This is a genomic window from Mycolicibacterium bacteremicum (assembly GCF_002086115.1).
GTDB lineage: Bacteria > Actinomycetota > Actinomycetes > Mycobacteriales > Mycobacteriaceae > Mycobacterium > Mycobacterium bacteremicum.
The window spans coordinates 1-57,671 of the sequence record NZ_MVHJ01000029.1 but is presented as its reverse complement, the minus strand read 5'-3'; the positions used below and the strand labels follow the sequence as shown (position 1 = coordinate 57,671).

Annotated in this window: 50 protein-coding genes, 2 tRNA genes and 1 pseudogene; 20 read left to right on the top strand and 33 right to left on the bottom strand. The window is 68.3% G+C overall.

Features of this window, described 5'->3' with window-relative positions:
- Positions 1–21 precede the first annotated feature (21 nt).
- Positions 22–576 (bottom strand): peptidylprolyl isomerase, encoded by a 555-nt coding sequence (locus BST17_RS23785; RefSeq protein ID WP_083061376.1) that lies wholly within the window; start codon positions 574–576, stop codon positions 22–24.
- A gap of 69 nt (positions 577–645) precedes the next feature.
- Between BST17_RS23785 and cwsA the strand changes: the two genes are divergently transcribed.
- The 5 genes from cwsA (at position 646) to BST17_RS23760 (ending at position 5,191) form a co-directional block, all read left to right on the top strand.
- Entirely contained in the window at positions 646–966 is a 321-nt protein-coding gene (gene cwsA / locus BST17_RS23780) for a cell wall synthesis protein CwsA (RefSeq protein ID WP_083061364.1), read from the top strand.
- Positions 967–1,027: 61 nt separating this feature from the next.
- Positions 1,028–3,355, top strand: coding sequence for an arylsulfatase (locus BST17_RS23775; RefSeq protein WP_083061363.1), 2,328 nt, complete (start codon positions 1,028–1,030; stop codon positions 3,353–3,355).
- Between the two features lie 156 nt (positions 3,356–3,511).
- Positions 3,512–4,129, top strand: coding sequence for a helix-turn-helix domain-containing protein (locus tag BST17_RS23770; protein ID WP_207573708.1), 618 nt, complete (start codon positions 3,512–3,514; stop codon positions 4,127–4,129).
- Positions 4,130–4,211: 82 nt separating this feature from the next.
- Positions 4,212–4,730 carry a VOC family protein gene (locus BST17_RS23765; RefSeq protein WP_083061361.1) on the top strand — a complete coding sequence of 173 codons (519 nt, stop codon included), beginning with the start codon at positions 4,212–4,214 and terminating at the stop codon, positions 4,728–4,730.
- Positions 4,727–5,191, top strand: coding sequence for a nitroreductase/quinone reductase family protein (locus BST17_RS23760; protein ID WP_234807792.1), 465 nt, complete (start codon positions 4,727–4,729; stop codon positions 5,189–5,191). The genes BST17_RS23765 and BST17_RS23760 overlap by 4 nt, the downstream gene beginning before the upstream one ends.
- A gap of 90 nt (positions 5,192–5,281) precedes the next feature.
- Here BST17_RS23760 and BST17_RS23755 read toward each other — a convergent pair whose 3' ends face one another.
- From BST17_RS23755 to dnaA, 12 genes are all read right to left on the bottom strand, one after another.
- The gene (locus tag BST17_RS23755; protein WP_083061360.1) at positions 5,282–5,713 is read right to left on the bottom strand and encodes a hypothetical protein; all 432 of its coding nucleotides are present in this window, start codon (positions 5,711–5,713) and stop codon (positions 5,282–5,284) included.
- Positions 5,714–5,722: 9 nt separating this feature from the next.
- The gene (locus BST17_RS23750; protein ID WP_083061359.1) at positions 5,723–6,568 is read right to left on the bottom strand and encodes an alpha/beta fold hydrolase; all 846 of its coding nucleotides are present in this window, start codon (positions 6,566–6,568) and stop codon (positions 5,723–5,725) included.
- Positions 6,569–6,581: 13 nt separating this feature from the next.
- Positions 6,582–6,654, bottom strand: a tRNA-Ala gene (locus BST17_RS23745).
- Positions 6,655–6,783: 129 nt separating this feature from the next.
- Positions 6,784–6,857: transfer RNA gene (locus tag BST17_RS23740), tRNA-Ile, on the bottom strand.
- A 68-nt stretch (positions 6,858–6,925) separates the two neighbouring features.
- The gene (locus BST17_RS23735; protein WP_083061358.1) at positions 6,926–7,849 is read right to left on the bottom strand and encodes a DUF3566 domain-containing protein; all 924 of its coding nucleotides are present in this window, start codon (positions 7,847–7,849) and stop codon (positions 6,926–6,928) included.
- 40 nt (positions 7,850–7,889) lie between these two features.
- Positions 7,890–11,684, bottom strand: a complete 3,795-nt coding sequence (gene gyrA, locus BST17_RS23730; RefSeq protein WP_083061357.1) for an intein-containing DNA gyrase subunit A — start codon at positions 11,682–11,684, stop codon at positions 7,890–7,892.
- 20 nt (positions 11,685–11,704) lie between these two features.
- Positions 11,705–13,732 (bottom strand): DNA topoisomerase (ATP-hydrolyzing) subunit B, encoded by a 2,028-nt coding sequence (gene gyrB, locus BST17_RS23725; protein WP_083061356.1) that lies wholly within the window; start codon positions 13,730–13,732, stop codon positions 11,705–11,707.
- Positions 13,733–14,029: 297 nt separating this feature from the next.
- Positions 14,030–14,587 (bottom strand): DUF721 family protein, encoded by a 558-nt coding sequence (locus BST17_RS23720; RefSeq protein WP_083061355.1) that lies wholly within the window; start codon positions 14,585–14,587, stop codon positions 14,030–14,032.
- Positions 14,584–15,744, bottom strand: a complete 1,161-nt coding sequence (recF, locus tag BST17_RS23715; protein WP_083061354.1) for a DNA replication/repair protein RecF — start codon at positions 15,742–15,744, stop codon at positions 14,584–14,586. Before recF ends, BST17_RS23720 begins: the two co-directional genes overlap by 4 nt.
- A gap of 2 nt (positions 15,745–15,746) precedes the next feature.
- Positions 15,747–16,640, bottom strand: a complete 894-nt coding sequence (gene gnd, locus BST17_RS23710) for a phosphogluconate dehydrogenase (NAD(+)-dependent, decarboxylating) (protein WP_083061353.1) — start codon at positions 16,638–16,640, stop codon at positions 15,747–15,749.
- 22 nt (positions 16,641–16,662) lie between these two features.
- The gene (dnaN, locus tag BST17_RS23705) at positions 16,663–17,856 is read right to left on the bottom strand and encodes a DNA polymerase III subunit beta (protein ID WP_207573707.1); all 1,194 of its coding nucleotides are present in this window, start codon (positions 17,854–17,856) and stop codon (positions 16,663–16,665) included.
- A 582-nt stretch (positions 17,857–18,438) separates the two neighbouring features.
- A complete protein-coding gene (dnaA, locus tag BST17_RS23700; RefSeq protein ID WP_083061351.1) occupies positions 18,439–19,926 on the bottom strand; it encodes a chromosomal replication initiator protein DnaA in 1,488 nt (495 codons plus the stop codon).
- A gap of 588 nt (positions 19,927–20,514) precedes the next feature.
- Between dnaA and rpmH the strand changes: the two genes are divergently transcribed.
- From rpmH to BST17_RS23655, 9 genes are all read left to right on the top strand, one after another.
- Positions 20,515–20,658 carry a 50S ribosomal protein L34 gene (gene rpmH / locus BST17_RS23695; protein WP_073695092.1) on the top strand — a complete coding sequence of 48 codons (144 nt, stop codon included), beginning with the start codon at positions 20,515–20,517 and terminating at the stop codon, positions 20,656–20,658.
- A gap of 21 nt (positions 20,659–20,679) precedes the next feature.
- Positions 20,680–21,057: a ribonuclease P protein component gene (gene rnpA, locus BST17_RS23690; RefSeq protein WP_083061350.1), complete on the top strand. Its 378-nt coding sequence runs from the start codon at positions 20,680–20,682 to the stop codon at positions 21,055–21,057.
- Positions 21,054–21,338: a membrane protein insertion efficiency factor YidD gene (gene yidD / locus BST17_RS23685; RefSeq protein WP_083061349.1), complete on the top strand. Its 285-nt coding sequence runs from the start codon at positions 21,054–21,056 to the stop codon at positions 21,336–21,338. Before rnpA ends, yidD begins: the two co-directional genes overlap by 4 nt.
- Positions 21,331–22,452 carry a membrane protein insertase YidC gene (gene yidC, locus BST17_RS23680; RefSeq protein ID WP_083061348.1) on the top strand — a complete coding sequence of 374 codons (1,122 nt, stop codon included), beginning with the start codon at positions 21,331–21,333 and terminating at the stop codon, positions 22,450–22,452. The genes yidD and yidC overlap by 8 nt, the downstream gene beginning before the upstream one ends.
- 74 nt (positions 22,453–22,526) lie before the next feature.
- The gene (locus BST17_RS23675; RefSeq protein WP_083061347.1) at positions 22,527–23,078 is read left to right on the top strand and encodes a Jag family protein; all 552 of its coding nucleotides are present in this window, start codon (positions 22,527–22,529) and stop codon (positions 23,076–23,078) included.
- A 76-nt stretch (positions 23,079–23,154) separates the two neighbouring features.
- Positions 23,155–23,838 (top strand): 16S rRNA (guanine(527)-N(7))-methyltransferase RsmG, encoded by a 684-nt coding sequence (gene rsmG, locus BST17_RS23670; protein ID WP_083061374.1) that lies wholly within the window; start codon positions 23,155–23,157, stop codon positions 23,836–23,838.
- Entirely contained in the window at positions 23,835–24,758 is a 924-nt protein-coding gene (locus tag BST17_RS23665; protein WP_083061346.1) for a ParA family protein, read from the top strand. The genes rsmG and BST17_RS23665 overlap by 4 nt, the downstream gene beginning before the upstream one ends.
- Positions 24,759–24,795: 37 nt before the next feature.
- Entirely contained in the window at positions 24,796–25,800 is a 1,005-nt protein-coding gene (locus tag BST17_RS23660) for a ParB/RepB/Spo0J family partition protein (protein WP_083061345.1), read from the top strand.
- Between the two features lie 210 nt (positions 25,801–26,010).
- Entirely contained in the window at positions 26,011–26,757 is a 747-nt protein-coding gene (locus BST17_RS23655) for an acetyltransferase (protein WP_083061344.1), read from the top strand.
- A gap of 21 nt (positions 26,758–26,778) precedes the next feature.
- Here the strand turns inward: BST17_RS23655 and BST17_RS23650 are convergent, their stop codons facing one another.
- From BST17_RS23650 to BST17_RS23615, 8 genes are all read right to left on the bottom strand, one after another.
- Complete coding sequence (locus tag BST17_RS23650; RefSeq protein ID WP_083061343.1) at positions 26,779–27,972, bottom strand: N-acetylmuramoyl-L-alanine amidase; 1,194 nt, start codon at positions 27,970–27,972, stop codon at positions 26,779–26,781.
- A gap of 127 nt (positions 27,973–28,099) precedes the next feature.
- Positions 28,100–28,435, bottom strand: a complete 336-nt coding sequence (gene trxA, locus BST17_RS23645; protein WP_083061342.1) for a thioredoxin — start codon at positions 28,433–28,435, stop codon at positions 28,100–28,102.
- An 11-nt stretch (positions 28,436–28,446) separates the two neighbouring features.
- Positions 28,447–29,409: a thioredoxin-disulfide reductase gene (trxB, locus tag BST17_RS23640; RefSeq protein ID WP_083061341.1), complete on the bottom strand. Its 963-nt coding sequence runs from the start codon at positions 29,407–29,409 to the stop codon at positions 28,447–28,449.
- An 81-nt stretch (positions 29,410–29,490) separates the two neighbouring features.
- Positions 29,491–30,096 (bottom strand): RsmA family anti-sigma factor, encoded by a 606-nt coding sequence (locus BST17_RS23635; protein WP_083061340.1) that lies wholly within the window; start codon positions 30,094–30,096, stop codon positions 29,491–29,493.
- 7 nt (positions 30,097–30,103) lie between these two features.
- Positions 30,104–30,664, bottom strand: a complete 561-nt coding sequence (sigM, locus tag BST17_RS23630) for an RNA polymerase sigma factor SigM (RefSeq protein WP_083061339.1) — start codon at positions 30,662–30,664, stop codon at positions 30,104–30,106.
- 101 nt (positions 30,665–30,765) lie between these two features.
- Positions 30,766–34,335, bottom strand: coding sequence for a murein biosynthesis integral membrane protein MurJ (gene murJ, locus BST17_RS23625; RefSeq protein WP_083061338.1), 3,570 nt, complete (start codon positions 34,333–34,335; stop codon positions 30,766–30,768).
- Positions 34,332–36,698: a hypothetical protein gene (locus tag BST17_RS23620; RefSeq protein WP_083061337.1), complete on the bottom strand. Its 2,367-nt coding sequence runs from the start codon at positions 36,696–36,698 to the stop codon at positions 34,332–34,334. Before BST17_RS23620 ends, murJ begins: the two co-directional genes overlap by 4 nt.
- Positions 36,695–37,477: an NUDIX hydrolase gene (locus tag BST17_RS23615; protein ID WP_083061336.1), complete on the bottom strand. Its 783-nt coding sequence runs from the start codon at positions 37,475–37,477 to the stop codon at positions 36,695–36,697. Before BST17_RS23615 ends, BST17_RS23620 begins: the two co-directional genes overlap by 4 nt.
- A 109-nt stretch (positions 37,478–37,586) precedes the next feature.
- On the opposite strand from BST17_RS23615, the gene BST17_RS23610 reads away from it, so the two are divergent.
- On the top strand, positions 37,587–39,044 hold the full coding sequence (locus BST17_RS23610; RefSeq protein ID WP_234807791.1) for a CCA tRNA nucleotidyltransferase: 1,458 nt from the start codon (positions 37,587–37,589) through the stop codon (positions 39,042–39,044).
- Positions 39,045–39,059: 15 nt separating this feature from the next.
- A complete protein-coding gene (locus BST17_RS23605; RefSeq protein ID WP_083061334.1) occupies positions 39,060–39,560 on the top strand; it encodes a pullulanase in 501 nt (166 codons plus the stop codon).
- Here the strand turns inward: BST17_RS23605 and BST17_RS23600 are convergent.
- The 3 genes from BST17_RS23600 to BST17_RS23590 all read right to left on the bottom strand — a co-directional run bounded on the left by BST17_RS23600 (position 39,544) and on the right by BST17_RS23590 (position 42,934).
- Positions 39,544–40,746: an ankyrin repeat domain-containing protein gene (locus tag BST17_RS23600; RefSeq protein ID WP_083061333.1), complete on the bottom strand. Its 1,203-nt coding sequence runs from the start codon at positions 40,744–40,746 to the stop codon at positions 39,544–39,546. The two genes, BST17_RS23605 and BST17_RS23600, sit on opposite strands and share 17 nt — an antisense overlap.
- Before the next feature lie 130 nt (positions 40,747–40,876).
- The gene (locus BST17_RS23595) at positions 40,877–41,653 is read right to left on the bottom strand and encodes a TIGR03084 family metal-binding protein (protein WP_083061332.1); all 777 of its coding nucleotides are present in this window, start codon (positions 41,651–41,653) and stop codon (positions 40,877–40,879) included.
- A 9-nt stretch (positions 41,654–41,662) separates the two neighbouring features.
- Complete coding sequence (locus tag BST17_RS23590) at positions 41,663–42,934, bottom strand: MFS transporter (protein ID WP_083061331.1); 1,272 nt, start codon at positions 42,932–42,934, stop codon at positions 41,663–41,665.
- A 104-nt stretch (positions 42,935–43,038) separates the two neighbouring features.
- Between BST17_RS23590 and BST17_RS23585 the strand changes: the two genes are divergently transcribed.
- Positions 43,039–43,644, top strand: a complete 606-nt coding sequence (locus BST17_RS23585; RefSeq protein WP_083061330.1) for a YqgE/AlgH family protein — start codon at positions 43,039–43,041, stop codon at positions 43,642–43,644.
- 15 nt (positions 43,645–43,659) lie between these two features.
- On the opposite strand, the gene BST17_RS23580 is transcribed toward BST17_RS23585, so the two are convergent.
- Entirely contained in the window at positions 43,660–44,022 is a 363-nt protein-coding gene (locus tag BST17_RS23580) for a hypothetical protein (protein ID WP_083061329.1), read from the bottom strand.
- Positions 44,023–44,083: 61 nt separating this feature from the next.
- Entirely contained in the window at positions 44,084–45,025 is a 942-nt protein-coding gene (locus BST17_RS23575; RefSeq protein ID WP_083061328.1) for an LpqN/LpqT family lipoprotein, read from the bottom strand.
- Positions 45,026–45,225: 200 nt separating this feature from the next.
- Here BST17_RS23575 and leuS point away from each other — a divergent pair, with 200 nt between their 5' ends.
- On the top strand, positions 45,226–48,060 hold the full coding sequence (leuS, locus tag BST17_RS23570) for a leucine--tRNA ligase (protein ID WP_083061327.1): 2,835 nt from the start codon (positions 45,226–45,228) through the stop codon (positions 48,058–48,060).
- Positions 48,061–48,111: 51 nt separating this feature from the next.
- On the opposite strand, the gene BST17_RS23565 is transcribed toward leuS, so the two are convergent.
- Positions 48,112–48,780, bottom strand: a complete 669-nt coding sequence (locus BST17_RS23565; RefSeq protein ID WP_083061326.1) for an SDR family oxidoreductase — start codon at positions 48,778–48,780, stop codon at positions 48,112–48,114.
- A 55-nt stretch (positions 48,781–48,835) separates the two neighbouring features.
- Between BST17_RS23565 and ggh the strand changes: the two genes are divergently transcribed.
- On the top strand, positions 48,836–50,176 hold the full coding sequence (ggh, locus tag BST17_RS23560) for a glucosylglycerate hydrolase (protein WP_083061325.1): 1,341 nt from the start codon (positions 48,836–48,838) through the stop codon (positions 50,174–50,176).
- Position 50,177: 1 nt separating this feature from the next.
- Here ggh and BST17_RS23555 read toward each other — a convergent pair whose 3' ends face one another.
- The 6 genes from BST17_RS23555 to BST17_RS23530 all read right to left on the bottom strand — a co-directional run bounded on the left by BST17_RS23555 (position 50,178) and on the right by BST17_RS23530 (position 56,896).
- Positions 50,178–50,642, bottom strand: coding sequence for a MarR family winged helix-turn-helix transcriptional regulator (locus BST17_RS23555; RefSeq protein ID WP_083061324.1), 465 nt, complete (start codon positions 50,640–50,642; stop codon positions 50,178–50,180).
- A 62-nt stretch (positions 50,643–50,704) separates the two neighbouring features.
- The gene (locus tag BST17_RS23550; protein WP_083061323.1) at positions 50,705–51,448 is read right to left on the bottom strand and encodes an amino acid ABC transporter ATP-binding protein; all 744 of its coding nucleotides are present in this window, start codon (positions 51,446–51,448) and stop codon (positions 50,705–50,707) included.
- Positions 51,448–53,136 (bottom strand): ABC transporter substrate-binding protein/permease, encoded by a 1,689-nt coding sequence (locus tag BST17_RS23545; RefSeq protein ID WP_407937766.1) that lies wholly within the window; start codon positions 53,134–53,136, stop codon positions 51,448–51,450. Before BST17_RS23545 ends, BST17_RS23550 begins: the two co-directional genes overlap by 1 nt.
- A 116-nt stretch (positions 53,137–53,252) precedes the next feature.
- The gene (locus BST17_RS23540) at positions 53,253–53,942 is read right to left on the bottom strand and encodes a GntR family transcriptional regulator (protein WP_083061321.1); all 690 of its coding nucleotides are present in this window, start codon (positions 53,940–53,942) and stop codon (positions 53,253–53,255) included.
- Between the two features lie 54 nt (positions 53,943–53,996).
- Positions 53,997–54,800, bottom strand: coding sequence for an LLM class F420-dependent oxidoreductase (locus tag BST17_RS23535; protein ID WP_083061373.1), 804 nt, complete (start codon positions 54,798–54,800; stop codon positions 53,997–53,999).
- 29 nt (positions 54,801–54,829) lie between these two features.
- The gene (locus BST17_RS23530; protein WP_083061320.1) at positions 54,830–56,896 is read right to left on the bottom strand and encodes a PhoX family protein; all 2,067 of its coding nucleotides are present in this window, start codon (positions 56,894–56,896) and stop codon (positions 54,830–54,832) included.
- Positions 56,897–57,126: 230 nt separating this feature from the next.
- Here BST17_RS23530 and BST17_RS28860 point away from each other — a divergent pair.
- Positions 57,127–57,671: pseudogene (locus tag BST17_RS28860) on the top strand (hypothetical protein); the annotation flags it as partial.

Here is a 57,671-nt window from a genome sequence, read left to right as displayed (position 1 = left end):
GTGCGCTTCGGGAACTGCGGGTCAGGAGATGGTGACGCTCTCGATCACGACGGGCTCGGTGGGCCGGTCGCCACGGTCGGTGGCGGTGGTGGCGATGGCGTCGACGACCTTCTGCGATTCCGGATCGACGACCTCACCGAAGATGGTGTGGCGACGGTTCAGGTGCGGGGTCTTGCCGACGGTGATGAAGAACTGCGAGCCATTGGTGCCCGGCCCGGCGTTGGCCATCGCCAGCAGGTAGGGCTTGTCGAACTGCAGTTCCGGGTGGAACTCGTCGGCGAACTGGTAGCCGGGTCCGCCGCGGCCGGTGCCGGTGGGGTCGCCGCCCTGGATCATGAATCCATCGATGACGCGGTGGAAGATGGCGCCGTCGTAGAACGGACCCGACGATCCGCCGGTGGCGTTCTCGGTGCTGTAGTCCTTGGTGCCCTGCGCCAGGCCGGTGAAGTTGGCGACGGTCTTGGGGGCGTGGTTGCCGAACAGGGCGATCTTGATGTCACCACGGTTGGTGTGCAGCGTCGCGGTCGCTGTCTGAATGGGGCTCGTCACGGATTTCAGTCTGCCACTCGGTCCCATACCGCTGTCCACGGCCCCGCAGTTAGTGGCACGCTGTGGAGGACTTCCGACAGCCCAGAGAGGTGGCCCATGAGCACCAGCACCGACGCCGCACTGACCCCGGCGCAACGATTCGGCCGCGGCGTGCGGTACACGATCGTCGGTCCGGTGGATATCACTCGCGGCACCGTGGGGCTGGGCATGTCCTCGGCGGCCTCGGGCGCCTCGTGGGTGAGCCGGCGGCTGCGCGCCGAAGAGCCTGCCCCGGCGAAACGCCGGCCGCTGCTGTACGTGCTGATCGGCGCCGGGGTGCTCGCGGTCGGCGCGGTGACGTTCTCGATCGTGCGGCGCTCGATGCGGCCCGAGCCCTCGACGTTGCCGCCGAGCGTGGAGATCACACCCAAACCCTGACGCGGGCCGCGACCGCACGGTGTATCACTTATGGGACATTTCGTGCGCCGAGAGGACCGTGATGACCGCCGACATCGTTGCCCCAAAGATCTCCGACGGCGGCGTGCTGCCGTTCCCGCCGATCCCGTCGGCCAGCGTGGCCGGCCGCACACTCGGCGAGTCGACCTACGCCCAGCGCGAGGTGCCGCGGCGCCTGCACCCGGACACCCCCAACATCGTCATCGTGCTCATCGACGACGCCGGACCGGGCCTGCCCACCGCCTTCGGCGGCGAGGTGACCACCGCGACGCTGGATCGCTTCTGCGCCGAAGGCGTGTCCTACAACCGGTTTCACACCACTGCCATGTGCTCGCCGACCCGCGCCTCACTGCTGACCGGCCGTAACCACCACGAGATCGGTAACGGGCAGATCGCCGAACTGGCCAACGACTGGGACGGCTACTCCGGCAAGATCCCGCGATCCGCGGCGACGGTCGCCGAGGTGCTCAAGCAGTACGGCTATGCCACCTCGGCGTTCGGCAAGTGGCACAACACGCCCGCCGAGGAGACCACCGCGGCCGGTCCGTTCGAAAACTGGCCCACCGGACTGGGTTTCGAGTACTTCTACGGCTTCCTGGCCGGCGAGGCATCCCAGTACGAACCCCATCTGGTCCGCAACACCACCGTCGTCGCACCGACGAAGACGCCCGAGGAGGGTTATCACCTCTCCGAGGACCTCGCCGACGATGCCATCGGGTGGCTGCGTAGGCACCGGGCGTTCAACGCCGACAAACCGTTCTTCATGTACTGGGCCAGCGGATGCCTGCACGGCCCGCATCACATCATGAAGGAGTGGGCGGACAAGTACGCCGGCAAGTTCGACGACGGCTGGGATGCCTACCGCGAACGCGTCTTTGCCCGCGCCAAGGAGAAGGGTTGGATCCCGCAGGACTGCGCGCTCACCGGGCGCGACGAGACCCTGGCGGCCTGGGATGACATCCCCGACGACGAGAAGCCGTTCCAGCGCCGTCTCATGGAGGTGGCCGCCGGCTATGCCGAGCACGTCGACGTACAGGTCGGCCGGATCTCCGATGAGCTCGATGCGCTCGGCTACGGCGAGAACACGCTGTTCTTCTACATCTGGGGTGACAACGGATCCTCCGGCGAGGGGCAGAACGGCACGATCGCGGAATTGTTGGCGCAGAACGGTATTCCAACGACGGTGCGCCAGCACATCGATGCGCTGGACGCGCTGGGTGGGCTGGACGTGCTCGGGTCACCGCTGGTGGACAACCAGTACCACGCCGGGTGGGCGTGGGCGGGCAGCACACCCTACAAGGGGATGAAGTTGCTGGCATCGCACCTGGGCGGTACCCGCAACCCGCTGGCAGTGCGCTGGCCGGCCCGGGTGGCGCCCGACGCCACGCCGCGAGATGTGTTCCTGCACTGCACCGATATCGTGCCGACGATCTACGAGGTGGTCGGGATCGAGCCGCCGCACACGGTGGCCGGTGAACAGCAGATCCCGGTCGCCGGAGCGAGTTTCGCGCGCACGCTGGTCGACCGCGCGGCGCCGGGCGGCAAGAAGACCCAGTATTTCGAGATCATGGGCAGCCGGGCGATCTACGACGACGGGTGGCTGGCCTGCGCCCGCGGACCGCGATTGCCCTGGGTCCCCGGCCGGCCTGAGGGCATCGCCACCTGGACCCCCGATCAGGACCGCTGGGAGCTCTACCACCTGGACCGGGACTGGTCGCAGGCACACGATCTGGCCGCCGCCGAGCCGGAGAAGCTGGCCCAGCTGCGCGAGCTGTTCGCCATCGAGGCGGCCCGCAATGCGGTGTTGCCGATCGGCGGCGGGCTGTGGGTGCCGGTGTATCACCCGGAGTTGCGCATCGCCCCGCCGTACCGGGAGTGGACGTTCGCCGGGGACATGGTGCGCATGCCCGAGTTCTGCGCGCCCGCGTTGGGCAACAAGAACAACGTCGTCACCATCGACGTGGACGTGCCCGAGGCCGGCAGCGGTGTGCTGTACGCATTGGGCGCCGGGGCGGGCGGCCTGACCTGTTATCTCGATGACGGCCACCTCTGCTACGAGTACAACCTGTTCATCCTGATGCGCACCAAGATCCGCTCGGCCGAGCCGATACCCGCCGGACGGCACACCATCGTGGTGGAAACTCGGTATGCCGAGCCGCGCCCGGGCGGGCCATTGGACATCACGGTGTCGGTGGACGGTTCCGAGGTGGCGTCGGGTCAGGTGCCGGTCAGCGCGCCGCTGCTGTTCACCGCCAATGACTGCCTGGACATCGGGACCTGCCTGGGTTCGCCGGTGTCGCTGGATTACCGCGAACGGGCACCGTTCCCGTTCGAGGGGCATATCCGACAGGTGCACGTGGCGTACAGCTGAGCGGTGCCGGTCGGCGGAAAGCTACAGCGCGGCACGGTATCCCGCCGATTTCCGGACGGCTCTGTTCCCGCTGGGGTCGTCGATCGGTATGTTCTGCGGATGTGGGAGGAACGGCCGGGACGATCAGCACTGGTCCGCACCCTCTGGCGTGCGCGGGTGGAACGTCCCGGACGCTACCCAGTGACCGGGTCCGAGTACTGGGGGCTGTCCTTCATCCGACGCTCGGACGGTACGCAGGGCGCCGAACTGGACGGCCCGAGCCTACAAAGCCGGACGGTCGACGGGCACATCGGTGAACAGTACTGGGGTGTCGAACTCGCCGCGTACGTGGCCATTCCCGGCGTCCCCAAACGCGCCATCCTCGGCGAGACGATGCCGCTGCCGGTGTCGAAGGAGCACGTCACCCTGGGGGAGCGCCGTTGGCCGGTACCGGATTTCACCGAACTCGAGGACTGGGTCGATCATCTGACCGAGCAAGGCGGTCTGCTTGTCGACCAAGAGATCCGCAAGGCGCTGGACGGCGACCGGGTCGGCGCTTCGGCACGCACGTGGCAGCGCCGTTTCCGCCGCACAGTCGGGTTGACCGCCGGGCAGGTCGAGCAGATCCACCGCGCCCAGCATGGGTATCTGCTGTTGCAGCGTGGGCACTCACCCGCCGAGGCTGCCGCCGGGGCGGGATTCGCCGATCAACCCCACCTGACGCGCGCCCTGCGGTTGATCCGGGGTCAGACGCCGGCCGCCATCATTGCCGCCCAACGGAGACGCCAGGGCTGATCCGAGGTGGGAATGTGTCGTTCTCGTTCAAGAAGTGCAGCGGCGTGTCGAGATGAACTGGGCGTGACGAAAGGACACCCCCATGCCAGCAGCTCCCGCCACACCTCCCGGCTTCGCCACCATCAACCCGTTCATCGTCACCCGTGACGCCGACGGACTGATCCGATTCCTGAACACGGTGTTCGACGGCGTCGATCGCCCGGATGCCCGCACCATCGACGACGACGGCCTGCTGCTGCACGCCGAGCTTCAGATTGGCGGCACGACCGTGATGTTCGCGGAGCGAAAGCCGGGGTGGCCGTTCACCCCGGCACTGCTCCAGATCTATGTCGACGATGTCGCGATCGTTATGGACCGCGCGGCCGCTGCCGGTGCGGAGATCATCACCCGCCCCACGGACTTCTTCGGCGATGTGCTGTCCCGCTTTCTGGACCCCTGGCGCAACCTGTGGTGGGTCTACCGACACGGCGATGTCGACACCGGTAGCGACTGGGCTGAGAACGTCGCCGTCTCGGCGGAGTGGGAGCCAACCGAAGACCTGACCTACATCCACGACACACTGCTCACGGCAATGCCCAGAGTTCGCGACGCGCAGCAGTGAGCAACGGCGAGATGGGCTACCACGATCCGGGCGCCCCGTGGAATCTGCAATCCGACCGGGACCCGTCGAGCTGGAACGACGATGTCATCACCGAGTTCCGGGCGAAGGCGGGACACGTCGGCGGTGACTACGACGGCACTCCGCTGATCCTGTTGACCACGACAGGGGCCCGCAGCGGCGTGGCCCGGGTGGTACCGCTGGCACCGAACTATCGAGACGGAACTCTGTACCTGAGCTCATTCCGGGAGGATCGAGATCCGGACTGGTTTCACAACATCCGCGCGGACCCCGCCGTCATTGTCGAAATCGGTGATCAGGTATGCCCCGCTCTGGCCCGCCCACTGGCCGGTGCCGAGTACGACGAGTTCGCCGACTGGGTCCGGCAGCACAATCTGTTGCTCGCGGAGTTCGAGAAGACGATCGACCGGCCGGTTCCGCTGGTGACGATCCACTTCTCGTAGATGAGCCCGAACACCATAACCCGCTCGGTGCGACAGCTTGAGGCTGGTCGGGCGCACTGTTGTCGGGGTACCAGCTGAAATTTGGCCGGTCTACCCGTAGTGCGCGAAACTGCACGTCGGGCGTGCTTCGGTCTTGAACGAGACCAAATTGCCATCCATGATGATCGCGCAGATGAGTTCCGTGTCACCGCCGTCGGCACTCACCGAGGTCTCGATCTTGTCGTAGACCGGGTACTCCTTTTCCCACGGCAACGTCACGTTCGACTCGGTCACCTCCGGTTCCCCGTTGATCCGGTAGGTGAGGGTGACCGGGCCGGACCCGCCGCGCAGCTGCATGGTCGCGGTGCCGATCGGCGGGCCCGTCGGGATCGGCCGCTCCGAGGTCATCGCGGGGCCTGACGTCGACTCTGAGGTGGCGCTCGACCCGGTGGCCTCGGCGGCGGTCGGTTGGCCTTCAGTCGAACCGCAGGCTGCGCATATCGCGAGGCTCGACAATGCGGCGGCGACCCGAAGTTTCCCCATCCTCCGAGCCTAAGCCCGCCGAACAGGCCCGGGATGCACCAACTCGAGGACCCGATCCGGGTACTTCCACAGCAGTGACCCGCCGACGCCCTCCAGTATCTGTAGGTGCGCGCCGATCCGCGCCGCCAAGGTAACCGCGTGGTCAGGGGAGTGCGCGTCGTCGTCGCGCCCGTACAGGATCGTCGCCGGCGCCCGCTGGTCGAACAGTTCGGCCGGCCACGCACACGTCGCCAGCACCGTGTCCCGCGCGTAACCCGCAGCGCCGGAAGCGAAGCCGTCACGCAGGGCGGCCAGGAACACAGCCCGGAAGTCGGCTTGGTCAAACACCGGAGCGTCCGAGTCCGGGTAGCCGCTCAGGACCATCCGGTACAGATCATCGGCGGTGAATTCACCCAGCTGGAGCTCCGCGGCGGCCGGGTCGGCGGCGACATCTTCGACGAAGGCCCGGTGTGGTGTGCCCAGGAGTGCGGTCGTCTCGGGATGGCCGAGATCGTCGATGGGGGAGACCAGGACCAGCCCACGCACCTGCTGGTGGCGGGCGAGTGCCAGCCCGAACGGGGCGCCTTGCGAGTTGGCGACCACCGCAACGGGCTCCGTCGTGAGGACTCCGATCAGGTGCGCGAGATCAGCGGCCACCGAGCCCAGGGTCTTGTGCGGGTCGGCGGTCGAGGCACCCAGTCCGGGCCGGTCGACGGAGATGATCCGAACGCCACGTTCCTCAAGCAGTGCGTCGCTGCCGAACCGCATCAACCGACCGCACCCGGCGCCCGGGAGAAAGATCAGCGGTGTCCCGCCGCCCGGGCCGTACTCGCGGTAGGCGAGTCGGCGGCCGTCTGGTGCTGGAATTGTCGTCATAGAGGCGAAATTGTGGAGCCTAGGAGATTCGAACTCCTGACATCTGCCTTGCAAAGGCAGCGCTCTACCAACTGAGCTAAGGCCCCTTACGGGGTTATGCGGATTGTTCCTCGATGGTGTGCCAGATCTCGACACCATGGCGGGATCGGTAGACGATCACCGCGACGGCTGTGACTGCTGCCACCAACACCAACCTCATGGTGCATACCCTTCCGTGGGCCTAGGAGGACTCGAACCTCCGACCTCTTCGTTATCAGCGAAGCGCTCTAACCGCCTGAGCTATAGGCCCGTTTCGACCAGTACGGCCGAGCGACGAGATTACCGTAAGCACTGCCCATCGCCCAAACCGCGAGAAACCTAGTCCCGATCCGCCAGGGTGACCTCGACGCCACCGACCAGATCGGTGATCAGGTTGTAGATGAATGCACCCGCGGTCGCCATTGCCGTCAGCAGCACGATGTTGACCAGACCGATCAATGTGGCGCCGCCGAAAATCGTTCCGCTGGAGATCAGTTCACCACCGGCACCGCTGTCGCTTGTGAGCAGATCGCCGACGTTGCTGTTCAGCTTCGTCCACACACCCATGCCGCCGAGGACCAGGTAGAGGAACGCCACCGCGATCATCCAGACGAAGAACATCACACCGGAGAGCACCAGCGACACCTTCAGGGTGCTCCACGGATCGATGCGGCGGATCTGCATGCTCGCACGCACCGGACCCTGGTGCTTCTTGCCGCCGAGCTGGACCCGCCCGGCCGGGGCCGGCGGGCGGGGCTCGGACGGCGCCGGCGGCCTGCCCTGACGCGACTGGCCGGACAGATCGGGCAGCTCGCTGGCGTAGTTGTCCGGTCGCTGACCCTCGGGGCGTTCCGCGGTTCTGGTCGGCACGACCTCGGTCTCGCGGGTTTCGCGGTTCTCCCGCGGCGGGTTCACCGCGGTGCCGGACAGGAACTGTCCGACCCGGGCATCGGCGCCGGGGGAGCGGGCCGGCGGGCGCGGAGGCTCCCCGGGCCGCACCGGTTCCGTGGGCCGCACCGGTTCCGTGGGGCGCGCCGGTTCGGCGGGCCGCTGCTGTTCGGTGGGACGCACCGGCTCGGTGGGCCGCTGCTGCTCGGCCGTCCGCTGCGGGTTGGCGGCGCGCGCCGCCGGACCGCGTTGCCAGGGCGGGGTGTCGTTGGACTCGGCGGCCTGTGGCCGTCGGGCGGGGGTGCCGCCCTCGGGCTGCGACGCACCCTTGGGCCCGGCGGGTGCCGGGTGTCCGGGCTCGTTCGGTGAGGTCACCTAGTGGCTCCTTGTCTCACGCCCTGGGTGGGCTGCAGCGTCACGTTGCGTCGGCCTCGTCACCGTCGGAGGACACGGCATCGGATTCGACCTCCGCCTCGTCGCTCGCCTCGGCATTGCGCGCAATCGCAATCAGTGTGTCGCCCTCACCCAGGTTCATCAAGCGGACCCCCTTGGTCTGTCGACCCGCCTTGCGGACCTGTTGTGCCGCGGTCCGGATGACGCCCCCGCCGGAGGTGATGGCGTACAGCTCCGTCTCGTCGTCGACGATCAGCGCTCCCACCAGACTGCCACGCTTGGGGTCGTACTGGATGGTGAGGATGCCCTTGCCGCCGCGCCCCTGTGCGGTGTACTCGTCGATCGCGGTGCGCTTGGCGTAGCCGCCCGCGGTCGCGACCAGCAGGTACTTATCGGTCTCGACGACGTTGAGCGACAGCAGCCGGTCATCTTCCTTGAACCGCATGCCCTGCACACCGGAGGTGGCGCGACCCATCGGCCGCAGCGCCTCGTCGGTGGCCGAGAAGCGGATGGACTGCCCCTTCGCGCTGACCAGCAGCAGGTCGTCCTCGGCCGAGCACAGCACGGCGCCGACCAGTTCGTCACCGTCGCGCAGGTTCACCGCGACGATGCCGCCCGAGCGGTTGGAGTCGAAGTCGGACAGCTTGGACTTCTTCACCAGCCCGTTGCGGGTGGCCAGCACCAGGTACGGCGCATCCTCGTAGGTCTGCAGCTGGATGACCTGGGCGATGCGCTCCTCGGGCTGGAAGGCCAGCAGGTTGGCCACGTGCTGACCGCGCGCGGTGCGCGAGGCCTCCGGCAGCTCGTAGGCCTTGGCCCGGTACACCCGCCCCTGGGTGGTGAAGAACAGGATCCAGTCGTGGGTGGAGCAGACGAAGAAGTGGTTGACGATGTCGTCCTGCTTGAGGCCGGCGCCCTGCACACCCTTGCCGCCGCGCTTCTGGCTGCGGTACAGATCGGTCTTCGTCCGCTTGGCGTACCCGGTCTCGGTGATCGTGACGACAACGTCCTCGCGGGCAATCAGATCCTCGTCGCTGACCTCGCCGTCGGCGGGCACAATGCGCGAGCGTCGGTCGTCGCCGTACTTGTCGGCGATCTCCTTGAGCTCGTCGCGCACGATGGCGCGCTGACGTTCCGGCTTGGCCAGGATGTCCTCGAGGTCGGCGATCTCGGCCTCGATCTTGGCCAGGTCGTCGACGATGCGCTGACGCTCCAGGGCGGCCAGGCGGCGCAGCTGCATGTCGAGGATGGCCTGGGCCTGGATCTCGTCGACGTCGAGCAGCTCGATCAGGCCCTGGCGGGCGATGTCGGCGTTGGCCGAGGCGCGGATCAACGCGATGACCTCGTCGAGGGCGTCGAGCGCCTTGACCAGGCCGCGCAGGATGTGGGCCCGCTCGTTGGCCTTGCGCAGCCGGTACCGGGTGCGCCGGATGATCACGTCGAGCTGGTGTTCGACGTAGTAGCGGATCATCTGGTCCAGCCGCAGGGTGCGCGGCACCCCGTCGACGATGGACAGCATGTTCGCGCCGAAGCTGGTCTGCAGCTGGGTGTGCTTGTACAGATTGTTCAGCACAACCTTCGCGACGGCATCGCGCTTGAGCTCCACCACGATTCGCAGACCCACGCGATCGCTGGACTGGTCCTCGATGTTGGAGATACCGGTCAGCTTGGCGTCGCGCACCTGCTCGGCGATCGAGGTGATGAAGTTGTCGTGGTTGACCTGATACGGCAGCTCGGTGATGACGATCGAGGTGCGCCCGCGCGAATCCTCTTCGATCTCGACGACACCGCGCATCCGGATGGATCCGCGACCGGTGGTGTAGGTGTCGTGGATTCCCTGCGACCCGACGATCAGGCCCGAGGTCGGGAAGTCCGGACCCTTGACCCGCTCGCAGACCGCGGCCAGCGTGGTCTCCTCGTCGGCCTCGTGGTTGTCCAGGCACCAGTACACGGCCTCGGCAAGTTCGCGCAGGTTGTGCGGGGGAATGTTGGTGGCCATACCGACGGCGATACCACCCGAGCCGTTGGCGAGCAGGTTCGGGAACCGGCTGGGCAGCACCGTCGGTTCCTGCACCCGACCGTCATAGTTCGGGATGAAATCGACGGTCTCCTCGTCGATTTCACGCAGCATCTCCATGGCCAGCGGGGTCAGCCGGGCCTCGGTGTTGTGGCTGACGAACCCGTTGGTGATGAAAGCGTGATCGTCGGTCTGCACGCGGAGGCTGTAGACGGGCTGGACGCCGGCTTCGGTGACACTCGCGACCCGCGCGTAGTAGAAGCGCCCGTCGGTCAGATCCGAGGCGATCGCGCGGACATCTGCATCCGCGATGTGCGAGAGAATCTCGGCCCCATCACTTCGCCACCGCGACAAACGATCGACGTTGTGCTTACGCAGCCACTCCTTGTCCACCCAGCGACCGCCGCCGTGGCTACGGATGAACGCGCCCAGACCGGGCACGAAATCTCCGTCCAGGCCCGCCGAAACCGTCGGCAGTTCGCCGAGGATGCCCCGCAGCTTCTGCTGTTTGGCACCACCGAATCCGATCTGCGCGGCGAAGGCTTCGGCCTGACCACGATTGGTGATGACGACCTTGTACTCGCCCGTGGCGTGCCGGTAACGATGCGAGATCACGCCGAACTCCAGCAGCATCTGCTGCACGTCGACCGCCAGCTGACGGCTGCGGGTCGAATACGAGATCTGAACTGTGCTGCGGGGCAGGCTGGAGCAGGAGCCGTCACCCTCGAACAACGCTTGCAGGAACGACCGCTTCACACCGATCGTCGAGTTCCACAACCACTGCGGCACAGATTTGTCCGCGGACCGCTGGTTGCAGAGTTCACCGAGCCGCGAGTTCTTCAGCGCAGTGACATTGTGGATGTCCAGTTCATGCAGCAACGATCCGGACGCGATCGTTCGAGATGCGATGTAGCGGGGCCCACCGATAACTGCATCGAAGGCGGCAACCACGACGTCGAAAAACTCTCGATCCAGGTTGTTGAAGCCCGCCCGGTTGTCCGAGACGAACCCCTCGCTGATGAAGGCCCCGGCGAGCAGACCCTCCATCACCGCCAGCCAGTCGTCGAATCCGAACTCGGTGGCCGGCGTGCGTTGCAAAGCAACGATATCGCCGGGCTGGATCTCGTCGATGAGCTTCCACAACAGCGTCGGCACACCGGCAACGTCGACCAGGCAGAGCAGCGGGTGATTGGACGTACCCGTGACCGAGAATCCTTCATCGGTGGTCACCGTGAAGGTCTGATGGTCGCCGGAGTGGAAGACACGGTCCACCGATGCCGGGTTACCGTGCCGATCCAGCACCTTCACATCGACCACTGCATCGGTGTTGGGGCGCTGCCCGGGCACGATGCCATCGATACGGACCGACTGCCCCATCGGCAGGCGCACCAGCGCATCACCGGTGACGCAGTAACGCATGGCGGCCGGCGGATCATTGCCGGGCGAGCCGAAGTTCCCCTGCCCGTCGACCAGCGGGTAACGCAGCGACCACGGCTGGGCCATCCGGACCAGGGTGTCGTAGATCGACGAGTCGCCGTGCGGGTGGTAGTTACCCATCGTCTCGGCAACCGAGCGTGCCGATTTCGCGTGACCGCGGTCGGGGCGGAACCCGGAGTCGAACATGGCGTAGAGCACCCGGCGGTGCACCGGCTTGAGGCCGTCACGGACCTCGGGCAGAGCACGGCCGACGATGACGCTCATCGCGTAGTCGATATAGCTGCGCTGCATCTCCTGCTGGATGTCGACAGGTTCGATGCGGTCGCCGGCTTCGTCGCCGGGCGGCAGGGTGGTATCAGTCATCTGATTTCAGTTCCTAGGTGCTAAACGTCAAGAAAGCGAACGTCTTTGGCATTACGGGTGATGAAGCTGCGGCGGGCCTCGACGTCCTCGCCCATCAGGATGGAGAACAGTTCGTCGGCCGCGGCGGCGTCGTCGAGGGTCACCTGACGCAGCACCCGCACGCTCGGATCCATGGTGGTCTCCCACAGTTCCTTGGCGTCCATCTCACCGAGACCCTTGTAGCGCTGGATACCGTCCTCGGGGTTGATGCGCTTACCCGCGGCACGGCCGGCCTCGAGCAGACCGTCGCGTTCCCGGTCGGAGTAGGCGAACTCCGGCTCGCTGCGCTGCCACTTGAGCTTGTACAGCGGCGGCTGGGCCAGGAAGATGTGGCCGTTCTCCACAAGCGGTTTCATGAACCGGAACAGCAGTGTCAGCAGCAGCGTCGAGATGTGCTGACCATCGACATCGGCGTCGGCCATCAGCACGATCTTGTGATACCGCAGCTTGGCCAGGTCGAACTCGTCATGGATACCGGTGCCCAGCGCGGTGATGATGGCCTGGACTTCGGTGTTCTTCAGCACCCGGTCGATACGCGCCTTCTCGACGTTGATGATCTTGCCGCGCAACGGCAGGATCGCCTGGAACATCGAGTCCCGGCCGCTCTTGGCGGAGCCACCCGCCGAATCGCCCTCCACCACATACAGTTCGGACTTGCTGGGATCGGTGGAGCGGCAGTCGGCGAGCTTGCCGGGCAGGCCACCGATGTCGGTGGCGCTCTTACGGCGCACCAGCTCGCGCGCCTTGCGCGCCGCGATGCGGGCCTGAGCCGACGAAACCGCCTTGTTCACAACGGTCTTGGCCTCGGCCGGGTTCGCGTCGAACCAGTGCTGCAGCTCTTCGTTGCAGATCTTCTGCACGAACGACTTGACCTCGGTATTGCCCAGCTTGGTCTTGGTCTGGCCCTCGAACTGCGGCTGAGAGACCTTGACGGAGATGACGGCGGCCAGACCCTCGCGGATGTCATCGCCGGTGAGGTTGGGGTCCTTCTCCTTGAGCAGCTTCTTGTCCTTGGCGTACTTGTTGACCACGGTGGTCAGCGCCGCCCGGAAACCCTCTTCGTGCGTTCCACCCTCATGGGTGTTGATGGTGTTGGCGAAGGTGTGCACCGATTCCGAATAGCCGGCGTTCCACTGCATCGCGATCTCGACCTCGTGCCCGGGTCCCTTACCCTCGAAGTCGATGACGCTGGGCTGGATCGCGGTCTTCGTCCGGTTGATGTGCTTGACGAAGTCGACCAGGCCGCCGGGGTAGTGGAACACCCGGTGCTTCACCTTCTGCGGGGCGGCGTGCTCGGCGGCCTTCTCCTCGGCCGACTTGGGCGCCTCGGCGTGGTCGCTGACCACCTCGTCGACGACCTCTTCGGCCGAGACCCGCTCATCGGTCAGCTCGATGGTCAGGCCCTTGTTGAGGAACGCCATCTCCTGTAGCCGGCGGGCGATGGTCTCGAAGTCATAGGTGGTGGTCTCGAAGATGTCCGGATCGGCCCAGAACCGGATGGTCGTGCCGGTCTTCTTGGACGGCTCGCCCTTGCGCAGCGTTCCGGGCACCGACCGGTCATAGGTCTGGTGCCATTCGAAACCGTCCTTGTGGATATCGGCTTCCAGGCGGGTCGACAGTGCGTTCACCACCGAGACGCCGACGCCGTGCAGACCGCCGGACACCTGGTAGGCGCCCTCTTCGAACTTGCCGCCGGCGTGCAGCACGGTCATCACGACATCGACGGTCGGGATGCCGGTCGCGTGCATGGCCACGGGGATGCCACGACCGTCGTCGGTGACCTGGACGCCGCCGTCCTCGAGGATGCGGACATCGACCTTGGTCGCGAAGCCCGCCATCGCCTCGTCCACGGCGTTGTCGACAACCTCCCAGATCAGGTGGTGCAGACCACGCTCTCCGGTGGAGCCGATGTACATGCCGGGTCGCTTGCGGACCGCTTCCAGACCTTCGAGTACCTTGATCGAGTCGGCGCCATATTCGGCCGGAGCGTTCTTGTCTTGGGCAGCCACGTTGGACGCGTCTCCTTGGGGTTGCGCTGAGGCGGTTCTGTCACCGTCTGCGAAAGCTCTCGACAGTCTACCGCTACGTACCGTCAGGACTGATTCTGTGGCGGCGTTTCCAGCTATCTGACTGCGCCGTGCGCGGAATTTTCGGGCTATCGGAAAGTCAGGACGCTGCAGACGGGCGATTTCCGCCGTCTCGGCGTTCTCAGTCGACCATGCCGAGCGTGCGCGAACTCTGCCCCGCGCGCGGTGTGTCCCCCGCAGACACGCACGCTCGCCGGGCTGGGGGCAGCCGCGGGGGGGTTAGCCGTAGGTGTCGCGGGGACCGCGGCCGGGCACATTGAGCTTGCCCTTGCGCCACGACGGCGCGGTGGGCCCCTGGATCTTCAAGGATGTGACGATCCCATCGCCGACCGCGGCCGCGATCTTGGCCAGCAGCTGAGCCTGGACCATCCGCAACTGGGTTGCCCAGGCCGTCGACTCCGCCGACACCGTCAGCACACCGTCGCGCAAGCCGGTCGGGATCGCGTGATCGGCGATCTGGTCACCGACCACGGTCGTCCACTGGCCGAGCACCGCGCCCTCGGCCACCTGACGGGTCCACCCCCGCGAGCGGGCGAGGTCCCGGGTGGCGGCGCTGAAGGCCTGCGGATCCCGGGCATCGGGGCCGGGTCCGGACCACCGACGCCGCCCGGCACCGGTGGGTGCCCGTTTGGCCGGCGCCGTCCGGCCGCGGCCGACATCCTTACCCTGACTGCGCGCCGCGCCGCGGGCCTCCTCGAGCGCGCGGCGCACCATGTCCATGCCGGGTAGTCCCTCGAGGTGTTCCGGCGGTCCGACGCCATCGTCCTGCGAAGTCATGACACCACCTCCGAGATCCGACCGTCATCGGCATCGCGCATCCCGACCTGGACGCGGCGGACATCCCAATCCATCGGCAGGTCCTCGGGAACCGCCGCCGTCACCAAGACCTGCTCGGCGGAGGCGGCCACCTTGGCCAGTGCCTGCCGGCGGGCGCTGTCCAACTCGGCGAACACATCGTCGAGCAACAGCACCGGATCGGTGCCTTCGGTGCGCAACAGTTCATAAGAACCCAGGCGCAACCCCAATGCCATGGACCATGATTCACCGTGACTGGCAAAACCCTTGGCCGGCTGATCGCCGAGTCGCAATTCCAGATCGTCGCGGTGCGGGCCGACCAGGCAGACGCCACGTTCCAACTCGGCGGTGCGCTTACGCGCGCATTCCTCCAGCAGAGCGGTCTCGAACACCGCCGGGTCGACGGTGCCGTGTCCGGCCTCGGCCTCCACGGCCTCGATACCGCTGCGGTACCGGATCGCGGCCGGCCGCGACGCGGGCGCCAACAGCTGGTAGGCCTTCTCGACCTCTGGCCCGAGCTGATTGACCAGGTCGACCCGTGCCGAGATCAACTGTGCGCCATGGGCGGCCAGATGCCCGTCCCAGATCTCCAGGGTGTCCAGGACCGAGGTGTCACCCCGGTACCGGGCCGGCCCGGCGGTCTTGAGCAGCGCGGTGCGCTGGCGCAGCACCTTCTCGTAATCGGCGCGCACGCCGGCGATCCGCGGACGCCTCGAGGTGGCCACCTCGTCGAGGAAGCGCCGCCGTTCCGATGGGTCACCCCGGACCAGCGCCAGATCCTCGGGCGCGAACAACACCGCGCGCAGCACACCGAGTACCTCACGCGGACTGCGCACGGGGGAGCGGTTCAGCCGGGCCTTGTTGGCCCGGCCGGTGGTGATCTCCAGATCGACCGCGAGTTCCCGGCCGTCGTTGACGACCACCGTCGAGACGACGGCGCGTTCGGCACCCGCACGGATCAGCGGGGCGTCGGCAGCCACCCGGTGTGAACCGAGCGTCGCCGAGTACCACAGCGCCTCAACCAGATTCGTCTTCCCATAGCCATTGGGCGCGACGAACACGGTCTGGCCGGGCTCCAGTTCCAGGTCGACCCGCGGCCAGGACCTGAAGTCCGTCAATCCCAGATGGCGTACGTACAAAACTATCCGGATTCCGAGATGCGCTGCACCGCATGACCACCGAACTGGTTACGCAGGGCCGCAACGGCTTTCATGGTCGGCGAGTCGTCCTGGCGGGACAGGAACCGGGCGAACAACGACGCCGCGATACCCGGGACCGGCACCCGCAGCCGGATCGCCTCTTCGACGGTCCAGCGGCCCTCACCCGAATCATCGGTATAGCCGGTGATGTTGGCCAGATCCGGATCTTCTTTCAACGCCTTGGCCAGCAGCTGCTGCAACCAGGACCGCACCACGGTGCCGTTCGTCCACGCCTGGTAGACCGCCTGTGGGTCGCGCACCAGATCCTCGGCGGCCAGCATCTCGTAGCCTTCGGCGTAGGCGGTCATCAGGGCGTACTCGACACCGTTGTGCACCATCTTGGTGAAATGCCCGGCACCCACCGGGCCGGCATGCACGAATCCGTCGGCCGGGTCGCCGGCCGGGCGCAGCGTGTCGAAGATCGGCATGGCCCGGGCGATGTCCTCATCGCTGCCACCGACCATCAGCCCGTAGCCCTCGGTCAGACCCCAGATACCACCGGACACCCCGGCGTCGATGAACGATATTCCCTTCTCGCCCAACAGTTCTGCGTGCCGTCCGTCCTCGGTGTAGCGGGAGTTGCCGCCGTCGATCACCAGGTCGCCGGACTCGAGCACCCCGGCGAGTTCGGCGATGGTCTGCCGAGTGACCTCACCGGAGGGCACCATCACCCAGACCATGCGCGGTGCGGGCAGCGCCTCGGCCAGCGCGGCCAGCGACGGAACGTCGCTCACCTCCGGACGGGGATCGAACCCGATGACCTCGTGGCCCCCGGCACGCAGGCGTTCCCGCATGTTGAAGCCCATTTTGCCGAGGCCGACCAAACCCAACTGCATTGTGCGTCCCTTCTCAGGCCGGTCAGCCCGGGAGCCGCACCGGCATCAACAAATAGACGTAGTCGGTCTGTGCCGCCGGGAACGGTCCGGACGCTCCGACGTCATCTCCAGTGTCCCCCGCCGGACGCAACACCGCGGGACGGCTCGGTGTCGTGAAACCGAACGTCACCCGCTCGGAATGCAGCGAACCCAGGCCGTCGGTCAGATAGGTCGGGTTGAACGCGATGGTCAGCGGCTCGCCGGCGAACTCGACCTGCAGATCTTCCTCGGCACGACCGACATCATCGGCACCGGCCGACAGGCGCAGCCCGTCGCCGCTGAATTCCATCCGGACCTGCGCACCGCGATCGGCGACCAGCGCCACGCGCTTGATGGCCTCGGTGAGCTCGGCGACACCGACGGTCGCGATGGCGGTGTGCTCGCTGGGCAGCAGCTGCCGGAACTTCGGGAATTCCGCGTCGAGCAGTCGCGTGGTGGTGCGCTTGCCGTTGCTGCGGATCCCGAGCAGGCCTTCCTTGCCGACCGCCGCACCGGCACCGAGCGCGAGGTGCACCTCGGTGCCGTCGGTACCGGTCTTGGCGGCTTCGGACAGCGTCTTCGCCGGAACCAGGACCGCGGCCTCGACACCGGCGGAGTCGGTGGACCAGGTCAGTTCGCGAACGGCCAGGCGGAACCTGTCGGTCGCGGCCAAAACCACCTTGTCACCGGAAATTTCGACACGGATACCGGTGAGCATGGGCAGCGTGTCATCGCGGCCGGCGGCGACGGCGACCTGGCCGATCGCCTGACCGAAGAGATCCGCGGACACCACACCGGTCTCGTCGGGCAGGGCCGGCAGCGACGGGTAATCCTCGACCGCCATCGTGGGCAGCGAGAACCGGGCACTACCGCAGCTCAGCGAGACCCGGGTGCCCTCGACGGTGACATCGACGGGCTTGGCGGGCAGCGACCTGGTGATGTCGGACAGCAGCCGACCGGACACCAAAACACTTCCCGGAGAAGCGATCTCGGCAGCGACGCGGACCTCGGCCGAGGTCTCGTAGTCATATCCGGAGATCGTCAGGCCATCGTCGGAGCCGGTGAGCAACACGCCGGCCAATACCGGGACGGTCGGTCGGCTCGGCAGGCTGCGAGCCACCCAGGCGACGGCGTCGGCAAAATCCTCGCGTACCAGACGGAACTTCAAATCGGTGAGACCAACATTCGTCGTCACCACGTCCATAACGTCCCTTCGATCTACCGCGTCAAACGAGCATCAACCAGCGGATTCCCCGTGTAACCACCGAGCGTAGTCGCGTTCTGTCCTGCGACCGCACCGGGCGTATCGAATCACCACCGTAGAGCGTCGGAGGCGAACTTGAAAGCTATTCGCTCGCGCTGGGGACAGGCCCCGACACGGCACCGGGGGCGGGTGTTGATGCCCGATCCCCAACAGCCTGTTTTCAGAAGATGAATCTTCTAGAGATAAAAGCAACAGTAATAGGGGCTGTGCAATCTGTGGATGAACGGGCGCTGTCGCAGGTGGCGAGGCTCGAGCGGGTGTGCGCAGACTGTGGAGTGCCGATGGATGATTTCGGGCCGGCTGTGGACAACATCGTGGCTGTGCAGTGGACGACGGGTTGCCCGGAGGTTTCTCCCAAGTTGTACACAGGCTCTGCACACCGATTTCTTGTGACCAGCCGGGCGAAAGTGACAAAAGTTTTTCGGCGCGGATGGCTCTGCTCCGGCGTTTCGCGCGCGCGTCGGATCCCGTCGAGACCGCGCGGCGGTCCTACGGATGTGATGTCGGCAGCGAATTTCAGCGCTTGGAGCGCTGACGGATGCGGGTGGTGAGTTCCTTGACGTGGTCGAAGATCTCACGTCGTTCGGCCATTCCATCGCGGATCTTGCGCTCGGCGTACATGACCGTGGTGTGATCGCGGCCGAACGCCTCGCCGATCCGGGGCAGGGACAGATCGGTCAGCTCACGGCACAGATACATGGCGATCTGGCGGGCCTGGGCGAGCGCTCGCGTCTTCCCGGGACCGCGTAGTTCCTCGACCGAGGTCTCGAAGTACTCGGCGGTGGCGGCCATGATGGTGGCGGTGCTGATCTGCATGGTGCTGGCATCGGCGATCAGATCGCGCAGCACGATCTCGGCCAGCGACTTGTCGATGGTGGTCTTGCTCAGCGAGGCGAAGGCCGTCACGCGGATCAGTGCACCCTCGAGTTCACGGATATTGCGCTCGATGCGGCTGGCGATGAGCTCCAGCACGTCGTCGGGGACGTCGAGCCGGTCCATCTGCGCCTTCTTGCGCAGGATCGCGATGCGGGTCTCCAACTCGGGCGGCTGGACGTCGGTGATCAGGCCCCACTCGAAGCGGGTCCGCAACCGGTCCTCGAGGGTTGCCAACTGTTTGGGGGAGCGATCCGAGGAGATGACGATCTGCTTGTTCGCGTTGTGCAGTGTGTTGAACGTGTGGAAGAACTCTTCCTGGATGCCGTCCTTGCCCTCGATGAACTGGATGTCATCGACGAGCAGGATGTCCACGTCGCGATAGCTGCGCTTGAACGACGCCTTGCGATCGTCGCGCAGCGAGTTGATGAAGTCGTTGGTGAATTCCTCGGTGGAGACGTACTTCACCCGCATGCCGGGAAACAGTCGCTGGGCGTAGTTACCGGCCGCGTGCAGCAGATGGGTCTTGCCCAGACCGGATTCACCCCAGATGAACAGCGGGTTGTAGGCCCGCGCGGGTGCCTCGGAGATGGCCAGGGTGGCGGCATGGGCGAAGCGATTCGAGGAGCCGATGACGAAGGTCTCGAAGGTATAGCGCCGATTCAGCGTCACCGAGTTGTCGGCCGGCGGGGCGGTGTTCTGGGACCGGTTGAAATAGCTCGGCCAGCTGGCCTCGGCACTGGCCAGCGCCTCGAGATCGTCATCGACCTCTTCGGTATCGGCGCTGTCCTGCCCGGATGCGGGTTCGGGCTCGTCATCGGGTTCTGGCGTGGCGATACGGACACCGAGTTCCACCCGCTGGCCGAGCTGCCGGCTGAGTGCGGCGATGATCGGTTCGCGCAGCCCGCGTTCGATCTCGTTCTGGACGAACGCCGTCGGAACGGACAGCAGTGCGAAGCCCTCGGTGATGACGAGCGGCCGCACGAGTTTCAGCCAGGCGCGCTGCTGGGCGGTGAGGGTTGTCTCACGAGGGCCACCGTCGACGGTCTCGCCGAAAGGAGTTTCACCGTTGAGTTCGGCGACGACGTTGTTCCAGACCGTGACGAAAGAGGATTCTGGGTCCGCGGTCAATGACGCCTACCCCCTTATGGCTTCCTCGGGATGTCCCGGGGGCGACAGTAACAAACTGTCCACATAGTTATCCACAGGCTGTGGACAGCGGTCAGTAGCAGTTGTCGCGTTATCTTGCGGCGTGGATGCCTGTGTCGGAGCTCGTCACATTCCGCTGGCGGTCTGTGGGCTCGCGGCCGGTGGCCGTCCTCGCTCTGGTGTCCGGCGCCGTCTCAGGTGCAAAACGGCATTGCCAGAAGCTAACAGTTTTCTCTCGGAGTGCCAACCGTTCTGCAACATTGCGCGCGGGTTCGTCACGCGCCGTGGATCGTTGGTGACGGGTGTGACTTTTGTGTCCGGTGATGTGCAGTTCGGGGGCGGTGTGACGGGCCTGGCCAGGTTTGACCCAGACAATTCTCGTCAGTACCCTCGAGCAGTCGCCCACACGTGGCGATACGGCCGGGAATCGGTCCTCGAATCCGTTCGGGGCGCCGCGCCGGCTAAGTACGCAAGATCGATGAGCTTACCAACGGTGCTCGCATCTTCGGCTGTCATGACATCCATGGCGGCTGCGGGTGTTGGCACCAGACCGAACGAGGAGAGACAGCCGTGGCCAAGGGCAAGCGGACTTTTCAGCCGAACAACCGCCGCCGGGCCCGTGTGCACGGTTTCCGGTTGCGGATGCGCACGCGTGCGGGTCGCGCGATCGTGTCGGCACGCCGGGGCAAGGGTCGCCGTTCTCTCACTGCGTGATTCGACGCAGGGTCTGCGGCGGTGCTTCCGGCCCAGTACCGCATGACACGGTCCACGGATTTCGGTGTCACTGTGCGGCAAGGCGCCCGGGCGGCACAGCCTGATCTGGTTGTGCACTCCTGGCGTGACGTGGCCGGCGACGAAAGCGTCGTCGGCCCGAAGATAGGTCTGGTGGTGTCCAAATCGGTGGGGACAGCGGTGCAACGGCATCGTGTCGCGCGCCGGTTACGCCACGCGGCCTATCGCATTCTCTGTGACGGACAGTCCGGACTCGAACCACGCGATCGCGTGGTCATCCGTGCGCTTCCGGGTAGCCGCGACGCCGTCTCTGCGCGCCTGGAAACCGAACTGCGCGCTGCGCTCAAGCGCACCCAGAGCCCACGGCAGGCCCGATCGTGACGGGATTGCCGGCCAGGTGCGTGATCTTCGTGATCCAGCTGTACCGCACGATGATTTCTCCCCTGCGGCTGCCATCGTGCCGGTTCACCCCCACCTGTAGCGAGTACGCGGTGGATGCCTTGACCGAATGGGGTCTGCTCCGCGGAAGTTGGCTGGCGCTGGTGCGACTGGCCAAGTGCGGCCCATGGCATCGCGGAGGATGGGACCCGATACCCGAGCGCGGCGAGAAGGCCGACGAGTTGACTTCAGAAGAAGTCGTCAGGAGCGATTCCGTTGTTTAACTGGTTCAGCCTCGACATCATCTATTACCCGGTGTCGGGCATCATGTGGGTCTGGTACAAGGCCTTTGCCTTCTTACTCGGCCCCTCGAACTTCTTCGCCTGGGCGCTGTCGGTGATGTTCCTGGTGTTCACCCTCCGCGCCATCCTCTACAAGCCGTTCGTCAAGCAGATCCGCACGACCCGGCAGATGCAGGAGTTGCAGCCGCAGATCAAGGCGCTGCAGAAGAAGTACGGAAAAGACCGCCAGCGGATGGCGCTGGAGATGCAGAAGCTGCAGAAGGAACACGGGTTCAACCCGATCCTCGGCTGCCTGCCCATGCTGGCCCAGGTTCCGGTGTTCATCGGCCTGTTCCACGTGCTGCGCTCGTTCAACCGGACGCAGGGTGGTTTCGGTCAGATCCAGCTGTCGGTGGAGCAGAACCGCGCGACCGGGAACTACTTCTTCAGCCCGACCGATGTGGCGCACTTCCTGGACGCAAACCTCTTCGGTGCCCCGCTGGGCGCGACGATGATCCAGACGTCCGGTCTGGACGCGTTCACCGAATTCAGCCGGGTCGCCGTGATCGGCGTCGGCGTGCCGATCATGATCCTGGCCGGCATCGCGACCTACTTCAACAGCCGGGCCTCGATCGCGCGCCAGAGCCCTGAGGCCGCGGCCAATCCGCAGACCGCGTTGATGAACAAGCTCGCTCTCTACGTCTTCCCGCTCGGCGTGGTCGTCGGTGGTCCGTTCCTACCGCTGGCCGTGATCCTGTACTGGTTCGCCAACAACATCTGGACGTTCGGTCAGCAGCACGTGGTGTTCGGCAAGATCGAGAAGGAAGAGGAAGCCAAGAAGGCGCTCGAGCTCGAACGCCGTGCGGCGAATGCGCCGGCCCCGGGTGCCAAGCCCAAGAAGCGCAAGCAGGTCAAGGAGACGGTCGCCGGCGAGCAGACCTCAGCCGCCGAGGAACTGACCGAGCCGCCGTCGGCCCAGGAGTCCGACAGCAACACATCCGGCTCCAGAAAGACGCAGAGCACCAAAAATGAGAATGGTGCGAAGAACCCGGCATCGTCGCGGGCCCCGGGGAACACCCCACGTCCCGGAAGCCGACCCAACAAGCGCAAGCGCTAGAAGCCAAGCCGAGAGCCGATGAATCCGGAAACCGACCGGATGGCGGACGCGGCGAAGTTAAGGAGAACACCGATATGACTGACGCAGAGATCACCGACCGCACCGACGAGGCGAGCAGCGACGCCCAGGAGCAGACGGCTCCGGAGCCCGCCGAGGACGACCTGGAGGACCGTTTGGTCGCCGAGGGTGAGATCGCCGGCGATTACCTCGAGGAACTGCTGGATCTGCTCGACTTCGACGGCGATATCGATCTGGACGTCGAGGGTGACCGGGCCGTGGTGAGCATCGACGGCGGCAACGATCTGAACAAGCTGGTGGGTCGCAAGGGCGAGGTGCTCGATGCGCTGCAGGAGCTGACCCGATTGGCCGTGCACCAGAAGACCGGCGAGCGGAGCCGGCTGATGCTGGACATCGCCCGCTGGCGTCGGCGTCGCCGTGACGAACTGGCGGCGCTCGGTGACAAGATCGCCCGGAAGGTGCTGGAGTCGGGGGAGCGCGAGGAGCTTTCGCCGATGACGCCGTTCGAGCGCAAGATCGTCCACGATGCGGTGGCGGCCGTCGACGGTGTGCGCAGCGAGAGCGAGGGCGCGGAGCCGTCGCGCCGTGTGGTCGTCCTCCCCGCCTAGGCGAGTTACACCCATGTAGTTTGAGCGACAAGTTCAGGGCCGTCGGCTGGAGCGTTACACCGGAGGAATGTTTCACGTGAAACATGGCGAATTGAGTCCGGCGCCCCAGGCGGCGGCCCTTTGCTTTGCCGACCGCCTGTCCATAGCGCAGCGATACGGCGAAATCCTGGCGGGGTCGGGAATCGAGCGTGGACTCATCGGGCCGTCCGAGGTGGACCGGCTGTGGGAGCGCCATATTCTCAACAGCGCCGCCATGGCCGAACTCTTCGAGCCCGGGGAGCGGGTGGTGGATATCGGCAGTGGTGCGGGGCTACCCGGGATTCCACTGGCGATCGCACGGCCGGATCTGAATGTCACGTTGGTCGAGCCGCTGCTCCGCCGGAGCGAGTTCCTGCGCGAGGCGATCGAGGAACTCGGCATCGAGGTCGCCGTGGTGCGGGGTCGGGCGGAGGACAGGACGATCCGGGAAGAGGCCGGGGGCCGGGACGCGGTGGTGTCCCGCGCGGTGGCTCCGCTGGACAAATTGTCGCGCTGGAGCCTGCCGTTGTTGCGGACGGGCGGTCGAATGCTGGCGCTTAAGGGGGAGCGGGCAATGGATGAGGTCGAGACGCATCGGCGGACTCTCAGTTCGCTTGGTGCAACCGAGGTGAGGGTGGTGAGATGTGGCGTGGACTTTTTGAATCCACCCGCCACCGTGGTCGTGGCACGACGCGGCGCGGTGGACAATCGGACGGGGCGACCCGGCAGGAGGAAGCGATGACCGGGCAGCGTGATGTTTCACGTGAAACATGGACGCCCGCAGCCGACCCGTGGCCGGCCGCGGATACCCCGATCGCTGCCGAAGCGGAGCGCGCCAGCCGGCTGTTGCACAATCGTGAGCGCGGTCTGCCGCGCCCCGACCGCCAGCGGGTATTCACCATCGCCAATCAGAAGGGCGGGGTCGGCAAGACGACGACCGCGGTGAACGTCGCGGCAGCGCTGGCGCGCCAGGGGCTGCAGGTGTTGGTGATCGACCTCGATCCGCAGGGCAATGCCAGCACGGCGCTCGGTATCGAACATCGACAGGGCACACCGTCGTCCTACGAGGTGCTGATCGGGGAGATTCCGCTCGCCGAGGCGCTACAGCGCAGCCCGCACAATGAACGGCTGTTCTGTGTTCCGGCGACCATCGATCTGGCCGGTGCCGAGATCGAACTGGTGAGCATGGTCGCGAGAGAGGGGCGGCTGCGCTCGGCCCTGGCCGGGCTCCGGGAGCACAACTTCGACTACGTCTTCATCGACTGCCCGCCGTCGTTGGGACTGCTGACCATCAATGCGCTCGTGGCCGCACCCGAGGTGCTGATCCCGATCCAGTGTGAGTACTACGCCCTGGAGGGTGTCGGGCAGTTGTTGCGCAATATCGAGATGGTGAAGGCACACCTCAATCCGGAACTCGACGTGACCACCGTGGTGCTCACCATGTATGACGGTCGTACCCGGCTCGCCGACCAAGTGGCCGAGGACGTGCGGGCGCACTTCGGTGCCAAGGTGTTGCGGACCGTTATCCCGCGCAGTGTGAAGGTCTCCGAGGCGCCCGGCTACGGGATGACGATCCTCGACTACGACCCGGGGTCGCGCGGTGCGATGAGCTATCTGGATGCCAGTCGAGAAATCGCCGAACGCGGACGGCCGGCCACGTGACCCGGTCAGCACAGCAGCACATCAGGAGGAGGGGCCGATGAACCAGGCGAAGAAGCGCAGCGGACTCGGACGGGGACTGGCGTCGTTGATCCCGACCGGACCCGCGGAAGGCGAGGCGCTCGGTGCCCCGCGGATCGGGGACAGCGCCGCCGACATCCTGATGGGTGGCGCGCCGAAGCCGGTGCCGGAACCCTCGGCCGCCGAGACCGCCGCCGTTGCCGAATTCGGCGCCGTGTACCGGGAGATCGATCCCAAGCTGATCGACCCGAATCCGCGCCAGCCCCGGCAGGTCTTCGATGAGGAAGCGCTCTCGGAATTGGTGCACTCCATCAAGGAGTTCGGCGTCATGCAGCCGATCGTGGTGCGTGCGCTACCGGCCGATGACGGGACGACGCGCTACCAGTTGGTCATGGGGGAGCGGCGGTGGCGGGCCTCCCAGGAGGCAGGCGTGACGGCGATCCCGGCCATCGTCCGAGAGACCGCTGACGACAGCATGCTGCGCGACGCGCTGCTGGAGAACATCCATCGCGCTCAGCTGAACCCCTTGGAAGAGGCCGCGGCGTACCAGCAATTGCTCGACGAGTTCGGCGTCACCCATGACGAACTCGCCTCACGAATCGGTCGGTCACGCCCACTGATCTCCAACATGATCCGCCTGTTGCGGCTGCCGATCGCGGTACAGCGCAGGGTGGCCGCCGGGGTGCTCTCGGCCGGCCACGCGCGGGCGTTGCTCTCGCTGGAGGGCGGGCCGGAGAAGCAGGAGGAGCTCGCGGCACGCATCGTGGCCGAGGGATTGTCGGTTCGGGCAACCGAGGAGGCCGTGACGCTGGCCAACCGCAACGGTCCGACCGAGCCGCCGGCGCCGCGCCGCAAGCCGATCCAGATGCCCGGTCTGCAAGATGTCGCCGAGCAGCTGTCGACGGCGTTCGACACCAGGGTCACGGTCAGCCTGGGCAAGCGCAAGGGCAAGATCGTCGTCGAATTCGGATCGGTCGACGATCTGCAGCGCATCGTCGAGCTGATGAACTCCGCCAAGCAATGAACGGGCCATTTCGTCGGCGTTTTTCCCGGACCGGGGACAAGGGCGAATTACGTCACTGTGACACTGGATCGGCCCGGGGTGGCCCCGTTGCCGGCCTGATGTAGAGATCGTATGTGTGCCAACAAGTTTGAGCCTGGGCATCCATGCGGCGGCATTTCTCCTATCCTGGAAGTCCGTGCGCTTTCCAGAACTGAAGGTTGAGGACTCCTAGTGTCAGCGCGAATCAGCCCGCTTCGGCTCGAGGCGTTCGATCAGCTACCCAAGCATGCGCGGCGGTGCGTTTTCTGGGAGGTCGACCCGTCGACGGTGCAGGGGGAGGACCACCTCGCCGATCCCGAGTTCGAGAAAGAGGCGTGGCTGTCGATGGTCATGCTGGAGTGGGGTTCGTGCGCGCAGATCGCGATCGTCGGTGCCGACGTGCCCGGCGAACAGGACCCGGACCGGGCCGCGTTGATGATCGAGGAACCATGTCTGGGTTATGCGTTCTACGCGCCGCCCGGGGCGGTGCCGCGTGCCGGCCGATTCCCGACCGGACCGGTCAGTGCCGATGCGGTGCTGCTGACATCGTTGGGAGTCGAGGCCTCCGACGATGGTGACCGGATGTCACGGGCTCTGGTGACCGCCGTGGTCGGGGATCTGGTCCGGCGCGGTGTGCGCGCCCTGGAGGCCTTCGGGCGCACCACGCTCGCCGACGAACTGTGCGGGGACACCACTACTGCGGAGATCGCGGCGGTGGTCGAGGCACTCGGCGACTGTTCGGCCGCCACGTGCATCGTGTCCGCGGATTTCCTCACCGAGATGGGATTCGAGGTCGTCGCGCCGCATCCCTATTTTCCGCGCCTGCGGCTCGAGCTGGAACAGGGCCTGGGCTGGAAGGCCGATGTCGAGGCCGCCCTGGAACGACTGCTGGAGAGCGCCCGACTGCAGGCGCCGGTCGGCGCCGCCGCGTTCGGCTGACCGGGTCCGCCGTCGGATCGGCTAGGTGGGGGAGACGCGGCCGGCATCGACCGACAGCTCGTGCGCCAGCAGTTCGGCGAAGGTGAACGTACCGGTGGGCCGATCATCCTTGCCGAGCAGGTACAGCCGCTTCACCGCGGCCAGCATGCCCTCGGCGATGGCGTCCCGGGACGCCGCTGTGGCCAGCATGGTCCGATCGTGCGGGTTGCTGACATAGCCCAAATCGACCTGCACAGTGGGCATCCGGGTCAACCGGAGCAGATCCCAGGTTCGGCCGTGCACGCGGCAGTCCCGAGATCCCGTGCGCGCCACCAGTTCCCGCTGGATGAAATCGGCGAGGTTGCGGCCGATCGTGGAGACCGAGCCGTGCGAGTTGCCGAAATGGAAGGAGGCGACACCGCTGGCCGACGCGCTCGTGTGGCCGGTGCAGCGCAGGCTGATCATCAGGTCCGCGCCGACGGTGTTGGCCGTCGCGGCCCGTTCGGCATCCGAGGGGCTGCGGTTGGACGGCCGCGACAGGAAGGTGTCCATCCCGATCGCGGTCATTCTGCCTTCGAGCCGACTTGCCAAGTCCCACAGGATGTCTGCTTCGCTGATGGGTCCCTCGGGACCCTGGATGATGGCACCCAGGTCGTCACCGCCGCGGCCCGGATCGATGATGACCCGCTTACCGGACAACCGCGGGCCGGAGCGGCGCACCAGCTCCTCCTCGCGGATGGCGTGCGGGGAACCGCCCGTGACGCGTGAACCCAGGAAGTACAGCGAGCGCAGCGTCTCCGGGCCGCAGACCCCGTCCGGGAACAACCCGTACTCGCGTTGGAAGAACATCAGCCCGTTGTGGGTCTGCAGACCGAAGTGGCCGTCGACCAGTCCGGTGTAGAAACCGAGATCCTGCAACCGGGCCTGCAGCGTGGCGACGTCATCGCCGTACATCGGTGCGCCGAACTGGTGCGACAGGGTGCGGGCGCCCAGCTGATAGGAGGCCTCGCGCAGGGCGCGCGCCGTCGCCTCCCCGACCATCCCGTCGACCAGCAGACCGCGGTGCTGCTGGAAGGCGCGTACCGCGTGGTCGAGTTCGTCGTCGAACAGGTCGACGGCGACATGGCGGCCGGTGGTCGGGTCGGCGTCGGGGTGTTCGATCATCCCCAGACCAGCGAGCGCCGCCCTGATCTCGACGACCGCACTTCCGCGATCGCCGCGACGCAGAATCGACATACCTGGCCTTTCAGACATATTGCACCCCCGTCCGAATCGACGGCAGCTGCAGTCCGGACAGACAGCATTGTCTCAGATGTCGCGCAAAATCCGGAAAACCCCGGCGTGTACCAGTGCGAAAGCGTGATCAGCCGAGATCGTCGGCGATCTCACGCAGCAGGGCGGCCTTGCCCTTCGCGCCGACGATACGCTTGACCGGCTGACCGTCCTTGAACAAGATCAGCGTCGGGATCGACACCACCTGAAAGTCCCGCGCGGTCGCTGGATTGGCGTCCACGTCGATCTTGGCGACCTTGAGATCACCGGCCTTCTCGCTGGCGATCTCCTCGAGTACCGGGGCGACCATCTTGCACGGCCCGCACCAGGTGGCCCAGAAGTCGACCAGCACGGGGGTGGAGCTGGACAGCACGTCCTGGTTGAACGAATCGTCGGTGACGGCAACGGTCGCGGAGTTCTCAGCCATGGAAATTTCTCCTAATCTTCGGTGGGAGCGGGGAATTCGGTGAGCCAACGTTCGGTGTCGATGGCCGCCGAACAACCCGAGCCGGCGGCGGTGATGGCCTGACGATAGGTGTGGTCCACCAGATCGCCTGCGGCGAAGACGCCTTCGAGCGACGTCGCGGTGGTGCGGCCGATCACCTTGACGTAACCGTCGTCGTCCAGATCGACCTGGCCCTTGACCAGATCCGAGCGCGGGATGTGGCCGATGGCAACGAACACGCCGGACACCTCGAGCTTGGACTCCTCGCCGGTTACCGTGTTGCGCAAGCGAATTCCGGTCACCTTGGGATCACCCTCGATCTCGTCGACCGCGGTGTTGGTCAGGAAGGTGATCTTCTCGTTGGCCTGCGCGCGCTCCAGCATGATCTTGGAGGCGCGGAACTCGTCGCGCCGGTGGATCAGGTGGACGCTGCGCGCGAACTTGGTGAGGAAGATGGCCTCCTCCATCGCCGAGTCACCGCCGCCGATGACGGCGATGTCCTGCTCGCGGAAGAAGAAGCCGTCACAGGTGGCACAGGTGCTCACCCCGAGGCCGATGCGCTCCTGTTCGCCGGGGACACCGAGCTGACGGGCGGCCGCACCCATGGCGAGGATCACCGACTTGGCGCGGTGCGTCTCGTCACCCACGGTGACGGTCTTGATCGGCCCGCTCAGGTCGACGGAGTCGACATCCTCCATGCGCAGGTCGGCCCCGAAGCGCAGCGCCTGCTCACGCATCTCCTCCATCAGGCTCGGACCGGTGATGCCTTCCCGGAAACCCGGGTAGTTCTCGACCTCGGTGGTCGTCATCAGCGCACCTCCGAAGGAGATGCCCTCGAACACCAGCGGCTGCAGCTGCGCCCGCGCGGTGTACACCGCCGCGGTGTACCCGGCCGGGCCGGAGCCGATGATGATCACGTCGTGGATGGTGGACGTGTCCTCAGAAGTGGTGGACATCGTGGATATCCCGACCTTTCTGCCGCAAAGGCGGCGTGAGTTCAAACATCAGCGTAGGCCCGGCTGTTCCCGGCCTGCATGTTAGGGGCGCGGCAGCACCGTGTCCGCCCGTGCGGGCGATGAACTGGCCGGGCAACCGGTGCCCACCACGATGACGCGCAGGCGTGCCGGGTCCGGTCCGGGCAGCACCAGCAGCACGCCGTCGGGGACCGGCTGGGCACCCAGGATGGGGGTATCGGCGGGCCGGCCCAGACTCACCAGGCACGCCCCTGGGTCGGTGATGCCACCCAGGTCGGGGGGCCGGCCGAGCAGGGCGCGCAGCGCCGGCACCGGTAGCGGTGGCGCGGCGGCCGGCGGCTGCACCGTGATGTGGGCGGCGGTGATGCCACCATCGCCGAACCGGGGGGCGGCGGGCTGTTGGGGCCGGGTCAGCGCGACAGTGCCGATGCCGACAGCGGCCACCGCGGCCAGCATGCCGATGAGCACGCCCGGCCGGTGCCCGGCCGGTGGCCGACTGGCGTGCCGGTCGGGTGCGCCGGCCGGCGGCAGGACCCGGTGATTGCCGCGCAGTGCGGCGACGACGGCGGCGCTCACCTCCGGTGGCGGTGGCGGTGCGGGCGCCTCGGCCAGGTCGGCCAGTTCGCGGCGGACCCGGGCGGTCGACGCCTCGTCCGACTCGCTGTGCACCCGTCCATCATCGCGCGACCGGAGCCTGCAGGGGTTTCAGGGCGGCGGCGAGTTTGGCCCTGCCGCGGGCGCACCGGCTCTTGATGGTGCCCTCCGGGACCCCGAGCAGCTGCGCGGTCTCGGCGACCGAGAAACCCTGCATGTCGACCGCGACGACGGCCGCCCGCTGATCGATGGGCAGCCGCAGCAGGGCCTTCTCCACGACGATCGCGGTGTCCACGCGTGGGATCGGGTCGCGAGCGTGCCGGGCGGTGTAGGGATCCAACGGGGCGGTGGGGCGCGCCCGGTACCGACGCAACCGGTCCAGGCAGGCGTTGACCAGGATGCGGTGCAACCAGCTCTTCACGGTGCAGTCGCGCCGGAACCCGGTGGCATTGCAGTGCGCGGACAGCATCGCCTCCTGCAGGGCGTCGCGCGCGTCGTCGGGGCAGCGGGTGATGATCCGGGCGAGCCGGTACAACTGTGCCTCGTAGCGGTGGAACAGTTCCTCGAACGCGAACCGGTCCCCGGCGATGTGCGCGGCCAGCAACTGTTCATCGGTGCGGATCTGCTCGGCGAATTCCCCCACAGCCGAACCCTAAGGACGCCGCGGGCACCGCTGCGACACTCATTTGGCCCAACTGCCCTGACCTGCGTGGACGGGGGCAGAGTGCCTGGGGATAACCGCGGTCAGGACCGCGTGTTGAGGGTGATCTCGGAGATATCGGTGCGGCTCTTGCCGTCCACGTTGCCCAACGTCGAGATCCACACCAGCACATAGGACGTGGACTGCGCGTCGGTGATGTCGATGGTGTTGGACCCCCGGGTGAGCGGGGTCGGCGGGCTCAGCTCGGTGGTGTCCTCCAGCGATGCCGGGTTCGCCGAGTCGGAGGCCCGGATCTGTACCGAGGTGCCGACGCTGGACACATTCAGGGTCACCGATCCGAGTTCGGTGGGCTGGGGTAGTTGCAGCATCAGACCCACACCGTTCTTGAACCCGGGGAACGGCGCCGGATCGGAGTAGGTGTCGGTCGGCCACGCGGTCGCCGGGTTCCCGTCGATCGCCAGGCCCGCCTCGGCCGGCGCATCGGCCTCACCCTGCGGGGAGTAGACGGTGGCGCGCACCGGCTTGACCGTGCCGGTGTCGGCTTCGGCGGTGGTACTCGTCGGGCTGTTCAGGCCGAGCTCGTCGCGGTCGAGGCCGCCGCCGACGTCGCCGAAGATACGGCTGAGCACCGTTGCCAGCAGTACGAACACCACCACGACGAGGGCGCCGCCGACGGTCAGGCCGATGATCAGTCCTTTACGGCGACGGGCCACCGAGGCCGGGTCGCCGTCGTCGCCGCCGAATCCGGCCGGCCGGCCGGCGGGGGATTCGTCCAGCGGGGCGATGTACTCGGTGCGGTCGGCCACCGCCGTCGCCTGCTGCAGCAGGTTCAGCAGCGTCGGCGCGCTACGGATACCGCCGCCCTCCTGTACCGCGCGGGTGGCGGCCGCCGAGATCTGGAACGGGATGTCGGAATTGACCGTCTGCGGTTCGACGGGCTGCCCGACGGCGTCGAGCGCGGCCGGTTCCAGCCCGCCGCGCGAGCCCGAGACCGGCAGTGGCCACCGGTTGACCAGCAGGGCGTACAGCGCCGCGCCCACACCGCGGATGTCGTCCTCGGGAGTGGCCTCGGGCAGCGTGGCCGGGAAGGCCAGCGCGACATCGCCCTCGATGCTGACCCGGATGCGCCCCGGATCGTCGATGGACAGCGCGACCCCGGACCGGTGCGCGATCTCGGCGGCGGCGGCCAGCGACTGGACGGCGCGCGCGCCGCCGATCGGGGAGGGCGCGGTCTCGGCGACCTCGGTCAGCGATCCGCCGCGGATCCACTCCGCGATCACCAGGCCGCCGGATCCGGCGCGGGTGACGTCCATGATGCGGGCCAGCCCGGGGCTGTCGATCTTGGACAACCGCTGGGTTCTGGCCAGGATGTCCTGCAGTTCGCTGTCGGGCAGTGTGCCGTCCGGGTCGACGAAGGTCAGGGCCACCTGGCGATCGAGCGCGGTGTCCAGGGCGTGCCAGAACCGCAGCTTGTCGGTGCCACCGTGGGACACCAGCAACCGGTAACGGCCGCCGATGATGGATGCGCCCGGGATCAGGTGCAGATCCTCGCCGAGGGCGGCCTCGGTGGGACCCTCGCGGGGCGGTTCGAAGGCCAGCGGCTCGCGGGACGGATCGCCGCCGTAGTCGGCGGGCGGCCGGGCGGTGAACCCGCCGGTGTCGGGCTGGAAGTCCGCGGCGGTCAGACCCGGGTCGGCCGCCGATTCGGCGGCGGACGGATCCGCACCGCCCTTGCCCTGCAGGGGAATCCGGGTGGTGGCCCCCGAGTCGGACTCGGTCCCGTTACCGGCGTCTGGCGCGGACCCGCTGCCGGGGGTATCGCTCACCGATGGTCCTTTCCGAGTGTGACTCCTGGCAATCTCTGCCTGCGGTGCGTACCGGCGGGCTGCCGGGGGGCGTGGAGGCCGCATCGGATGCGAATTGCTCCGATCAGGGTACGTGACCGGCGGTGCGGGTCGATGTGCGTCGGGACGCCCCGTGCGCCCCGGGGCCGACCCCGTGCGGCTGCGGAGCCGCCGCTGCACCGCGGCCACGGCCGACAACGCGTCGGGCACCTTGGCCGCCCACAACACCGCCCCGACGATGGGGCCCATGATCAGGCCGATGACGATCAGCCGCAGCAGTGATCCCAGACCGCCGCCGTGCTCGGTCAGCGCCTCCAGCCCGAGCAGCTGGTCGACGACATGCGCCGCGAGCCCGGCGAGCATCGAGGCGGCGATGGTGACCAGGATGGTGCGCACGACGTCGACACCGATCATGCGGCCGCCGCTGCGCGCCGGGATCAGGTTGGCGCGCAGCACCGCATAGCCGACGGTGGCCCCGGCCAGGAAGCCCAGCCCGTTGGCCAGGCCGAGGTACCCGGCGACCATGCCGGGGTCGGCGACCAGATGCGGTACCGCCACCGAGGCCGCGATCTTGACGGCGGTGATCACCAGGATCAACACGATCGGTGTCCACGGCTGCTGCCGGGCATAGAACACCCGGAGTTGCAGCAGCACCAGCGAATACGGGATCAGGGTGAACGCCGACAGGGTGATGGCCATACCGAGATAGCGGGCGTCGGTGTCACCGAAGTTGCCATAGGCGAACAGTGCGCTGCCGATCGCCGGCCCGCCCACCGTCATCACCGCGACCACCGGGATCAGGGTCAGCATGGTGAGCCGGGTGGCCAGGTTCAGGTCGGCCAGCACCGCGGGCCCGTCGTCGGCGGCGGCGTTGCGCGACAGTCGCGGCATCACCACGGTCAGGACCGTCACGCCGATGATGCCGAACGGCAGTTGCAGCACCAGCCAGGTGTAGTTGTAGATGGCCGGCCCCGATGCCGATGCCGCACTGGCGATCTGATTACCGACGACCAGCCCGACCTGGCTGATCAGCACGTAGAGCACCATCGCCAGCGCCATCATCCCGAAGGTCTTCATCCGGTCGTCGATGCCCCACAGCGGCCGCATGCTGACCCGCTCGGCGCGCAACGCGACGAACACCACGGCGGCCTGGGCCACCACACCCAGGGTGGTGCCGATGCCCAGCACCAGCAGCTTGGCATTGCCCATCTGGACCGGGTCGATCGAGAGCTCGCCCGGCACGATCAGATAGAGCGCGATGGTGGCGATGGCCACCACGTTGTTGACCACCGGCGCCCAGGCCGGCGGGCCGAAGATGTTGCGGGTGTTCAGGATTGCCATGAACACCGAGGACAGGCCGTAGAAGATGATCTGCGGCAGCAGTAGATATGCGAAGGCCGTCGTGAGAGGCCGGTTCACCAGCGGCTCGGCGCCGAGCATCAGGTCGGTGAGCAGTGGCGCGGCCAGCGTGGAGGCGATGGTCGCCAGCAGCAGCAACAGGGTGGCCAGGGTGAGCAGCTTGCGGATGAAAGCGGCTCCGCCATCGGGATCTTCGCGTTCGGCGCGTGCCAGCACCGGCACGAAGATGGCGGTGAACGTCGCCTCGAGCACCAGCGCCGCGATCAGGTTGGGCAGCTGGTTGGCCACCGAGAAGGCGCTGAGCAGCGGGCCGCCCAGGATGATCGCCAGCAGCACCATCCTGGCGAACCCGGTGAGCCTGCTGATCAGCGTCGCCAGCGCCATGGCCCAGGAGCGGGACACCACGGCGGAGTCGGACAGCTCCGTGCGGGTCCGTTGCACGGCGCTCATCGGCCGCCGCCGGTGCGGGGTTGCTCGTCGGCGGTGTGGGCCAGTGCGGTGTCCAGGGGGTCGGGCCGGCGCGGTTCCCGGGTCGGCGGGATCAGGTCGGCGCGGTCGGGCTGGCCGCGGAACCGGTGCCAGAGCCGGCGCCCGACCAACAGGGCCAGGATCAGCCCGCCGGTGAGGCTGATGAAGAACAGCACCTTGCCGTAGGCGTTGGAGTGCACCGACAGCCGCACCGGGTCGCCCAGGGCCATCCCGTCGGCGGTCGACAGCGCCACGTCGACGGCAAAGCGCTGGGTGAAGTGCACCTCGATCGGGACGCGCACCGGCAGAAAGCCCGGCGGCAGTTCGATCACGCCCGGATCGGTGACGGTCATCCCGGGCGGGGCGTCGATGCGCAACCGCACCCGGATCGGCACCGGCAGATCGTTGCGCAGCGCCAACGGCAGCGGGCTGCGTTCGGTGGCCAGCGTGTACGAGCCACCCGGGTTGACCACCGTCACCGCGCCGAACAGATCCGCGACGGTCCGGCTGACCGTCGAAAGCCGTTGCTGGGCAGCGCCGGTGCGGAACTGCGGCGGGACCGACTGGCTCAGGGCGCGCAGCATGTCCTCGCGCAGCGGCGCGGTGTACTGGGTGCCGGTCAGCCCGGTGCGCTCATCGACGGTCAACGCGGCGGTCAGCCCGCCGAGGCGCCCGATGACCGCCCCGATCCCGGAGGTCACCCCGTTGTCGAAGGCGCCCGTCGGGTCACCGGTCCAGGGCGGGGGAGTGGCCGCCTCGAACGGAGCGGTGGCCGGGGTCTGCGCGATGACGACGGGCAGCGGGCGCGGGTCGGCCAGGCCGGCCCGGATGGCGGTGGCCACCGCGGTGAGCACGCCCTGCGCCTCGTCGGGATCGAGGTCCCAGGTCATCGGCGGCGCGACGATCTGGGTGCGCGGGGTGGCGTCGGGTTGCAGGCCCCGCCACAGCAGTGCCCCGAGCGCGTCCTGCAGGCGGGCGATGCGCGAGTCGTGTTGCAGCGGGATGTGCAATCCGCGGTCGAGGTAGGTGGGTGTGCGCGGGTCGGCGCCGACGCCGGCCAGCGCGGCGCCCAGGGCCGGGTCGAAGGGTGCGACCACCACCTGTGGGGCGTAGCGCTGCGGGGCGAGCTCGGCACCGGTGCCGTCGGCGGTGCTCAGCGGCGCGGCGGCCACCGCGACGGTGGGGGTCTGCTGGGCCAGCAGCGCGACCGCACCCTCGGTCAGCGGTCCGTCTCCGATCAGGGTGGCCCCGCGCACCGAGCGCACCCCGAGGATCTGGTCGACGATATCGGCGGCGGCCCCGGTGGCGACGGTGTTGAGTGCGCCGTCGCCGACCCGGCGCAGCGCGTCCAGGTCGGCCTGGGCGTACACCGTCGGCGTGACGCACAGCCGCTGCGCCAACGCCTTGAGCCGGCCCAGCCAGTTGGCGGCGGCCTCCTGCCCGGTGCCGGGCCGGGTGGGGGCGTTCAGCCCGCCGGCGGGATCATCGCTGACGACGTAGCCGGCGGTCATCGCGTTGACGGTGATGAGCAGATCCGGGTCGACGGCCAGACACAGTGCGGCGCGGACCGCCCCGTCGGCGTCGACGGCGGCACCGGTGGCGAAGTCGGCGGCCGACAGCAGGGTGTCGAGTCGACCGCCGGGCGCCAGCGAGGTGGCCAGATCGTCGTCGAGCAACCGCACCGGCGTCGTGCCGCCGGGGATGCCCGCCGCCAGCCGCGGCCGGTCGGCCAGCGGCCACAGCACCGTCGTCGCGACCGGGCGTGAGGTGTCCGGCGGTACCACCGCGGACAATCCCTCGGCGTCCCCGGTGGCCGGGTCGGCCGGCACCCCGAGCACCGGCAGCAGGAACCGGGCGTCGTCGAGTCGGGCCGGAGCCCCGTAGTCGGGGGTGCCGTTGACGTTCACCAGCATCGGGTAGACGCCGGGCTGTTCGATCTGCAGGGTCGGTTCGCCGCCCCCGCGCACCGGGTAGGACAACGTGAACGGCACCTCCTGGCCGCGTTCCAGTTCGCCGGACACCGTGATGAACGGCGCGACGGCGGCGTACTGGTCGAGGTCGCCGGTCAGATTCGTGCGCAGTCCGGCGGACCCGGTGACCGCCGGCGCGTGCTCCAGACGCACCACCACGTCGCGTACCGGACGGTCGCCGATATTGCTGACGGTGCCGGCGACGCTGACCACCGACCCGGTGGTGGTGGTGACGGTGTCCGGGGTGACGCGGTCGATGCGGAGTTTCAGGAACGGGGTCTCGCCGGGTTCGGCCGCGGCGGGAACGCCCGGGGTGAACAGCAGGACCAGCAGGAGGGCGGTGAGGACGCGCAGCAGCACCCTCGCCGATCTCATTGGCCGGGTCCGCAGCCGTTCGCCCGCCGGGGCGGCGACTCCTCCGGGCGACGGTTGCGGGTGTGCGAATGGGTCTGGGGGCGCCGCCGCGGCGAACTCTGCGGCAGCGGCGGCAACGCGCCCTCACCGTCGGTGTGCAGCTTGTCGATGAGTTCACCGGCGACCACCGCGAGCCGGCGTTCGTCGGCGTAGGCCAGCCGGGCGGGCAGATCGCGCAGCGGGACCCAGGCCACCTCGGTGACCTCCATGTCCTCATCGGAGAGGTCGCCGCCGAGAAAACGCATCAGGTAATGGTGCACGGTCTTGTGCACCCGCCGGCCCTCGGTGACGAACCAGTAGTCGATGCTGCCGAGCGCGGCCAGCACGCTGCCCTGGATACCGGTCTCCTCGGCCACCTCACGGATCGCGGTCTGTTCGGCGGTCTCACCGACCTCGATATGTCCCTTGGGCAGCGACCACAGCATCCGGCCGCGCCGGTCGATGCGGCCGATCAGCGCCGCGACCTGAGTGTCCTTGGGTCCGTCGATGCCGTCGATGACCAGGCCGCCCGCCGAGGTCTCGTGCACGGTGCGCAACCGGTCGGGGGCCCGGCGGTCCTGGCGCGGCCTGCGGTTCTGGCCGGGTTTGGCCTGCTGACCGTTCCCCGGAGGGGTGGGTTTGGGTTGGCCGTCGGTCGGGGTCGAGGCGCCTTGCGCGTCGGCTGCGGGCGGACCGGCAGCCCGGCGACCGCGGCGACGCCCTCGGCGCCGTCGCGGTTTGGCCTGCTCGCCGTCCGACACCCAAGCGATGATAGTTGCCGTCGGTTCACCTGATCGCCACACGCGCTTGTCGTGGCCGGGCTGTCGCCGGGTCGTTACCACCCTGGGAGGCTCACTAGACTCCCCGAACGTGCCGTACGACCAGACCCCGGACACCGCCGATGCCGAGCTGTTGGCGGGCGCGTGGGTTGCGCTGAACAAGTACGGCGATGTGCTCCGCGATATCGGCGCGGTGTTCGAGGCCGCCGGCCACGAGCTGTACCTGGTCGGTGGCAGCGTGCGGGACGCGCTGCTGGGCCGGCTCTACGCGGACCTCGACTTCACCACCGATGCCCGGCCGCAGGAGATGCAGAAGTTGCTGCGCGGTTGGTCGGATGCACTGTGGGACACCGGGATCGAGTTCGGCACCGTGGGTGTCGGCAAGGCCGGCCGCCGATTCGAGATCACCACCTTCCGCGCCGACAGCTACGACCAGGTGTCGCGCAATCCCGAGGTGCGCTTCGGCGACCGGCTGGAGGACGACCTGGTCCGCCGCGACTTCACGGTCAACGCGATGGCGGTGAAGATCACCGGTGCCGGGCCTACCGAGTTCGTGGACCCACTCGGCGGTCTGGCCGCGCTGCGCGAGCGGATGCTCGACACCCCGGCCGAACCGCAGGTGTCCTTCGGTGACGATCCGCTGCGCATGTTGCGTGCCGCGAGATTCGTGTCACAGCTGCGGTTCGCGGTGGCGCCCCGGGTCACCGAGGCACTGATCGAGATGGCGCCGCAGCTGGGCCGCATCACCGCCGAACGCGTCGCCGCCGAACTCGACAAGCTGATCACCGGCGCCGATCCGGTGGCCGGTATCGACCTGATGGTGCAGACCGGTCTCGGTGATGTGGTGCTGCCCGAGGTGGGCGAGATGCGGATGGCGATCGACGAGCACCATCAGCACAAGGACGTGTACTGGCATTCGCTGACGGTGCTGCAGCAGGCCATGGATTTGGAAGGTCCTGGAGATCCCCCGGATCTGGTGTTGCGCTGGGCCGCCCTGTTGCACGACATCGGCAAGCCCGCCACCCGCCGGCATGAGCCCGACGGCGGCGTCAGCTTCCACCACCACGAGGTGGTGGGCGCCAAGATGGTGCGTAAGCGGATGCGGGCGCTGAAGTACTCCAAGCAGATGGTCGACGATGTCTCCCAGCTGGTGTACCTGCACCTGCGTTTCCACGGTTACGGCGACGGCCGGTGGACCGACTCGGCGGTGCGCCGCTATGTCACCGATGCCGGTCCGCTGCTGGAGCGGTTGCACAAGCTGGTCCGTGCCGACTGCACCACGCGCAACAAGCGCCGTGCGGCGCGGCTGCGGTCGAACTACGACGATCTGGAGAACCGGATCGCCGAGATCGCGGCCAAGGAGGACCTGCAGCGGGTCCGGCCCGACCTGGACGGCAACGAGATCATGGCGATCCTCGACATCCCGGCCGGACCCCAGGTCGGCAAGGCCTGGAAGTACCTCAAGGAACTCCGGTTGGAGCGCGGACCGCTCGATCACGACGAGGCCGTGGCCGAACTTCGGAATTGGTGGAACGCCCAGCCGTCCTGATGCGTCTGGACCGGTATGGACTACTGCCTGTCTGACGGCGCCGGCGGCGCGGACATCTGGTCGGCCGAGCCGACCCTGGACATCGACGGCGACGGGGTGCTCGACGCCATCGGTCTCGATATGGACGCCGATGGTGCGGCCGACGACGCGTTGGCCGATCTGGACGGCAGCGGTGCGGCCGATCATGCGGTGCACGGGCGGGACGGCACCGCACCGGCCTATTTCACCGATGACGGTTCGGGCACCTGGGCGGTCGCGGTGGACCGGGCCGGGCAGCTGCGCTGGTTCGGCCTCGACGGCGTCGAATCCTTCGGTGGGCCGCTGGTGGACTTCGACGGTGACGGCGCGGCGGGGGAGCGGTTGCTCGACGTCGACGCCGACGGGCTGGCAGACCGCGTGCTCGGCGGGCCCGACGGTACGGCCTATGCCGACCGCGACGGTGACGGCCGGTGGGATGTGCGGTTCACCGATGCCGACGGGGACGGCTCGGCCGACACCGTCAGTGATCTGACGTGATCTGCAACAGCCGCGCAGCCTCCGACTGATACGCGTACTCGGCCCAGCCCTGCGGTGTCGCGTCGAACCGGGTGTCGCGCAGCGTGCGGTCCGCGCCGGCGTCGAGCAGTCGGCGGATCAGCGCCAGATCACCGGACCAGGCGGCGTGGTGCAGGGCGGTCGCCCCGTCGGCATCCCGTTGATCGGGGTCGTCGGGCAGCCCGACGACCACCGGCGCCACCCCGGCGGTGTCGATACCGTGTCGGGCCAGCAGGGCCAGCCGCTCGGTGAAGCCGTGCTCGGCCGCCCAGCCGACTTGACGGTGCCACATCTGGGTGCGGGTCTCCATGGCTTCACCGAGGCGTTGCTCCCAGGGGCTCGGACCGGCATCGGCCAGCCCGTGGTCGAACAGCAGGTGCAGGTGCGAATCGTCGGGCCGGAACATCCGGTTGTAGAGGGTCTGCTGATCCACCGGGTGCGCACCGTGGCGCAGCAGCAGCGTGGCCAGCCCGTCGGCGGCCGGGTGCCGGGGCTGCCGGCGCGGACCCTGCTCGCCCTCGCCGAACACGCCGGTCAGCACCGTGAAGGGCGTCGACATCCCGCGCCACAGATATCCGGCGTTCGGATCGGCCCCGGCCTGCAGCAGCAGGGTGGCCGCGGCGAGGCTGTCGGTCTCGGGCACCCGCGAGTAGGTCAGGTACAGCAGCGGTGTCCAGCCGAACGGGCCGCCGGGGGCCGAGGCGAGCGCCGGGTCGGTGCGCAGCAGCGCGGCCAACCGGTCCGGGTCGGCCGCGGCCGCGACGGCCCAGATGTGCGGGTCGGTCAGTGTCGGTTGCATCTCCCGGGCGGCCTGCCAACGGGGCGGCGCGTCGGTCTGGTCGTAGCGCAGGCAGGCCAGCGCGCAGAAGCGGTCCGCCGGATCGGCGGCGGTCTCGTCGAATCGGGACGGGTCGGCGCTCAGGTCGGCGGCGGTCTCGAGGTAGTGCACCAGCGCGGGCCACCCGCTGAAACCGTACCGGCGGGCGACGGCCAGCTGAGCGTCGTGCAGGGCGAATCGCTGACCGCGCAGCGCGATATCGGGCCGGGGGTGGTGCGTGTGGATCGCGTCCAGCGCCGCGGGGTCGGCCGCGGCGACGGCGCGCTGCAGACTGCGGGCGTCGTCACGCAACCGCGACAATGAGGGATTGTCGGGCAGAGAACTGGCCATGAGGGCCTCCTCTCGAAATGCCCGTCGTCCGCGAACCGGGCCGAGAAGAGGTCATCGAATGACAACTGCGGCAGGGAGGCTGAGCCTCTTCGAGCGGACATCGGGCGGTCCTGCGCGCCCGGCGCCGATGCTACCCGCGGCCCTTGCCGGGCGGGCCGGCGAAGGCCTGCGCGATGGTCAACCACTTCTGGGCGTCGGCCCCGGTGGCGACGACGTCGAGGTCAGCGGGCGCCCGGCGCTGGGTGACCAGCATGCAGAAATCCTCGGCGGAACCGCGCACGGATTGCGCCGCGTCCTGCGGCCCCCACGTCCACACCGCCCCGTCGGGACCGCGTAGTTCCACGTGAAACATTTCGGCGGGTGGCGTGAGACCGTGCACGGTGAACGCGAAATTCCTTGTGCGAACTCCGATATGGGCGATCGAACGCAGCCGGGCCGTCGGGGACCTGCGCACGTCGAGCGCGTCGGCGACGTCCAGACCGTGCGCCCAGGTCTCCATCAGCCGGGCCGTCGCCATCGACGGTGCGCTCATCGGCGGGCCGAACCAGGCCAGCTTGGCACCGTCCTCGACGGCCAGCAGCGCCTCGTGCAACCGGGCGCGGTCGGCCCGCCAGTGCGCCAGCAACTCCGCGGGCGGGGTGTCGGCCAACTGCTCGGCCGCCGCGTCGACGAAGCCGAACGGATCCTGGGCCGCCTCGGCGAGCACCGCATCGAACGCCGCGCGATCGGTCGCGGACTGCAGCGCCACCCGGTCGGTCCACCACAGGTGCGCGATCTGGTGGGCGATCGTCCAGCCCGGGGCGGGGGTGGCGGTGCGCCACCCTGATTCGGGCAATTCCGCCAACAGGGTGTCGAGCTCGTCGCTCTCGGCACGCAGATCGGCCACCATCGGCCCGGCACCAGCCATGGCTGAACTCTAAACCGGGCGCCGGCGCCGCCCGAGCCGGGCATGCGCGGCCAGGCCCACCAGATAGAGCACCACGCCCACGATCACCAGCGGCACCGACCGGCCGTCCGTCGGGATCACCGCGGCGGCCAGCGCGATGGCCGCCACGAACATCACCCAGAACAGCGCGTCCTGCACGGTGAAGACGTGCCCGCGCAGCGCGTCGTCGACGTCGATCTGCATGGCACTGTCGGCACACAGCTTGACCACCTGCCCGGCCGCGCCCAGCACGAAACCGCAGCCGATCATCACCGGCATGTGGAGCCCGGCGGCCAGCAACTGCACCACGACCGCGACCGCCAGCGCCCCGTTGGCGGTCCGGTAGCGGCCCCACCGGCCGACCGCGGCGGGTGTGACGACGGTGGCCAGGAACGAGCCCGTGCCGGTCGCCGCGACGAAGAGCACCGCGGTGCCCAGACCCAACCCGGCGACCTCCTGATCACCGCTGTGCCGCACCATCACCAGCACCAGCAGGGTGTTGATGCCGAACACCATCCGGTGCGCGGCCAGACCGCTCAGGGTGGCCGCCACCGTCGGCACCGCGGCCACGGTGCGGACACCGTGCACCCACCCGGTGGACACCGCATAGGCCACCGAACCGTGCACCGCGCGCACGCTGTCGTCGGGCCCGAGCACATGCGGCGAGAACCGCACCGAGAGCACCAGCGCGAGCGCCACCGGGATGGCGGCCAGGAAGATCACCACCGACGCGCCGGCATCATCGGCACCGAGCAGCCAGCGGGGCAGCAGCATGAAGTTGGCGCCCAGAAAGGTCGACAGCGCCCCGGTCGCGGTGGCCACCGAGTTCATCGTCAGCACCTGCTCCCGGGGCACCACATGCGGTAGCGCGGCCGACAGCCCGGAGGAGACGAAGCGGGTGAAACCGTTGACGATCAGCGCTCCGAACAACAGCGTCAGCTCCCCGGAGCTGACGGCCAGCGCGGCGCCGACGGCCAGCATCAGCAGCAGCCGCCCGGCGTTGGCCCCGATGAGCACCAGCCGGCGGTCCCAGCGGTCCAGCAGTGCCCCGGCGAAGGGTCCCAACGCCGAATACGGCAGGAAAAGCACGGCGAACGCCCCGGCGATCGCCCATGGGTGCGCGGCGCGTTCCGGGTTGAACAGCAGTGCGCCGGCCAGCCCGGCCTGGAACAGTCCGTCACCGAACTGGCTGACCGCACGCAGCTCGAGCAGCCGCCGGAATTCGGGTAGCCCACGCACCGCCTGCCAGGTGGTGTCAGTCATCAGATCGGGTCCTGTCCGGGCCGGCGAATGATGACCCCGATCCACCCTACAAAGATCTCGGCGAGCCGGAGCTGACGGCGGGTCCCTGGTGACATGATGAACCGATGGCACACCCCGACGAACCGGAGGATTACCCGACGCCGACGGCACCGCGGGTGCGGGCGGGGACGCTGTTGCTGGCCGACACCGATCTGCTGGAACCGACCTTCCGGCGCACCGTGATCTACATCGTCGAACACAACGAGGGCGGCACGCTCGGCGTGGTGCTCAACCGGCCCAGTGAGACCGCCGTCTACAACGTGCTGCCGCAGTGGGCCAAGCTCGCGATCAAGCCCAAGACGATGTTCGTCGGCGGACCGGTGAAGCGGGACTCGGCACTGTGCCTGGCCACCGTGCGGGTGGGTGTCGACATCACCGGGGTGCCGGGGCTGCGTCATGTGCAGGGCCGGGTGTGCATGGTCGATCTGGACTCCGATCCGGAGAACATCGCACCGGTGGTGGAGGGGGTGCGGATCTTCGCGGGGTATTCGGGGTGGACGGTCGGCCAGCTCGACGGGGAGATCGAACGCGACGACTGGATCGTGCTGTCGGCGCTGCCCTCGGATGTGCTGGCCGAACCGAAGGTGGATCTGTGGTCGCGGGTGCTGCGGCGTCAGCCGCTACCGCTGGCGATGCTGGCGACGCACCCGATCGACCTGAGCCGCAACTAGCAGTCCGCGGTCAGGTCAGCAAGAGAGAGTGCAGGACGCGCACGCGCCGGCGCAGCCGCCACCGCCGGCCTCCCGAGCGGCCGTCTGCACGGCCTCCTTGTGGGCCACCAACTTCGCACCCTGCCAACAGCCGGCGGCCACCGTGCCGATGGCGCCGACGACGCACACCACCAAGACCAGCAGCGACATCTGCGCGGGCGCGGCCAAGGCGACGGCACCACCGGCGGCCAGCATGGCGGCCGCGGCGAACTGGGTCGGTGCGACCGCGCGCAGCACCTGGCGGACGGGGTCGTCGGCGTAGGGCTGCTTCAGCGACCAGACGGCCGCACCGGCGGTGGCGACGGCCACGCAGAGGCAGAGGACCGCGGCGACAAGCATGCAGTCAGGATACGAGGAAGACGCGATGTTCTGTTAGTCGGTCGGCGCCGTGGGCGGCCGATCAGCCGAGTCCGAGGCTGACCGGGACAGCGGCGGGTGCGGCCGGTGCCGGTGCGGGGACGGCGGCGGCCGGTGCCGGTGCGGCCACCGGGGGTGCGGCCGGCGCCGGGGCCGAGACCCGGAACCCGTTGACGATCGCATCGGTGGCGTCGGCGGCGGCCACGGACTGGGATTCGGCGGTGGTCACCGACAGCGACACCAGGTAGCGGTCGGGGCCAGAGGTCGCGATGATGTGCCGCCTCGAGGTGTTCAGCGTCATGTTGTTCTCGCGGTAGGTGCCCTCGATGATCGACGTCGGCACCCCGTTGACCTCGGCGATCGACCCGCCGGTGGCCCGCCATGCGGTCAGCTGCTGGCTGTCGACGTACCCGTGCCGGATGGCCTCGCGATTGTCGAAGGCGCCAATGAGCTTGTAGACCACGACCTGGGCGTTGTTGGTGTAGAGCCCGTCGCCGCCGACCCGGTCGGCGATGACGGCGAAGGCGTCGGGAACGTTGGGATCGGGCACCTGGGTCCAGCCGGTGGGCCGGGGCAACACGATGTTCAGCGCGGTGAACCCGGCCGGGGTCTGCGGTTCCAGCGTCACGTTCTGGCTGGTCAGGTAATCGCGGATGGTGCCCGACGGGTTCGGCGACAGCGGTACCGAGACCGGTCGGGGTGTGACGGCCGTGGAGGTGGCCGAGCCCAGCTGCGGCGCGGCGCCCGGCACGGCCGCCGGGCTGCCCGCCGCGATGGGCTGGGCGGGGCCGGCCTGCGCCGGGGCCAGCGGCGCGGCCTGGGGCGCGACGGTGACGGTCTGGGTGACGGTGACCGGAACGGGCGGTGCCGGCTGCGGGGGCAGCGGTTCGGCGGCGGCGGGGGTGGCGGCCAGGACGGCCACACCGGCGACTCCGGCGGCGGTCCCGGCGATGAGAATCCGCCAGCGGCGCGGGTGCTCGTTCATCCTGACGTCGGTCCTTCCGGGTTGCGGTGCGTACAGCGAGGGTGTTCTGTTCCCCGAGTCAGGGGCCGACTGTAACCAGGACGACCGGCGGTTCTCCAGCGTCGGAACCGACCTGCAACCGGGTTCTGACCACCCTGCAACGCAACCTTTATCAACCCGTGGCCGAAAGCCGCGCGAGCGGCGCTTATACCCTGTTTGGCGTGACAGATCCCTCGGTCGACCCCGCCGACGCACCGCAGCACCGCTACTCCGCCGCGCTGGCCGGTGACATCGAGCTGGCCTGGCAGCAGCGCTGGCAGCGCCTGGGCACCTTCCATGTGCCCAACCCGGTGGGCTCGCTGGCGCCCACGGACGGATCGGCCGTTCCGGCGGACAAGATGTTCGTCCAGGACATGTTCCCTTACCCGTCCGGTGACGGCCTGCACGTCGGGCATCCGCTGGGCTACATCGCCACCGATGTGTACGCCCGCTACTTCCGGATGACCGGCCGCAACGTGTTGCACGCGTTGGGTTTCGACGCCTTCGGGTTGCCCGCCGAGCAGTACGCCGTGCAGACCGGCACGCACCCGCGCACCCGCACCGAGGCCAATATCGTCAACTTCCGCCGCCAGCTGGGCCGCCTCGGCCTGGGCCACGACTCGCGGCGCAGCTTCTCCACCACCGATGTGGACTTCTACAAGTGGACGCAGTGGATCTTCCTGCAGATCTACAACGCCTGGTTCGACCCCGAGCTCAAGCGTGCCCGTCGTATCGATGAGCTGGTCGACGAGTTCGCCGCGGGCACCCGACCGCTGCCCGACGGTCGCGACTGGGCCGGGTTGTCCACGGCCGAGCGGGCCGATGTGATCGACTCGTTCCGGTTGGTCTACCGCGCCGACTCAATGGTCAACTGGTGCCCGGGCCTGGGCACCGTGCTGGCCAACGAGGAGGTGACCTCCGACGGCCGCAGTGACCGCGGTAACTTCCCGGTCTTCCGGAAGCGGTTGCGGCAGTGGATGATGCGCATCACCGCTTATTCCGACCGGTTGCTCGACGATCTGGACGTGCTGGACTGGCCGGACAAGGTCAAGGCCATGCAGCGCAACTGGATCGGCCGGTCGGTCGGCGCGCAGGTGCGCTTCGACACGCCGGTGGGCGATATCGAGGTGTTCACCACTCGCCCCGACACCCTCTACGGCGCGACCTACATGGTGCTGGCCCCCGAACACGAACTGGTCGACGCGCTGACCGCGGCGGCCTGGCCGGACGGCACCGATGAGCGCTGGACCTATGGCGGATCCACCCCGGGTGCGGCGATCGCGGCCTACCGGTCCGACATCGCGGCGAAATCCGATCTGGAGCGTCAGGAGAACAAGACCAAGACCGGTGTGTTCACCGGGTCGTATGCCACCAATCCGGTGAACGGACAGCAGGTTCCGGTGTTCATCGCCGATTATGTGCTGGCCGGTTACGGCACGGGCGCCATCATGGCGGTGCCCAGTGGTGATCAGCGGGACTGGGAGTTCGCCACCGCATTCGGGCTGCCCATCGTCGAAGTCGTCTCCGGCGGCGACGTCAGCGTGGCGGCCTACAGCGGCGACGGCCTGCTGGTGAATTCCGGTGAGCTGGACGGGCTGACGGTGCCGGCGGCCAAGGAGGCCATCATCGCCCGCCTGGAGGCCGACGGAACCGGGCGCGCGCGGGTCGAATTCAAGCTGCGCGACTGGCTGTTCGCCCGGCAGCGCTACTGGGGCGAACCGTTCCCGATCGTCTACGACGCCGACGGCCGGGCCCACCCGCTGCCCGAATCGGCTCTGCCGGTGGAACTTCCGGACATCCCGGACTACGCCCCGGTGATGTTCGACCCGGACGACGCGGACAGTGAACCGTCCCCGCCGCTGGGCAAGGCCACCGACTGGGTGCACGTCGACCTGGATCTGGGTGACGGGCTGCAGTCCTACACCCGCGACACCAATGTGATGCCCCAGTGGGCGGGCAGCTCCTGGTATGAGCTGCGCTACGCCGATCCGCACAACAGCGACGAGTTCTGCGCCAAGGAGAACGAGGCGTACTGGATGGGGCCGCGCCCCGAGATCCACGGCCCGCAGGACCCGGGCGGGGTCGACCTGTACGTCGGTGGTGTCGAGCACGCGGTGCTGCACCTGCTGTATTCGCGGTTCTGGCACAAGGTGCTCTTCGACCTGGGGCATGTCAGCTCCTCGGAGCCGTACCGCCGGCTGGTCAACCAGGGCTACATCCAGGCGTTCGCCTACACCGATGCCCGCGGGTCCTATGTGCCCGCCGCCGATGTCGTCGAACGCGACGGCGCCTTCTGGTACGAGGACCAGCAGGTCAACCAGGAGTTCGGCAAGATCGGCAAATCACTGAAGAACTCGGTGTCCCCGGACGAGATCTGCGACGAATACGGCGCGGACACTCTGCGCGTGTACGAGATGTCGATGGGTCCGCTGGAGGCGTCGCGGCCGTGGGCGACCAAGGATGTCGTCGGCGCGCACCGCTTCCTGCAGCGGGTCTGGCGCGCCGTCGTCGACGAGTCCACCGGGGCGGTCCGGGTCACCGACGGGGATGTGCCCGAGGACACCCTGCGCGCGCTGCACAAGACCATCGCCGGGGTCGCCGAAGACTATGCGGCACTGCGTAACAACACCGCGGCGGCCAAGTTGATCGAGTACACCAATCACCTGACCAAGGCCGGTGTCGCCGCCCGTGCGGCCGTCGAGCCGCTGGTCCTGATGGTCGCGCCGCTGGCACCGCACCTGGCCGAGGAGCTGTGGCGCCGGCTCGGTCACGAGGCGTCGCTGGCGCACGGGCCGTTCCCGGTCGCCGACGAGCGCCATCTGGTCGACGACACCGTCGAGTTGCCGGTCCAGGTCAACGGCAAGGTGCGCGGCAAGATCACCGTGCCCGCCGATGCGGACAGGGCGGCGCTGGAGGCGGCGGCGCGCGCCGACGACAAGGTGCTGGCGTTCCTGGACGGGGCCACCCCGAAGAAGGTCATCGTGGTGCCCGGCAAGCTGGTCAACCTCGTCGTCTAGTCGCGTTTTGTGGAGCCGCACCCGGACTCATCACGGGTGCGGCGCCACACATCACCCGCCGGGGCGGACCACGACCTCGTGCACGTGCCCGTCGCGGGGAGCGTTCACGGCCTGCGCGACGAGCAGACCGACGGTCGAGGGCTGCAGGAAGTCGGCCGGGTCGTAGGAGCCACCCTCGTAGGCCACCAGATCGCGCTGCATCTCCGAATCGGTGCGGCCGGGGAACACCGAGGTGACCCGCAGCGACGGTTCGTCGGCGCGCAGCGAGTCGGCGAACGCGCGCAGCGCGAACTTGCTCGCCGAATACGAGGCCATGCTCGCCGAGACCTTCTGGCCGGCACCGGAATTGATGAACACCACGTGCCCGCCGGCGGCGCGCAGGGCCGGCAGCAGCGCCAGCGTCAACGCGACCGCACCGGTGACGTTGATCTCGAAGCTGGCCCGCCACTGGTCGGCCGTCGATTCCGACACCCGGCCCGGGTAGAGCACGCCGGCGTTGTGCACCAGCACGTCGAGCTCGGCGAGCACCTCGCTGGCCGATTCGATGGACTCGGCGTCGGCGAGGTCCAGCGGCCAGGTCGGCGCCCCCAACCGCTCGGCGACGGCGTCGAGGCGGGCCGACGGACGGCCGGCGAGCAGCAGGGTGTGCGTCGGGGCGAGCGCGTCGGCGATGGCCGACCCGATCCCGCCGCCGGCGCCGGTGATCAGAGCAGTGGGCACGGAAGAAAACACTATGACACTGCACGCTCGGCGCCGACGCCGCATTATTGATGCGATGCCACCCGACCCCAGCTTCGCTCCCACCCAGCTCGCAGCGCGCGCGGCCTACCTGCTGCGCGGCAACGACCTGGGTGTGATGACCACTGCCGCCCCGCTGCTCTACCCGCACATGTGGAGCTGGGACGCCGCCTTCGTGGCGATCGGGCTGGCCCCGCTGAGCGTCGAACGGGCCGTCGTCGAACTCGACACCCTGCTCTCGGCGCAGTGGGGCAACGGGATGATCCCGCACATCGTCTTCGCCAACGGCGTCGACGGCTACTTCCCCGGACCGGCCCGCTGGGCCACCTCGGCGCTGGCGGTCCACGCTCCGCGCACCCGGCACACCTCCGGGATCACCCAGCCGCCGGTGCACGCCATCGCGGTGCAGCGCATCCTGGACCGCGCCAAGACCCGCGGCCGGTCCACCCGGGCGGTCGCCGAGGCGTTCCTGGACCGACGGTGGAGCGATCTGGTGCGCTGGCACCGCTGGCTGGCCGAGGCCCGCGACCCGAACGAGCGGGGCCGGATCACGCTGTACCACGGCTGGGAGTCCGGGATGGACAACTCGCCGCGCTGGGACAGCGCCTACGCCAACGTGATTCCCGGCAATGTGCCCGAGTATCAGCGCGAGGACAACAAGATCAACACCGATGCCACCCAGCGGCCGTCGGACTCCGAGTACGACCGGTACCTGTGGCTGCTGGAGGAGATGAAGGCGGCACGCTACGACGACGATCTGCTGGCCAAGTCGATGAGCTTCGCGGTGGAGGACGTCTTCGTGTCCGGCATCTTCTCGGTGGCCTGCCGGGTGCTGGCCGAGATCGGGGAGGACTACAAGCGGTCCCCGGCGGATGTCCGCGACCTGTACGCCTGGGCCGACCGCTTCCGTGCCGGTGTGGTCGAGACCACCGACGAACGGACCGGGGCCGCACGCGATTTCGATGTCCGATCCGAGTCCTGGGTGGCGACCGAGACGATCGCGCAGTTCGCGCCGCTGCTGTGCGGCGGGCTCCCGCACGACAAGGAACGCGCGTTGCTGCGCCTGCTCGACGGTCCGCGCTTCAGCAGCCATCCGGATCTGCGCTACTCGCTGATCCCGTCCACTTCACCGGTTTCCCGCGATTTCCGGGCCCGCGAGTACTGGCGCGGGCCGGTCTGGCCCGTCACCACCTGGTTGTTCTCCTGGTGCTTCGCGCGCCGCGGCTGGGCCGAACGCGCCCTGACCCTGCGCCAGGAGGGTCTGCGCCAGGCCAGCGACGGTACCTTCGCCGAGTATTACGAGCCGTTCACCGGGGAGCCGCTGGGCAGCATGCAGCAGTCGTGGACCGCCGCGGCGGTGTTGGATTGGTTGGGCTGACTCAGGACTGGGCCTGATCGGCCAGCCGGTCCAGTGAGCCGAGGGCCGATGCCAGCGTGGCCTTGTCCTCGGCGCTGAGATTGTTCAACATCCCGCCGAGGAAGGCGCGCCGGGCATCGAGGGCCTCCTTGTGCTGCACCAGTCCGCGCGGGGTCACCTCGACCAGCACGGCCCGCAGATCGGACGGGTCGCGGGAGCGCTTGACCAGTCCGAGCTTCTCCAACCGCCGGATCGCGACCGTCGTGGTGGGCGTGCGGACGCGTTCGTGAGCGGCCAGCTCGGTCATCCGGATCGGGCCACTTTCCAGCAGCGTCAACAGGATCGAGAGCTGCGCGAGGGTCAGGTCGGCACCGGCGGCGTTGCCCGCGCCCCGATTGTCCCCGCGGCGCAGCACCGAGAACAGTTTGGAGAGCACACGTTGCAGCTCTCCTGCCAGCTCATCGGCCTGCGGTTCGGTCTCGACCATAATTCGCTAGTCTAACCTGTCTGACCCTGCCAGGCGGTAAAGCCTCCAATTCGATCGCCGAATCACAGCACCTGGTCCAGGAATCGGCGCAGCCGCTCGGTTTCGGCACTCGCGAAGATCCGCTCGGGCGGTCCGGACTCGATCACCTCGCCCTCGTCCATGAACACCACCGCGTCGGCCGCCGAGCGCGCGAAGCCCATCTCGTGGGTGACGACGATCATCGTCATGCCCGCCGAACCCAGATCGGCGATCAGCTCCAGGATCCCTTTCACCAGTTCGGGATCCAGCGCGGAGGTCGCCTCGTCGAAGAACATCACCTGCGGCGCCATCGCCAGGGCGCGGGCGATCGCCACCCGCTGCTGCTGGCCACCGGACAGAGTGAACGGACGGACATCGGCCTTGTGCCGCAACCCGACCCGGTCGAGCTGGGCCAGCCCGAGCTCGCGGGACGCTTCCACCGACATGCCCTTGAGCTTGCGCGGAGCCAGCGTGACATTGTCGAGCACGGTGCGGTGTGGGAACAAGTTGAACTGTTGGAACACCATGCCGATGCGCTGGCGCAACTGGTCGGGGTTGTCGCCGAGCACCGAGCGGCCGTCGAGCAGGATGTCGCCGGCGTCGGGTTCGTAGAGCCGGTTCAGGGTGCGCAGCAGAGTGGACTTGCCCGATCCCGACGGCCCGATCACGGCCGTGGTGGTGCCCGCGGGCACATCCAGATCGACCCCGCGCAACACCTTGTTGGGACCGAAGGACAGGTGAATATCGTTGGCCGCCAGGGATACCGCCTGCGGGTTCGGGGTGGCCATCAGATCATCTCCTGCTGGACGGGAGCGGGTTGCTTACCGGTGCGCAGCCGGGAATCGATCACGTTGACCAGATGGGTCAGCGGGATCGTCAACGCCAGGTAGAACAGCCCCGCCGCCACCAGCGGGGACAGATTGCCGGTCTGGGCGTTGAGGTCGCGGCCCACCTGGAACAGTTCGCGCTGATTGGCCACCAGACCGAGGAAGTACACCAGTGACGATGCCTTGAGCAACGAGATGAACTGGTTGACCAGGGCCGGCAGCACCCGCCGGATGCCCTGCGGGATGATCACCAGCTTCATCGAGTCCGAATAACTGAAACCCAGTGCGCGCGAGGCCTCCATCTGTCCGGTCTCCACGCTCTGGATACCGGACCGGAAGATCTCGCCGACATAGGCGGCCGACATCAGGCCCAGCGCGGCGATGCCGAGCGGATAGGGGTTGTTGCCGGTCAATCCGCCGACGATGGGCCCGATCCCGAGGCCGATGATCAAGATGATCACCACCTCGGGCAGCCCGCGGAAGATGTCGGTGTAGACGCGCGCCGGCCAGCGCAGCAGCCGCGACCGGGAGATGCCGGCGACGGCCAGCAGCAGGCCCAGCACGACGCCGATGACCGCGGCGCCGGCCGTCAGCAGCAGGGTGTTCGGCAGCCCGGTCGTGAACAGGTCCGGGATGGCCTGCCGGTACAGATCCCAGTTCAAGAAGGTGTCACCCAGCTGTCCGAGAACGGATTTCGGTGCCGTCGGCGCGGCCGGTTCGGCGGCCGGCGCACGTTCGGCCGCGATCTGGGCGAAGTCGGGTAGCTCGGGTACCGGTGCGGCCTTGGAGCCGGGTTTCCAGCCCGGGGGCAGCGCGCGGGGCACCCAGTCGGTGTACAGCCGTGACCAGGTGCCGTCGGCGATGACGGCGTCCAGCCCGGCGTTGAGCGCGTCGATCAGCGGCCGGTTCTCCTTGGCCACCGCGTAGGCTACGAAATTGTCCAAGCTGAACGTGTTTTCGATGATGGTGGCCTGATCACCGGGTTGGACGGTCCCGACGGCCTGCTGCGACGGAGCCACCCAGGCGTCGATCTGGCGGGTCTTGAGGCTGCCGTAGACGGTGTTGTAGTCGGGGAACTTCACCGGGTCCAGGCCCAGGGTGTCCACGACGTAGGCCTCCTGCACGGTGCCCTGCACCACACCGATGCGCTGGCCGGGGCCGAGCTGGGAGAAACTGGTGATCGACGATCCGGACGGCACCACCAGCGAGAAGTAGCCGAAGTCATACCCGTTGGTGAATCCGACGGTCTGGCGCCGGGCGTCGGTGGTGGTGATCGACGACGAGCCGACATCGAAGCGACCCGACGCGACCTGGGCCAGGAGCCCGGAGAAGTCGGTGCCGACGAAGTTGACCCGCAGCCCCAGCTTGTCGGCGACCGCGCGCAGCACCTCGTTGTCGAACCCGGTGAACTGGCCGCCGGCGTTGATGCAGATGCTCGGTGGGGCGTCGGACAGCGTGCCGACGGTGAGCACGCCGGGGGTTCCGAGGCCCAGCGCGTTGACGTCGATACCGTCCAGCGGCTCGACGTTCGGGGTGGTGTATTTGTCGGCGCCGGGTCCCTGGGCGGCCGCGGCCAGGTTCGTCGGCAGCGCGCTGGCGCTGTCGATGCCGGGCGGGGCGCACTGGTCGGCAGCCGCGGGCGCGGCCATCCCGACCGCGCACACCAGGAAGGCGAGCACGAGCGCCAGCACCGGGTGCCCGATCCGGCGGAGCAACGAGGTCATGGGTGCCCAAGGTAGCCGCTACCGCCGCCCGGGCGAAGTCTTCACCCCGATTCGGTGAGCGGGCTCTCGGTGGCCACCGGGCCGTCGAGCACACCGCGTCGGACCAGTTCGGTGCGCATCATGGCGCCCATCAGCCGGGCGGCGGCGATGCACGCGGCGCGGGCGGCCGCCGGGTCCCGGTCGGCGATCGCCGCGGTCTCGGCCCGGTAGTGATCCAGCAATCCGGCCGGCGCATCGAGGAAGGCCGACCAGTAGTCGTGCGGGATGAATGTCTGCGCGGCCGCCGTCGCCGCCTGCAGGCGGGGCCCGGCGTAGGCATCGGTGATGGTGCGGCGGTACCGCCAGGCGGTGTCGTGGAAGCTGCGGGCATCGCGGCTGGCCGCCAGCGCGGAGGTCAACGCGTGCAGCGCGGCCAGCACATCGGGGTCGGCGGCGGTGGCCGCGCGGGCGGACGCGATCCCGTTGAGGACGCCGTAGACCTCGTGGTGCTCGCCGAGCACATCGGCATCGAAACGCTCGATGAAGGCGCCCCGGTGGTACTGCGTGGAGATGATGCCGTCGTGCTCGAGCTGTACCACCGCCTCCTGAATGGGCACCCGGCTGATGCCGAGATCACCGGCAATCTCGTTGCGGTCCAGCCGATCTCCGGTACGGAGCTTGCCGGTCAGCACAAGGTTCACCACATGGGCGATCACGAGGTCCTTCTCCTTGACCCCGTACTTCTTGGGCATGGCGGAGAAGTCTGTCATGTTGCCGGGCCCGGTGGGCGGCTCCCTTTACGCTCGTCAGCCGGTTGCGCGCTGGTCCCGCCACTTCACCAACGCCTCGGCGATGGTCAGGTCGTAGTCGGGTCCGTTGACCCCGATGGTCAACAACGTGACGCCGAGGCCGACGAGAGACTCGGCGCCGGCCAGGGCGGCCTCGACACTCTTTTCCGGCACGCCCGAGGAGCGTTCGATGGCGCCGGGGTCGCGGCCCACCTCGGCGCAGTGCGAGTCGAGCACCTCGGCCAGCCCGGGGTAGGTGCCGGCGTCGGTGAACCCGTGCCAGATGTGGGCGTGCTCGGCGACCAGGCGCAGCGTCTTGCGCTTGCCCTGGCCGCCGATCAGGATCGGGATCTCGCGCAGCGGAGCGGGGTTCAGCTTGGCCAGCCGGGACTCGATGCGCGGCAGCGCGGCGGCCAGGTCGTCGAGGCGGCCACCGGCGGTGCCGAACTCGTAGCCGTACTCGTCGTAGTCCTTCTGCTTCCAGCCCGATCCGATCCCCAGGATCAGCCGGCCGTCGGAGATGTTGTCGACGGTTCGCGCCATATCGGCCAGCAGTTCCGGGTTGCGGTAGGAGTTGCAGCTGACCAACGCGCCGATCTCGATGCGCGAGGTCTGCTCGGCCCACGCGGCCAACATCGTCCAGCACTCGTAGTGAGCGCCGTCGGGGTCGCCGTACAGCGGGAAGAAATGATCCCAGTTGAAGGCGACGTCGACGCCGATGTCCTCGGCCCGGCGCACGGCGTCACGGATGCGGCCGTAGCCGGGGGAGTGCTGGGGCTGGAGCTGGACGGCGATGCGGACGGGACGTTCGGTTGCGGTCATGGTGTCCACCAATACCCTTTCCGGGGGCGTCACACCCCGATATTGCCGCCGTCGCGCCAGACCGCCACCACCGACGGCTTGGCGGTGCCGTTACCGCCCTCGGGCCAGCGTGACAGCGGGTCGTCGATGCTGTTGTCGTCGTTCTCGCCGGGGTGCTGCACGCACACCGTCACCAGGTCGTCGGTGACGACCGGCCCACAGGTCTCGGCACCGAGCGGCACGGTGAGGAACTGCTTGGTGAGGCCGCGGGTGGGGCCTTCCAGCGATACCGCGAACAGGCCGTCGTTGGAGTCCAGCGCGTTGCCGTCGGTGGACACCCACAGGTTGCCGTGGCTGTCGAAGGCCAGGTTGTCGGGGCAGGAGATCGGGCTGACCTTGGTCTTGTCGAACCCGCCGAAGTAGGTGTCGGCAGCCTCCGGGTCGCCGCACACCAGCAGCAGCTCCCAGGTGAAATCGGTGCCGGTGTGGTTGTCGGTGATCTCCAGGACCTGGCCGTTCTTGTTGTCGTTGCGCGGGTTGGCCGCATCCGGGCCGGCCTTGCCCTCGGCACCGCGATTGCTGTTATTGGTCAGTGCCACATAGACCTTGCCGGTCTTCGGGTTGGCCTCGAAGTCCTCCGGCCGGTCCATCTTGGTGGCGCCCGCTTCGTCGCCGGCGAATCGGGTGAACACCGCGACGTCCTGGGCGCTCATCCCGTTGACCAGCGACTCGGCCCGGCCGTCGGGCCCGGAGCGCAGCAGCGGGATCCAGCTGCCGGTCCCGGCGAACTTGCCGTCGGCGGGCAGGCTGCCCGAACCGTCGATCTGGTCGGCGGGGATGTCGCTGGACAGCTTGGCCACGTACAGGGTGCCCTCGTCCAGGATGGTCATGTTGTGCGCCATGTCGCCGGGCTGGATCTTCTTGCTGGACACGAACTTGTACATGTAGTCGAAGCGCTCGTCGTCACCGGTGTAGGCGACGACGGTGCCGTCGTCGGCGACGTGGATGGTGGCGGCCTCGTGCTTGAACCGGCCCAGCGCGGTGTGCTTGATCGGTGCCGACGCCGGATCCCACGGGTTCAGTTCGACGACGTAGCCGAACCGGTTGAGCTCGTTGGGGGTCTTGACGAAGTCGAAGCGCGGGTCGAAGTTCTCCCATTTGCGCTCCGACGGTTCGGCCTCGACGCCGTACCGGCTCAGGCGCTCGCCGGCCTGACCCTCGGGCGCCGGGGTGCCCTCCGGGACACCGAAGTAGGAGTTGAAGTTCTCTTCCCCGGAAAGAATTGTGCCCCAGGGTGTCACGCCACCGGAGCAGTTGTTGATGGTGCCCAGCGCGGTCCGGCCGGTGGGGTCGGCGGCGGTCTTGAGCAGGTCGGCACCCGCGGCGGGCCCGACGATGGTGAACGGCGTGTCGGCGGTGATCCGGCGGTTGTAGCGGCCCATCACCGGGCGCAGGCCGTCGGCGGTGCGCTCCACCTCGACGACCGAGAGTCCGTGTGCGGCAATGGCGATCTCGAACTGCTCGCGGGTGGGGTTGTCGGCGTCGTAACCGGGGTGCATGAACTGCTCGGTGGTGTACTCGTGATTGGTCACCAGCAGGAACCGGTCCGCACTTCCCTCGAGGGGCAGCAGGCCGGCGAAGTCGTTGTTGAAGCCGAACTGCTGGCGCTGCGCCGCGGCGGTCTGGCGGTTGACGTCGAACACCGGGGCGCCGGGCAACACCGGGTCACCCCAGCTGATGACGACCGACTGCCGGTAGCCCTCGGGGATCACCACCGCGTCCTCACTGTTGGGTGCGACGGCGGCGAAGTTCATGCCGGCCGGGGTGGCCGGTTCGGCCGGGGTGGCCGAGGTCGAGGTTGTTGCTGCGGTGTCGGAGCCGTTGGTCGAGCAGGCGGCCAGCGCCGATCCGGCGCCGACGGCCAGCACGGCCACGCCGGCGGTCTTGAGTGCACTGCGGCGCGACACCGCGGCCATCACATCGCCGAAGTACTCGTTGTCGCTGGTGTTGGGGACCGGCTTGGAGCAGGCGTCACCGCAGCGGTAGCGGCAGGTGATGTGCTGACGCGACGACCGACCCTGGTGCGCGACAAAGAGATTCAACGGGATGAGCGCCATACTTGCGAGGATCCTTCCACCTGCGAATAGCACCGGCCGTGGGCTGGACGACCGGTTCACGGGCGAAAGTTACGGGAGCCGGGATAGCAGCAGGCAAGCAGAAGGTGAACGGGAGCTGACGGACGCCGGTGTCCGATAGACGCACCATCTGTGAACCGGCGACGGATTTGCTGCCCGGAATCGGGGCGCACCGCGTACATTGCGGTCAGCTATTGACGAAAGGGTCAAATATGGCCGACGGCACCGTCCCGCCCGCTGTCCCCGCCCGAGTGCGCCGGTCGGAGGGCTTCGCCGTCCGGCGGTGGCTGCAACTCGGTGCTGCCGGTGCGGGCATGGGCGCGGTGCTGTGGGGGATGTCGCTGACGGGCCCGCAGGCCGGCACCGCCCTGGCCGATACCGGCGCCTCGTCGTCCGCCTCGTCATCCACATCGAGCGGGTCCGCATCGACCGCGTCGCGACCCGAGGGTGCCAAAACCGTCCGGTCGGCACGCACGACGCGGGGCGTCCGGTCGGCGGGGGCCCCGCGCGTCACCCGACCGACGGCCGGGCGCGACGTCAAGGACGACGAGGCCGAGGACCCGACCACCGAACAGCCCGACGACTCCGACCAGAAGCGGAGCGCATCGTCGTCGGAGACAGAACCGACTGGCGCGCAGTCCAATTCGGAGTCGAACTCGTCGCCGTCGGAGGCCGCGCCCGCCACCGACACCGAGGCGACGACGTCCACGTCCGCCGGCTCCGGGAGCTCGACCCCGGCCCCGACCCCGCCCCGGAG

Coding starts and splice junctions, on each gene's coding strand:
- BST17_RS23785 (WP_083061376.1), bottom strand. CDS start 576: ATGGGACCGAGTGGCAGACTGAAATCCGTGACGAGCCCCATTCAGACA.
- cwsA (WP_083061364.1), top strand. CDS start 646: ATGAGCACCAGCACCGACGCCGCACTGACCCCGGCGCAACGATTCGGC.
- BST17_RS23775 (WP_083061363.1), top strand. CDS start 1,028: ATGACCGCCGACATCGTTGCCCCAAAGATCTCCGACGGCGGCGTGCTG.
- BST17_RS23765 (WP_083061361.1), top strand. CDS start 4,212: ATGCCAGCAGCTCCCGCCACACCTCCCGGCTTCGCCACCATCAACCCG.
- BST17_RS23755 (WP_083061360.1), bottom strand. CDS start 5,713: ATGGGGAAACTTCGGGTCGCCGCCGCATTGTCGAGCCTCGCGATATGC.
- BST17_RS23750 (WP_083061359.1), bottom strand. CDS start 6,568: ATGACGACAATTCCAGCACCAGACGGCCGCCGACTCGCCTACCGCGAG.
- gyrA (WP_083061357.1), bottom strand. CDS start 11,684: ATGACTGATACCACCCTGCCGCCCGGCGACGAAGCCGGCGACCGCATC.
- BST17_RS23720 (WP_083061355.1), bottom strand. CDS start 14,587: ATGACTTCGCAGGACGATGGCGTCGGACCGCCGGAACACCTCGAGGGA.
- gnd (WP_083061353.1), bottom strand. CDS start 16,640: ATGCAGTTGGGTTTGGTCGGCCTCGGCAAAATGGGCTTCAACATGCGG.
- BST17_RS23675 (WP_083061347.1), top strand. CDS start 22,527: ATGACTGACGCAGAGATCACCGACCGCACCGACGAGGCGAGCAGCGAC.
- BST17_RS23665 (WP_083061346.1), top strand. CDS start 23,835: ATGACCGGGCAGCGTGATGTTTCACGTGAAACATGGACGCCCGCAGCC.
- BST17_RS23660 (WP_083061345.1), top strand. CDS start 24,796: ATGAACCAGGCGAAGAAGCGCAGCGGACTCGGACGGGGACTGGCGTCG.
- BST17_RS23650 (WP_083061343.1), bottom strand. CDS start 27,972: ATGTCGATTCTGCGTCGCGGCGATCGCGGAAGTGCGGTCGTCGAGATC.
- trxA (WP_083061342.1), bottom strand. CDS start 28,435: ATGGCTGAGAACTCCGCGACCGTTGCCGTCACCGACGATTCGTTCAAC.
- trxB (WP_083061341.1), bottom strand. CDS start 29,409: ATGTCCACCACTTCTGAGGACACGTCCACCATCCACGACGTGATCATC.
- murJ (WP_083061338.1), bottom strand. CDS start 34,335: ATGAGCGCCGTGCAACGGACCCGCACGGAGCTGTCCGACTCCGCCGTG.
- BST17_RS23620 (WP_083061337.1), bottom strand. CDS start 36,698: ATGAGATCGGCGAGGGTGCTGCTGCGCGTCCTCACCGCCCTCCTGCTG.
- BST17_RS23605 (WP_083061334.1), top strand. CDS start 39,060: ATGGACTACTGCCTGTCTGACGGCGCCGGCGGCGCGGACATCTGGTCG.
- BST17_RS23600 (WP_083061333.1), bottom strand. CDS start 40,746: ATGGCCAGTTCTCTGCCCGACAATCCCTCATTGTCGCGGTTGCGTGAC.
- BST17_RS23595 (WP_083061332.1), bottom strand. CDS start 41,653: ATGGCTGGTGCCGGGCCGATGGTGGCCGATCTGCGTGCCGAGAGCGAC.
- BST17_RS23590 (WP_083061331.1), bottom strand. CDS start 42,934: ATGACTGACACCACCTGGCAGGCGGTGCGTGGGCTACCCGAATTCCGG.
- BST17_RS23585 (WP_083061330.1), top strand. CDS start 43,039: ATGGCACACCCCGACGAACCGGAGGATTACCCGACGCCGACGGCACCG.
- BST17_RS23580 (WP_083061329.1), bottom strand. CDS start 44,022: ATGCTTGTCGCCGCGGTCCTCTGCCTCTGCGTGGCCGTCGCCACCGCC.
- BST17_RS23575 (WP_083061328.1), bottom strand. CDS start 45,025: ATGAACGAGCACCCGCGCCGCTGGCGGATTCTCATCGCCGGGACCGCC.
- ggh (WP_083061325.1), top strand. CDS start 48,836: ATGCCACCCGACCCCAGCTTCGCTCCCACCCAGCTCGCAGCGCGCGCG.
- BST17_RS23555 (WP_083061324.1), bottom strand. CDS start 50,642: ATGGTCGAGACCGAACCGCAGGCCGATGAGCTGGCAGGAGAGCTGCAA.
- BST17_RS23550 (WP_083061323.1), bottom strand. CDS start 51,448: ATGGCCACCCCGAACCCGCAGGCGGTATCCCTGGCGGCCAACGATATT.
- BST17_RS23545 (WP_407937766.1), bottom strand. CDS start 53,136: ATGGCCGCGCCCGCGGCTGCCGACCAGTGCGCCCCGCCCGGCATCGAC.
- BST17_RS23540 (WP_083061321.1), bottom strand. CDS start 53,942: ATGCCCAAGAAGTACGGGGTCAAGGAGAAGGACCTCGTGATCGCCCAT.
- BST17_RS23535 (WP_083061373.1), bottom strand. CDS start 54,800: ATGACCGCAACCGAACGTCCCGTCCGCATCGCCGTCCAGCTCCAGCCC.
- BST17_RS23530 (WP_083061320.1), bottom strand. CDS start 56,896: ATGGCGCTCATCCCGTTGAATCTCTTTGTCGCGCACCAGGGTCGGTCG.